Source organism: Embleya sp. NPDC005575 (assembly GCF_040605455.1).
Classification (GTDB): domain Bacteria; phylum Actinomycetota; class Actinomycetes; order Streptomycetales; family Streptomycetaceae; genus Embleya.
In genome coordinates, this window is record NZ_JBEXCV010000008.1 from 1 (window position 1) to 57,671 (window position 57,671).

Sequence of the window (57,671 nt, forward strand, 5' to 3'; positions counted from 1 at the left end):
CTCCTGGTCACCCTCGGTTCTCCCCTCGCCCTGCCGCACGCCGTCCTGCCCCGCCACCCCCCGCCCCGCCCCGCGGCCGCCCCGCCGCAGGCGCCGCCCACTCGCCCGCAGCCTCAGCAGGCACCACCCCCGCCGCCGCCCGAGCCGGACTTCGACATCCCTGAGGACATCGGCCGGTACGACGACGAGGACCTGGCGGACGACGGCGGCCTGTCCACCCACGAGCTGCTCGCCCGCGAGCTCGGCGCGACGATCATCGACGAGTCGCCCACCACCTGACCCACCCACCTGACCCACCCACCTGACCCACCACTCCCGACCCACCACCCGACCCGTCCCTGGACCCACCCACCGACCGCCTGACCCGCCGATGCGTGCCGTCGCCGCGCATCGGCCCCGCCCGGAGCCGTAGGCTCGACGGCAGGACGGCCGCCGAGCGGGCCGCCCCGAGGCGGTGCGAAGCCGCGTTCGAGCGACGAAGGGTGTCCAGTGTTTCCCGGTGGTGGCCAGCCCGACATGCAGCAGCTGCTGCAGCAGGCGCAGAAGATGCAGCAGGACCTCATGGCGGCGCAGGACGAACTCGCGCGCACCCAGGTGACCGGGAGCGCCGGCGGCGGCCTGGTGACCGCGACCGTGTCCGGCGCCGGCGAACTGCTGGCTCTGGAGATCTCGCCGTCCGCGGTGGATCCTGAGGACACGGAGACCCTCGGCGACCTCATCGTCGCCGCGGTACGCGACGCCAACCGCGCCGCCCTGGAGATGCAGTCCCAGTTGATGGGCCCGCTGGCCCAGGGCATGGGCGGCGGCGGCCCGCTCGGGCTGCCCGGCATGTGAGCCGAGCTCTCACCACCGGAACCGAGCCCACGACGACCTCGACATCGACCCGACCGAAGATCCCCGCAAAAGCCGGCAAAGACCCCAGGCCCCACCAAGAAGCCCCCGAGAACCAGAGCGAGCAGGGAGACGGTAGGTGTACGAAGGCGTCGTACAGGACCTCATCGACGAGCTGGGCCGACTGCCCGGTGTAGGGCCGAAGAGCGCGCAACGCATCGCCTTCCACCTCCTGGCGGCCGACCCGGCCGACGTCCGGCGCCTCGTGCACGCGCTCGTCGAGGTCAAGGACAAGGTGCGGTTCTGCGCCACATGCGGCAACGTGGCGGAATCGGAGCAGTGTCGAATCTGTCTCGACCCGCGACGCGACGTCGCGGTGATCTGCGTGGTCGAGGAGTCCAAGGATGTCGTGGCGATCGAGAAGACCCGCGAGTTCCGGGGCCGGTACCACGTGCTCGGTGGCGCGATCAGCCCGATCGAGGGTGTGGGACCCGACGACCTGCGGATTCGTGAGCTGATGACCCGGCTCGCGGACGGTGTGGTGACCGAGTTGATCCTGGCCACCGACCCGAACCTGGAAGGAGAGGCGACCGCGACGTATCTGGCTCGCCTGTGCAAGCCGATGGGTCTGCGTGTGACCCGGTTGGCCAGCGGGCTGCCGGTGGGGGGCGACCTGGAGTACGCCGATGAGGTCACGCTCGGGCGTGCCTTCGAGGGGAGACGACTGCTTGATGTCTGACGACCTGAACGAATTCACCAGTGAGATCGCCGACCAGATCGACAGCTTCGTTCTGGCCGTCACCGAGGTGGCCAAGGGCGAGGAGCCGGAGCAGGCGGTGTCCATGCTGCTCCTGGAGGTCTCGCAGCTGATGCTCGCGGGCGGCCGGCTCGGCGCGATCGCCGACGTGGTGCCCGACGACCGCTTCGAGCCCGACTCGGGTCCCGACCCGGACGTCGACGCGCTGCGTTCGGCGCTGTCCCGGTTGCTGGAGCCGATCGACGTGTACTACGAGGTCTTCGATCCGTACGTGCCCAAGTCCAAACCGGTCGCGGCACGCCTGTCGGACGACGTCGCCGACGTGGTCGCCGACCTCGCGCACGGGCTGGCCCACCATCGGGCCGGACGCAGCCGCGAGGCGCTTTGGTGGTGGCAGTTCTCGTACCTGTCCAACTGGGGCGCGACCGCGAGCGCCGTATTGCGTGCGCTGCAGTCGGTGGTGTCGCACGCCCGCCTGGACGATCCGATCATGGAGAGTCTGGACCCGGCCGGACAGGCGCTCGCCGACGAGTTGGTCGACGAACTCGCCGAGCAACTCGACGAGGCCGTGGTCCTGGGCGGCCCGCACACCTGATTCTCCCGAAGCCACGCGATTCGGGTGCTTCGGGAGCGAATCCCGCCCCCGCCCCGGGCGCTTGGTGCGGAATGCCCGCTTAGTGATGCGTACGTCGCACAATCCCGCCTAGTGATACGTACGTCTCACAATGTGAATAGAGCTTTGCCCGCTGTGCCGCCTCGTTAGACTGAGTCGACCGCACAGATATCAAGCGAGGAGCGCACGTGGGCCTTGTCGTGCAGAAGTACGGCGGCTCCTCCGTCGCCGATGCCGAGGGCATCAAGCGCGTGGCCAAGCGAATCGTCGACACCAAGAAGCAGGGCCACGAAGTGGTCGTGGTGGTGTCCGCGATGGGCGACACGACGGACGAGCTGATCGATCTGGCGCAACAGGTGAGTCCCATCCCTTCCGGGCGCGAGCTCGACATGTTGCTCACCGCGGGTGAGCGGATGTCGATGGCGCTGTTGGCGATGGCGATCAAAAACCTGGGCGTCGACGCACGGTCGTTCACCGGCAGCCAAGCCGGTGTGATCACCGACGCGGTCCACAACAAAGCGCGCATCATCGATGTGACGCCGGGACGGATCCGCTCCGCGCTCGACGAGGGCGCGATCGCGATCGTGGCCGGCTTCCAGGGAGTGTCCCAGGACACGAAGGACATCACCACGCTCGGCCGCGGCGGCTCGGACACCACCGCTGTCGCGCTCGCCGCCGCGCTGAGCGCCGAGGTCTGCGAGATCTACACGGACGTGGACGGCATCTTCACCGCCGACCCCCGCGTGGTGAAGAAGGCCCGGAAGATCTCCCGGATCAGCTACCAGGAGATGCTGGAGCTGGCCGCGAGCGGATCCAAGGTGCTGCACCTGCGGTGCGTGGAGTACGCCCGCCGCTACGACATGCCCGTGCACGTGCGGTCGTCCTTCTCGGGACTCGTCGGCACTTGGGTGACGGATGAACCCGAAGGGGACGACATGGAGCACGCGATCATCTCCGGGGTCGCCCACGACACCAGCGAAGCGAAGATCACGGTGGTCGGGGTCCCGGACAAGCCGGGCGAGGCGGCCAAGATCTTCCGCCTGGTGGCGGACAACGAGATCAATATCGACATGATCGTCCAGAATGTGTCCGCGGCCTCCACCGGCCGCACCGACATCTCCTTCACGCTGCCGATGTCCGACGGCCAGAGCGCGATGACCGCGCTGACCAAGGCCCAGGCCGAGATCGGCTTCGAGTCGCTGCGCTACGACGACCAGATCGGCAAGATCTCGCTCGTCGGCGCCGGCATGCGCTCGCACCCGGGCGTGACCGCCAAGTTCTTCGAATCGCTCACCGGCGCGGGGGTGAACATCGAGCTGATCTCGACATCCGAGATCCGGATCTCGGTGGTCTGCCGCGCCGACGGCGTTCCGGCCGCCGTACAGGCCGTGCACACCGCGTTCGGCCTGGACGACCAGTCCGGCGAAGCCGTCGTTTACGGAGGTACCGGCCGATGACCCGCAAGGACAAGCCCACCCTGGCCGTGGTCGGCGCCACCGGCGCGGTCGGCACAGTGATGCTCGAACTGCTCTCCACCCGTCAGGACGTGTGGGGCGAGATCCGGCTGATCGCCTCGGCGCGCAGCGCGGGCAAGAAGCTCGTCGTGCGCGGCGAGGAGGTCGAGGTCATCGCGCTGAGCGAGGAATGCTTCGACGGCGTGGACGTCGCGATGTTCGACGTGCCCGACGAGGTATCCGCGCACTGGGCGCCGATCGCCGCGAGCAAGGGCGCGGTCGCGGTGGACAACTCCGGCGCGTTCCGGATGGACCCCGAGGTCCCGCTCGTGGTGCCCGAGGTCAACGCCGCCGCGGCGCGGGTGCGTCCGCGCGGCATCATCTCCAACCCCAACTGCACGACGCTGACCATGGTCGTCGCGTTGGGCGCGCTGCACGCCGAGTTGGGCCTCAAGGAGCTCGTCGTCGCGTCGTACCAGGCCGCGTCCGGTGCCGGGCAGCCCGGCGTCGACGCGCTGCGCGAGCAGATCGGCAAGGTCGCGGGCAGCCAGACGCTGGGCACCCAGCCCGGCGACGTGCGTCGCGCGGTGGGCGACTTCGGTCCGTTCCCGGCGCCGCTCGCGCTCAACGTGGTGCCGTGGGCCGGTTCGCTCAAGGACGACGGCTGGTCGTCCGAGGAGCTCAAGGTGCGCAACGAGTCCCGCAAGATCCTGGGGCTGCCCGACCTGAAGGTGCACACGACCTGTGTACGCGTCCCGGTGGTCACCACGCACTCGCTCGCGGTGCACGCCGTGTTCGAGAACGAGGTCTCGGTCGCCCGCGCGCACGAGATCCTGGACGGTGCTCCCGGCGTCGTGCTGTGCGACGACCCGGAGAACGGCGAGTTCCCGACGCCGGCCGACGCGGTCGGCACCGACCCGACCTGGGTCGGCCGGGTGCGTCGTTCGATCGACGACGCGTTCGCGCTCGACATGTTCATGTGCGGGGACAACCTGCGCAAGGGCGCGGCGCTGAACACCGCGCAGATCGCCGAGGTCGTCGCCGCGGAGTTGGTCGAGCGCGACTAGTCCCGGACCGCAGACCGTCACGGCAGCCGGTGTTCCCCGTCGGGGACACCGGCTGCCGCGCGTGCGCGGCCGCTTCCCGGCGCCGAGTAGCTGACTGCACATCACTTGGCCCACTACGGTGGGCGGATGTGTGGCTGAGCCGACGACCGTCCCCGGATCGCAGGCGTATACAACCTTCCCGGGGGGTCGAGTGTCCAACAGGCGTGGCAGAAATGGTCGTGAGGGCGGAACCGGCACTACGCGCGGTTCGGATGCCTGTGGTCGGCGCGCTGGATCCGGGCGTTTCGGGAGTTTCCGTGTCCTCTGACGCGGGCGTCTCCATCGACGTCCTTACCGAGACCTATCGCGCCCACTATGGTTCGTTGTTGCGCTTGGCTTCCCTGTTGCTCGACGACACCGATTCGTGTGAGGACGTGGTGCAGGAGTCGTTCGTCCGGGTGCACACCGCCCGGCATCGGTTGCGCGAGGCCGACAAGACGCTCGCCTACCTGCGGCAGACCGTGGTGAACCTGTCCCGGTCCACGCTGCGGCGGCGGATCATGGGCATGCGACTGCTGTCCAAGCCCGAGCCGGAATCGACGAGTACCGAGGACGGCTCGCGGCGCGTGTTGGAACGCGACGTGCTGGTAAGGGCGTTGCGCGAATTGCAACGGCGGCAGCGGGAAGTGATCGTGCTGCGCTATTACGCTGATCTGACAGAGGCTCAGGTGGCCGATCTGCTCGGACTGTCGGTCGGCTCGGTGAAGGCGTACGCCTCACGCGGACTGGAAGCCCTCCGGGCCCGGATGGAGACGCCGTGACGAACGACCCGGGGACCCTTGGTCCCGACCCCGACGACCTCGCGGCAGAGGTGCGCCGGCGACTGCATGCGGCCGTCGCCGAGGTGCAACCGTCCTCGGACGCGCTGGACCGGCTGCGCGTGGCCGTGCCGGCTCGGCGCCGACAGCGGCGGGTGGCCACGCTCGGCGCCGCCGGCCTGGTGGCGGCGCTGCTGGTCGGCACACCCGTGCTGCGGACTGCGGTGGACGGCGGCGACGACTCGAAGTCGAATGTCAGCGGGACCCAGTCGTCGTCGTCCTCGGTGAACGTCACCGAGCCGTTGCCGGGGCCGAGCGAGGGGATGAGCGCCGGGATCCCGGGCGGGGCCGGCCAGTCCCATCCGGCGACCCGAGGTGCCTCGCCGAGCAGTGGATCCGGTGCCTCGATCGCCCCGACGAGCGGGGTGAGTGCGGGCGCCGGGCAGAGCGCGCCGCCCGCGAGCAGCGCGCCGCCGGCGAGCAGCGCGCCGCCGGCCAAGCCGACACCCGCGTGTCTGACCACCGACTTGTCCGGGGAGGACGCCCGGCTCGGACCGGTCGGCGCCGACGGCCTGGCGTACGGCGTGCTCCAGGTGCGCAGCAACGCGGCCAAGGACTGCCAGGTGACCGGTCCCGGCGTGGTGTCGGTGGGCTCCCCGCCCGGCAACCCGATCGTGCAGGTCACCGTGCACCAGCACACGGCCGGCGATGGTGCGGCCGGGCTGCCGCTGCTGCCCGAGACGACGGGCACGGTGATCACGCTTCGACCGGGCCAGGCGTACGAGTTCCAGTTCGCATGGCAACCGCAGGCGCCGGGCGCGGACGGCAGGTGTGCGCCCGACGCGCCCAAGGCGCCGGTGCCCGCGCTCGGCTACGCGCTGGTGGCCAACGACTTCAACGTGGCCAAGGTGGCGCTGACGCCCACGTGTGGCGGCACCGTGTTCCGCACCGACATCTATCGGACGGGGGAGTACCCGCGCGCGAGGTGATGCTCTGCGGTGACCGGGACTCGGCGGTATCGGAGTCGGTGCTCGCGTGCGAGGTGCCATTCCGACGGCGACGCCGACCCGGGGGCGGAGTCGCGGTACCCGCGCGGGAGGTCACGCGGACTCCGGCGCGTCGGAGTCGCGCATCACTCGCGCGAGACGACACCCGCGCTCGGTCGCGGTCGGCCGACGGTTACCGTTGGGGGGTGTACCGGTTCCTGCTCCAGCCGCGCTGGCTGGTCTTCCACATGATCGTGCTCGTCGCGGTCCCGGTGTGCGCGGCGCTGGGGTTGTGGCAGTTCCACCGCTACGGCGAGCACAAGGGCGGTGGGAGCACCGGGGAGAAGGTGTCCGCGGCGCCCGCGGTGCCGATCGGTGACCTCGTGCCGCTCGGCGGCCGGGTCGAGGGGGCCGATCGCGGCCGCTCGGTCACGGTGAGCGGCACCTACGACGTGAGCCGCCAACTTGTGGTGCCCGGGCGCCGTCTCGACGGGCGCACGGGGTCGTACGTGGTCACCCCGCTGCTGGTCGCCGGAGCGCCGGCCGTCGTGGTCAATCGGGGCTGGGTCGAAGGAAGCAGCGTGCCCGCGCCACCGGCCGGACCGGTCACCGTCACCGGTCGGCTGGAGTGGTCGGAGGCGGAGCACACCTCGGACGCGGAACGCGCCACCGACCTGCGGCCCGGTCAGCTCTCGATGATCAGCACCCCCGAGCTGGTCAACATGCTGCCGTATCCGCTCACCGACGGGTTCGTCGCGCTGACCGCGCAGACCCCGGCCGCCGATTCGGCCGCGCTCGCGCCGATGCCGGCGACCAAGGAGGCCGCCGGCGGCGGGATTTCCGGCCGGGCGTGGCAGAACCTCGGCTATACCGCGCAGTGGTTCGTCTTCGCGGGCGCCGCGGTGTTCGTGTGGTGGCGTGTGGTCCGCCGGGAGGCGGACGATCGGGCCGAGGAGCGGGAGGCGGAACTGCTCGCGGAGCTGGGCGTCAAGAGCTGACACCCAGGCCCGTCGTGTACACGGGCGCCGCCCGGGCCTGCCGCGGATCCCGGTGGATCAAGCCGGCGCGGGCCGCCGAGATCCGCCGAGATCCGCCGGACAGGGTTTACGCCGGGTTCGGGATCGGCAGGCCGATGACCCGGTCGACGAAGGCGAATTCCTTGCGCAGTTGCCGGATGCGCTCCTCGACCACCAGCGAGCCGTGGCCCGCGTCGTAGCGGTAGACCTCGTGCGGCTTGCCGAGTTCCGCCAGACGCGCGACGTAGTTCTCGATCTGCTTGATCGGGCAGCGCGGGTCGTTCTCGCCGGCACTGATGTACACCGGTACCCGCACCTTCTCGACGTAGGTCAGCGGCGAGGACGCGGCCCAGCGCTCGGGCACCTCCTCGGGCGTGCCGCCCAGCAGCGTGCGGTCCATCGCCTTCAGAACGTCCATCTCGTCGTGGTACGCCGTGACGTAGTCCGCGACCGGCACCGCGGCCAGTCCCAGTGCCCACGCGTCGGGCTGGACGCCCAGGCCGAGCAGGGTCAGGTAGCCGCCCCACGAGCCGCCGGAGAGCACGATCCGCTCGGGGTCGGCCAGGCCCGACTCGACGGCCCACTCGCGCACCGCGCCGATGTCCTCCAACTCGATCAGGCCGATCCGCACCCGCAGCGCGTCGGTCCAGTCCTTGCCGTAGCCGGTCGAGCCCCGGTAGTTGACCCGGACCACCGCGAAGCCGTGGTCGACCCAGGCCGCGACGTCCGCCGCGAAGTGGTCGCCGTCGTGCGCGGTGGGCCCGCCGTGGATGTTGAACACGGTCGGGAACGGACCCTCGCCGGCCGGCTTGGACACCAGCGCGTGCACCTTGCCGCCCGGCCCCTCGACCCACGCGTCGGAGACCGGGACCGAACCGGGCGGGCGCTCGCCGGGCGGGGTGAGCAACACGTCACCCGCGGTCGAGCGCAGCTCGGAGGGGGTCGAACCGCTCGACCAGTGGTACTCGACGCTGCCGTCGGGCCGGGCGCCGGCACCGCCGATGGTGCCCGGCGGGGTGTCGATCCGGGTGAGCTCCTTGCTCGCCAGGTCATAGCGGTACAGCTCGGAACGCCCGTGCTGCTCGTGGTCGATCAACAGCGCACGGCCGTCGGGATACCAGTCGGCGGACAGGTCGCCGGGCAGCCCGAGGTCGAGCTCGGTCTCGATGCCGGTCAGCGGCTCCCACAGCAGCGGTTCGTCCCGGCCGCGGCGCTGGTGGATGACCAGCACGCGCTGGTCGCCGGCCACGGGGGAGAAGCCCATCGCGGACAGGTCGGAGTCGGGTCGACCGCCCTCGGGACCGTCGTGCAGGTCCGCCACGGTCGTGCCGTCCAGGCGCAGTACGCGCAGCGACGCGCGCATCGCGTCGCCGTGCTCGTTGTGCGCGATGGTCAGGTGGGTGCCGTCCTCGGACAGCGCGGACAACCACGCCGACTCGGTGTGGTGGTACACGGTCACCGGTTCGGCGCCGGGGCGGACGACGTGGATCGTGGAGCCCTCGTCGTCGGTCATTCGGCCGACCACGACGGTGCCGTCGTTCGCCAGTCCGAGGCCGCCGGGGTAGGACGGCTCCAGGCCGGGCACCGCGACCTCGTCCGGGCCGCCGTCGAACGGCTGGCGCATCCAGACGCCGAATTCGTCGCCGTCGGTGTCCGCGAACCACCAGATCCAGCGCCCGTCCGGGCTGATCCGGGCCGACGAGGTGCCGTTGGGCCGGTCGGTCACCTGGCGTTGTGCGCCGCTGACCCGGTCCCACGTGTACACCTCGAACGTGCCGGATGCGTTGGAGACGAAGACGGACTTCGCGGGCGCGTGGTCGGCCCACCGCGGCAGGCCGATCCGGGCCGCACGGTAGCGGCGTTCCCAGGCCGGGACGGGGGGCGGGGGTGCGTCGGTCGGGCTCTGGGGTTCGGTGGTGGTGATGGAGTCGAAGGCGCTGTTCTCGCGAGCGGGCATGTGGTAATTCAACTACGGGAGGGCGTGGTTGTGTTCCGTCACGGAGCGGCACCGCTTGACTCCGAACAGGCGTGCGTAGCCGGGGCGTGCGGCGAACTCGGCATACGACCAGACGGCGGGCCGGCCGACCTCCCGGCACAGGTGCAGCACCCGATCCGGGCCCAGATGCACCCCGACGTGCGCGGCGTAGCCCGGCTCCCGGTCCGGGCGCGGGCCGGCGTCGAACAGGACCAGATCCAGCGGCGCGGGCTCGGTGACCCGCACGGTCGCGGCGTCGTCGGCCCACAACTCGGACGAGCGCAGCGGCGGGACGTGCAGGCCGTGGTGGGCGAGGAAGGCGTACGCGTACAGCTGGCAGTTGGCACCGGCCGTCAGGTCGCCGGCCGCGACGGCCTGGGGGTGTCGGGCATAGACGTAGGGAACGGCTCGAAAGCGTGGCGGGAGGACGGACAGTGACGGGTGGTGGTGAGCGTCGGTCGTCACCGGGAGGTCGTCGGGTGGGTGAGTTCGCGCTGATAGGCCGTCAGGAGTGTCGGGCATGCTTGGGATTCAACCCGAGGCAGACCGCCAGTTCCACCAACGTCATCGCGAACAGCACGCCGAATACCACCGTGTACTCGCCGGTCGCGTCGTGGATCGTGCCGAACACGATCTGAAGCGCGGCGGCGATCGGGTAGCCGATCAGGAACGTCATCGCGGACAACCGGCCGGCCGCCGCCGGGCTCGGCGCGAAGCGGACGAGCATCACCAGCATCAACGGGAACGCGCCGCCGAGCGTCAGGCCGAGCAGCGCGATGGTGGGCCACGGCGCCAGATTCGGCGCGAACGCGAGCAGTCCCATGCCGACCACGGCCCCCGCGACGGTGACCGCGAACAGCGGCCGGGGGTCGGTGAAGCGGTCCGCGAGCAGCGGGATCACCAGACCGGACACGATGCCGGTGAGGCCGAACACGGACAGCAGCAGACCCGCGCGCTCGGCACTCCAGCCCTGCTCCTCGTAGGCAGCGGGAACCCAGCCGACCACGCCGTAGTACGCGCTGGTCTGCATGACCAGGAAGACCGCGAGGATCCAGGCCACGGGGCGTCGCCAGGGGGAGGTGTCGGGCGCCTCGGTGCTCGGTTGTGCGGCCGGGGCCGGGGCCGGGGCCGAGGTCGGTGTCGGTGCCGGCTTGGGCTTTGCGCGCCGGGCTCCGGCAGCGGCCTCGGTCGCGTCGGTGGTTCGCGCGCGGCTCGGGTCGGTCCGTACCGGCGTCTTCGTCCGTCGGATCACCGGGAGCCAGGCGAGCAGACCGAGCACGGCGGGGATCGCGACCACCCCGAGGGAGAGCTGCCAGGAACCGAACCCGTCGGACAGCGGTACGGCGAGCGCGCTCGCGCCCGCCGCGCCCACCCCGACCGCCGCGCTGTACAACCCGGTGACCGCCCCCGCGTGCTCGGCGAAGTGCGTCTTGACCACACCCGGCAGCGCCGCGCCCAGGACCGCGATCCCGGCGCCGGCGACCAACGTGCCCAGAAAGAGCAGTACGACCGAGGCCCCACCCAGCCGGATCAGCACCCCCACCAGCAGCACAACCACCGACGCGGCCACGGTGCGCTCGTACCCGTACCGGGCGGCCCCAAGATGCGCGAGCGGCGCGAATACGCCCATCGACACCACCGGGATCGCGGTCAAGACCCCGGCGGCGGCCCCGGACAGACCCAGGTCGTCCCGGATCGCGGTCAGCAGCGGCGGCACATCGGTGATCGCGGCCCGCAGATTGATCGCCACCAGAAACAGCGCGACCAGGATCAGAGCCGACCCGGGCGGCCGTCTCGTCCGCCCGCCCGACGCCGCGTCGACGGCGCGGGCATGGGTGGGATGGTGCGTCTCCGCGCGGGCTGACGGCATTGCGGTACTACCTCGTTCGTCGGGTCGTGGCGGGTGGGTCGGCCGAGGTCGGGCGGGACCGGGCGACGTCGATCAACCATAGACACCCGGTCGGCCTCGCCTTGCGGGCCGGGCTTCGGGTGGGGCTCGGGCACAGGCCGGGCTTCGGGCGGGCTCGGGCACAGGCCGAGCTTCCGACCGGCTCGGACGTTGACCGCCGCTTCACCGGCTCCTTGCTAGAAGGAGTCATGCGGATTCTGGTGGCCGAAGACGAAAAGGCGATCGCCGACCTGCTGGCCGAGGGGTTGCGCCGGCACGGGATGGACGTGGACGTGGCCTACGACGGCGCGGCCGCGCTGGCGTGCCTCGCGGCCGGTGACCACGACGTGCTGGTGCTGGATCGGGATCTGCCCGAGGTGCACGGCGACGAGGTGTGCCGCCGGCTCGCGCAGAGCGGGGCGACGGTGCGCATCCTGATGCTGACGGCGGCCGGCGGGGTCGCGGATCGGGTCGCCGGCCTGGGTCTGGGCGCCGACGACTACCTGGCCAAACCGTTCTCCTACGCCGAGCTCGTGGCCCGGGTCCGAGCGGTCGGTCGCCGCCGGGTCGCGCCGATCCCGCCGGTCCTGGAACGGGCCGGCATCACGCTGGACGCGCCGCACCGGCAGGCCTACCGGGACGGGCGCTACCTGCCGCTGTCGCGCAAGGAGTACGCCGTGCTGGAGGTGCTGATGCGCGCGCGGGGCACGGTGGTGACCACCGAGGAACTCCTGGAGCGAGCCTGGGACGAGCGGACCGACCCGTTCACCACCGTGGTCAAGGCGACGGTCAGCAAGCTGCGGGCCAGGCTCGGCGAACCGTCGGTGATCACCACGGTGCCCGGCGGCGGGTACCGGCTGTGAGGCGCCGGCCGTCCACGCTGCGGGTGCGGTTGACCGCCCTGTACGCCGGGCTGTTCGTCGCCGCCGTGACGCCGGTACTGATCGCGGTGAACGTGCTCCTCGACCGGTTGATCGGCGGCGGGGCCCCGAAGCGGCGCCTGGCGGAGCCGGTGTTGTCGGGGATGGCACCGGCCGAGGGGACGCCGCCGGCCGAGGGGATGCCGCCGGCGCCGCCGATCGCGCACAAGGACGTGGCGATCGCGGTCACCGAGTACCAGTGGACGGTCACCTGCGCCGCGATCGTGCTGTTCGCCGTGCTGGGGGCGGCGGCGGGCTGGTGGGTGTCCGGTCGGGCGCTGCGGCCGGTGCATCGGATCACCGCGACGGCTCGCCGGCTGTCCCTGTCCAACCTGCACGAGCGGATCGCGCTGACCGGTCCGCACGACGAACTCAAGGAGTTGGCCGACACGTTCGACGCGATGCTGGAGCGTCTGGCGTGCGCCTCGGACAGTCAGCGGAGGTTCGCCGCCAACGCCTCGCACGAACTGCGCACGCCGCTGACGATCCAGCGGGCGGCCATCGAGATCGGCCTGGAGGACCCGACTCCGGACCAACTCGCGCGGATGCGCCGCGAACTCCTCGACGCCAACCTGCGCACCGAGCGGCTGATCGACGGGCTGCTGGCGCTGGCCCAGGGCGAACGCGGCCCGGAACACCCCGAGTCGGTGGACCTGGCCGAACTGGTCGGCGAAGTCGTCGCCCAGTACCGCGAGCCGGCCGACCGGGCCGGCGTCACCTTGGACGTACGGACGCGCTCGGCCCCCGGCGTCGGCGACCCGGTGATGCTCACCCGGTTGATCGCGAATCTGGTGCACAACGCGATCCGGCACAACCACCCCGGCGGCCGGGTCTTCGTCGACACCTGTCCCGACACGGGCCTGACCGTGCGCAACACCGGCCCGAGCATCCCCGCCGACCGCGTTCCCGAGCTCTTCGAACCGTTTCGCCGGCTGCACCCGCCCCGTACCGGTTCGATCCAGGGCGCGGGCCTGGGCCTGTCCATCGCGGCCGCGATCACCGACGCGCACGGCGCCCGGCTGGCCGCGTGCCCCAATCCCGACGGGGGCCTGACGGTCACCTTCGCGCTGCCCCGGGTCGCCGCCGCCCCGCCGGCCGCGTGCCCGCAGCGAGTCCGGGGGCGTTCGCCCGACGTGGCCATGGTGGCGGACGGCGATGTCGGGACCGCGTCAACGTTTGCGTAGACCGGCGCCGAACAGGCCGCCGCCTGTACTGGGTGCGCGGCCGGGAATGCCCCGGCCGCAGACGAAGGAGGCGGCATGCGCGGCAGAACGGGACTCGCGCTCGGGGTGTTGCTGCTCGTGGCGACGACCGCGTGCGGCAGCGACGGCGGCGGGGCGACGGTGGCCTCGGCGAACGGCTCCGGCAAGCCCACGAGCAGCGCCGGGACCGCCGGTGCGGGCGCCGGCAAGAGCGCCGAGGACCAGGCACTGACCTACGCGAAGTGCATGCGCGAGCACGGCGTCTCGAACTTCTCCGATCCGGAGCCCGGGGAGAGCGGCGGGTTCAAGATGATGCTCCCCGAGGGCGTGACGCCGGAGGGCATCAAGGGGGCGGAGGATGCCTGCAAAAACTTCCTGCCCACCGGCGGGGACATGAAGAAGGGGGAGGAAGACCCCAAGGTCACCGACCAGTTGCGCAAGTACGCGCAGTGCATGCGGGACAACGGCGTGCCGCGCTATCCCGACCCGGGATTCGGCGGCGCCGGTCCGGTCAAGCGCGACGAGAGCCTGTACGGCATGGATCCCAGGGACCCGAAGTTCAAGGCAGCCGAACAGGCGTGCGCCTCGCTGCGACCCAACGGGCCCGGCATGACCGGTGGCGCACCATCCGGGAACGGGGCCAAGGCGTGACGGCCGCGAACCCCAGGCGCCGACGCCGGACCGGCCGGGTGCTGCTCACCGTGGCCGGCGTGCTGGCCGTCGGGGCCGGGGCGGTGGCCGCCACCGGGATCGGCTTCCCGGCCGACCGGTCGGATCGACCGCGCAGCGTCGCGCCGCCGGCGACGGCGAAGGTGACCCGGCAGACGCTCGTGGACACGCAGAAGCAGACCGGCACGCTGAGTTACGGCGACTCGACCACGCTGAACGGGCGACTGGCCGGCACGGTGACGACGCTGCCGGCGGCCGGCTCGGTCATCGGGCGGGGCAAGGAGCTCTACCGGGTCGACAACGTACCGGTGCTGCTCCTGTACGGCTCGCTGCCGACGTATCGCGCGCTGGCGTCGGGCGTCGAGGGCGCCGACGTCAAGCAGTTCGAGCAGAACCTGTGGGACCTGGGCTACCGGGGCTTCACAGTGGACGAGAAGTACACCGACGCGACCGCGACGGCGGTGAAGAAGTGGCAGAAGGCGGTCGGGCTGCCGCAGAACGGCACGGTCGAGGTCGGGCGCGTGGCCTACGCCTCGGGTCCGGTGCGGGTGGACACGGTCAAGGCCCACGTGACGGACGCCGCCAAGCCTGGGGACGTGGTGCTCACCTACACCGGCACGGTGCGTGGCGTCACCGCCGAACTCAACCTGGCCGACCGGCGGTTGGCCGGTGCGAATGCTGCGGTGAGTGTCGGCTTGCCGGATGGCAGGACGGCGACCGGGAAGGTCACCGGGACGCGGACCAAGGTCGACGAGAGCAGCGGCAGCGGCAGCAATGGCAGCACTGGCGGCGGCAATGGCGGCGACGGTTCGACCGCCACCACGAAGCTCGTGGTCACCGTTGCCTTCGACGACCCGAACGCGTCGGCCGGGCTGGACCAGGCTTCGGTCGAGGTCGCCTTCACCGCCGACAAGCGCGAACAGGTGCTGACCGTGCCGGTATCCGCGCTGCTTACGCTCGCCGAGGGCGGCTACGGGGTGCAGCTGATCGAGGGCGCCGGCACCCGGGTGATCGCGGTGACCACCGGCATGTTCGCGAGCGGCCGGGTCGAGGTTTCCGGCGCCGGTCTCGCCGAGGGCACGACCGTGGGGATGCCGACATGACCGCGGTGGTCGAACTCGACGGCGTGACCAAGGCGTACCCGGGCGGGGTGATCGCGGTACGCGACGTCTCCGTGTCGGTCGAACACGGCGAACTGGCGGCCATCGTGGGCCCGTCCGGCTCCGGCAAGTCCACCATGCTGCACCTGATCGGCACGCTGGACCGGCCCTCGGCCGGGATCGTCCGCATCGACGGCCACGACGTCGCCGCGCTCTCCGATCGCAAGGTGTCCGCCCTGCGTGCCCGCCGGATCGGCTTCGTGTTCCAGCAGTTCCACCTTGCGTCCGGGCGGACCGCGTGGGACAACGTCGCGGATGGCCTGCTGTACATGGGCATCGCGCACCACGAGCGCCGAGCCCGGGCACGCGCCGCCCTGGACCGGGTCGACCTGGCGGATCGGCTCGACCACCTGCCGCACGAACTCTCCGGCGGCCAGCGGCAACGCGTGGCCATCGCACGCGCGTTGGCGGGCGAGCCGGCCCTACTGCTGGCCGACGAGCCCACCGGCAACCTGGACAGCGCCGCCGGGGCGGCGGTGCTGGCCCTGCTCCGGGACCTGCACGCGGGCGGCACCACGGTCCTGGTGATCACCCACGACCGGGACATCGCTGCTGCGTTGCCTCGACAGATCACCATGCGCGACGGCGAGGTGGTCCGATGAGCACGCCCCCGAATCCGGCCCGACTACGCCCGCGCGACGTCCTGCGGGTCGGCGGCGCGGGCCTGCGCACCCGGCCCACCCGAGTGTTCATGTCCGCGCTCGGCATCGCGATCGGGATCGCCGCGATGATCGCGGTGGTCGGCATCTCCTCGTCCAGCCGGGCCGACCTGGACCGGCGCCTCGCCGAACTGGGCACCAACCTGCTCACCGTCGGCCCGGGCAACAGCCTGACCGGCGGCGAGGTGACCCTGCCCATCGAGTCGGTCGCGATGATCTCCCGGATCGGACCGGTCGAGCAGGTCGCGGCGACGGGCAAGGTCACCGACGCCAAGGTCTACCGCAACGACCGGATCCCGGCCGCTCAGACCGGCGGCATCGCGGTGCTCGCCGCGTACGCGAACCTGCCGGCCGCGGTGGGCGCGACCGTGGCCGACGGGGTCTGGTTCAACGGGGCGACCGAGCGGTATCCGACGGTGGTCCTGGGTTCGGCCGCGGCCCGGCGGCTGGGCATCGCGACGGCGGGGGAGGGCGTACAGGTCCACCTCGGCGGCCGCTCGTTCACCGTCCTCGGCATCCTCGCCCCGGTGCCGCTGGCCCCCGAACTGGACGGCGCGGCCCTGGTCGGCCGGCCCGCCGCGCAGACCTGGCTCGGCTTCGACGGCCACCCGACGACGGTGTACACCCGCTCCGCCGACTCGGCCGTCGACGCCGTGCGCGTGGTGCTCCCGGCGACCGCCAACCCGAAGGCGCCCAACGAGGTCAAGGTCTCGCGCCCCTCGGACGCCCTGGCCGCCCGCCGGGCCACCGACGAGGCCCTCACCGGCCTGCTCCTGGGCCTGGGCGGGGTCGCCCTGCTGGTCGGCGGCGTCGGCGTCGCCAACACCATGGTGATCACCGTCCTGGAACGCCGCGCCGAGATCGGCCTGCGCCGCTCGCTCGGCGCCACCCGAGGCCAGATCCGACTCCAGTTCCTCGCCGAGTCGTTGCTGCTGTCCGCCCTCGGCGGCCTCGGCGGCGTCCTGATCGGCATCACCGTCACCACCGCCTACGCGACCACCCGCTCCTGGACCACCGTCGTCCCCGCCTGGTCCACCACCGGCGCCCTCGCCGCCACCCTGTTCATCGGCGCCATCGCCAGCCTCTACCCGGCCATCCGCGCCGCCCGCCTGTCCCCCACGGAGGCCCTGGCCACCACCTGACCCGCAAAGCATCAGGGGCCGTATCGGATCGCTCCGACACGGCCCCTGACGGCAGTCGGGGCGGCGGAACCCGCCGTCGCGGTGTTCAGACTGTGGTGCCTGCCGTGTGCGCGGTGAAGCGGGACCAGGCGGTGGGCGAGAGGGCGAGGGGCTGGATCCGTACGTCCTTGGAGTCTCGAACACGAACCACCTCAGGGTCTACGACGACCTCGACGCAGTTGCCGCCCCCTGTGCCGCTGTAGCTGCTCTTGAACCACTCCGCATTAGTGGCGGTCATAGCGCTCCCCGCAGTTGCTCAAGCAGGTCAATGGAAGCTTCCAGGCCGAGAGCCTGCGAGCGCATCTTCCCATAGCGCTGGAGAAGCCCGCTGATGTGCTCGGTGCGGGTGACGAGTGCACTGTGATCGTGCCCCTCGAAATAACCGAACCACTGGTTACCAGCCATTTCTGCAAGGTACAAGGCGCCGTCGAGCCCTGCGTGATCCTTCCGGCGCAGAGGCATGATCTGAACTTCCACGTTTCGGAGTTGTGCGCACGCGATCACGTGATCGATGAGGTCACGAGTGGTATCGACGCCTCCCGTTTGACGCTCGATGAGCGATTGCTCGACGACGAACCCGAACGCGGTGTTGCCCTTCTCCTTCAGCAATCGCTGACGTTCCAGCCGTGCAGCGACCTGAACTTCGAGTTGGTCGTCCGTCAAGGGCGGAAGTCGACTGCCACACACAGCGCGAACGTAGCTTTCGGGTTGGAGCAGTCCTGGCACTACGCGGCACTCGTATGCGTACAGCGATACCGCGTCCTCCTCGATCTCCGCCCACTGCCGGAACCACGAGGCCAACCCCGGCTTCCGGGTCAGACTCTTCGCCGCTGCCTTCAGTACACGCCCCGCAGTCGCTCCGAGCGCGGCTTCGGAGCGAGTCACGAGGTCCCTCGGCGGGAAGCGTTTGCCCTGTTCGATCTTGGCGATGTAGTGGGCCGAGTAGTCCACGAGTGGCGCGAACTCCTCTTGCGTCAAACCAGCTTCGTCTCGGAGAGCCTTGAGGACCACGCCGAACGTCTTGAGACTGTCCGACAACTCGGGCTCACCGCACCTACCGCCGTTGTCCGCCGTCATTCCTGCCGCCTTCCGTCCCCGTGCCCCGGCAACAGAGTTCATTGTCACCATCCGTCACCGGACCGGTCCATACCGTCAACCAGTACAGATCGGGCTGTACTGGTGCGGTCCCTGTTCGTGACATCGCCGAGCTGCGACATCTGGGTCATGACATTTCCGCTTACGCAAGTCAGCGCCACCGCGCACGTGTTCACGCAGCGTTTCGCGGCGACCGGCAGCGGCGCACGCCGCGCCCGCCGTCTGGCCACGCATCAACTGGCAGTCTGGGGCATCCCGTACGGCAGTCGGGTTTCCGACTCGGTGGCCTTGATCGTCGGAGAACTCGCGGCAAACGCCGTGCTGCACGGCTGTGTTCCGGACACCGAGTTCGCTCTGCGGCTGGTCTACGACAGGGCGACGGGTGTCGTTCGGGTCGAGGTGGCCGACGCTCACCCTGGACGACCGGTGAGCACGTCGCAGCCGGCCGCGGACGCCGAGAGCGGTCGGGGGTTGGTCCTGGTCGGTTGCGTTGCGACCAGTTGGGGGGTGATCGCCGGGTCAGGGGCGGGGAAGGTCGTGTACGCGGAATTGAGTACTCACCACGAGGAACAGCGAGGGCCTCGATGATGGGGTGGCTCGGCGACCCCGTCGGCTGTTGATTCGCTCGGCGAGGAGACGGTCCGCAGGGTTGCTTCGCCCGGCCCGAGGCTCGAAGCGCAGGCTTCGGGCGGCGGGCGTCGAGGATCGAGATCCGAGCGACTTTGATCGTGAACCACGAAAGACGATGCCATGGCTTGTGAAGACTTTAACGCCGCCCAGCGCCCGCAAGTGCCCCCAATGGCCAATCCGGGTTACGGCAAACGGTCACTGCCGGCGGGCCTGGTTGCTGTACAGCAGGATCTGCGCCGGCGCTGTTACGAGGTCAGGCTCTTGCGGCGTGCCCGCATGTAGGTCCCGGCCGAACTGCTTCCTCCCCGACCGCCGGATGGAATGTACGCGGTTCGGGCATCTTCCTTGGTCAGAGGTGCAGGCCAGGAGAATGAAGTACCGTCAGTGCTCCGAGGGGACGGACAGGAGGAGCGCGGTGTCGTATGAGCCCAAGCTCGCTGCGGCTCTTTCCGGTGCCACGTTGCGGCAGCTGTCCCACTGGCGGCGTGCTTTGGGCACCAAGGATGCGCTCTTGGTACCGGAAATTTCTGACTCGCGCCCAATCCTGTACTCCTTTCGTGACGTTATGGCGCTCCGGGCCTGCGTGAAGCTCCGCAAGGAGACATCGCTGCAGAAGATCCGTAGGGCGGTGGGCACGCTCCGCGGTGATCTGGGGGAACGCGAGCATCTGTCGTCTTACGCGCTGGTAGCGGATGCGGACACGATCTACCTTGCGGAACAGGAGCAAGCAGTTGACCTGATCCGGGGCGGGAACTTGGTCATCCACCAGCTGGTGGATGTCCTCGCCCCTTTCTACAAGGACGGCCGGCACATCCCGGACCTGCTGAATCCACGCGACCACGTTGCGGTGGACGCTGCAGTGCGTGGCGGCGAGCCAGTCATCCACGGCACCCGCATTCCGGCGGCGGAGGTGGCTGCTCTGGTACGAGACGGTGTACCCACGGACCGGATCGGTGATTTCTACCCGGGGGTCACTGCCGCAGCTGCGCGCGACGCGGTTGACTTCAGCGACTACGTGGACAGCTACGACGGACCCCGGCAGGTCGTGGCTTGAAGCTGCTGCTGGATGAGAACGTCCCCCGGCCTATGGCCCAGATCGTGCGCATCCTGTTGGCAGCGCACCAGGTCGTGCACGTCCACGATTTGGACGGTTGGGTCGGCACGAAGGACATCGAGCTGTACGCGAAGGCCAAGGCGGCGGGGTTCAATGCGATCATCACTAATGATGTGAAGCAGCTGAACCGCGCCTTGGAGGTCGCTGCGATCGCGGAGTCGGGGCTTCACCGAATCCAGTACCGCCAGAACAACAAGCACGGCGGCCTGGTCGGTCTCGGGACCGCGATAGCCACTGTGTGTGCGGCGCTGCCGCACGCGATCGCCGAGCTTGAAGCCGCGGACGGACAGCGCTTGGTGTCGTTGACGGCTGTTGATCCCTCACGTCACAACCGCGTGCAGGTCACCGATCCGAATGCGTCGCCCCCGAAGCACTGGCCCGCCTGACGGACGCTGACGTAGGGGCGGTCTGGAGTGCCGTACGCGACAACGGTGGTACTCATCTCAGGCCGGAGCTGTAGCTATGACGGGCGTCGAGGCTTGGTGGCGGGCGCGGATGCCCGCGTCGAGGGTGGCACGGCGTGATCGATGTAATGGTTCGCTGTCCCTGCTGCCTCCGGTCCGTGCCATGTGGGCTCCGCAGGGTCGCACCTCGATCCTGCGGGTGTGGATGGGGAAACGGCCGAAGACCTCGCTGGTCGGCCGGTGCTGTTCCGCGTCGTCCAGTTTTGCCGACTGCCTCGCCACACGTTCGACTTCATCGCCGACGCTGGGATCCGACCTTGGTCGCGGACCTGCGCAGTCGCTTGGCCAGCGCCTTGTTCCGGGCCCTCAGGTGTCGCCCCGCCGCTTCCAGGACGGCGCCGGTGGCGGGGTGGTCGCAGCGCCATAGCTCGTCGGCGGTTTGTTCCAGGAGCGGCAGCACCAGGTGCCCTTCCTGGTCAAGGAATTCGGCGAATGCCTCGTCGGCGACGCCGAGCGGACCCGACAGATGATCGACGAGCCACCAGAGTTGGAGTTCCGGGCCGTGCCCCTCGGGGACCTCACCGTGGCCGACCAGCGTGATCGCCGCGACCTGGGCGCAGCCGGGGACCTCGGAGGCTGCGGCTTTGCGCAGGACCATGAGCGCTCTGGGATCGTCGAGTTCCGCCAGCACCGCTGCCGCGCTCAGCCGACGCAGGGCCGCGTCGGCTGTCAACCCGGCGCAGGAGTCGACGAGTTGGACTGCGGCCGGGCCCTGGCCTCGGTGGCTGATCCAGCCGGCGATCTCGACGCGGGCCGCGTCCTGGTCGTAGTCGAGCAGGGCGTCCAGCAGGGTCGGGGCGTCGACGTCGGCCAGCTCACCGATCAGTGGAGCGGGGATTCCCTCGGCGAGCAGGTATTCGCGTATGCCGTGGCGTCCCAGCGGGGTCAGCCTGAGTCGGCTCCCAGGCAGCGGAGTGTCATCGCCACCTTCGGTGACTCCCCTGACGCCGAGGATGTCCACGACGATGTTGCCGGGCTCCCGGGACGCCTGCGGGCCCTCTTCCACCTCCGCCGCCCGGTACTCGGCGAGGACCACGGCCGCGTGCTCAAGGGTCTGCACAAGGAGTAGTTCGACCAATCGTGCTTCCTGCTCGGGGAGGCCGTCGCGGAGTGCGCCGACGAGCAGCGCTGTGTCCAGCCATTCGCCCTCGGGAACCTCGTAGAGAGCCCGCAGCACGGCCGCAGCCAAGCCTTCGCCGTCCTCGCGCCGCATGCCCAGCACCGCCAACAGCACCGGGGGCAGGCCGAGGTTTTCGAGGTCGTTCAGGGTGTCGAGTTCGTCCTCGAGCGACGTGCACCAAAGCTCCAGGACTCCTTCGTCTCCCGCCGTTGCGGGCAGCCCGGTACCGGGCCGTGCGGTGCCCGCGCCGATCTTCACCAGGTCCGCGTACAGGGCGAGCCGCCAGGGGTCGTCCAGGCACGGCAGGTCACCGGAGCTGCGCAGACGTCCCAGCCGCTGCTCACGCTCCGCCGGCCCGAGTGCGCTCAACTCGTCGTCCTGGGTCCACAGGTCGAGTTCCTGGACGGCCCGACGGCCGAGTGCGGGCTTGAGCACGTCCCGGGACGTGACGGCTCGTCCGTCCCGGCACCAGTGGGCCAGGCGGAGCGCCGAGGCGATCAGTGGCACTCGCCGTGCGGCGGCGGCCAGTTCCGTGCGCGGTGCCAGGGAGACAGGGCGCACCGCGACGAACTCCATATCGAGATCCTCGTCGTCGTGCATCTCTCCGCAGGAGCAGCGCTGCCCTCCGGGGGCGGTCCCGGCCGACCTGGATACCGGAGTGCCCGTGGGCGGCCGCGGCTCCAGCGTGGCCAGCTGCCGGTCCAAGGCGTCGCGGTCGAAGGCAGCGGGGTCGAACCCCTCAGCGCACAGGGTTTCGACAAGCTCGGTCCACGGCTCGGGGGCCGGCGTGGAGCGGTCCGCGACGGCGTCGAGTACGGCCTGCAGTCCCCCGGCACCGCCGGTGTCCTCGGCGTAGGGCATTGCGCGACGTCCACCCGTGCAGTGGACGTGCCTGTTGCCGGTGGACGCAGGGAGGATCTTCTCCAGGGTGACCAGGTGTCGCCAGTCATCGCCGAAGTCGTAGGTGTACTCCAGCCGCCCGCCCTCGTAGGGCAGCAACTCGGCCACGGACACGGACTCCTCGTCGAAGTCGTGGCCCGGATCGCACTCCAACGGTGCGCCGAAGTCGACGAATCGGCGACCGGAGTGGGGTTCGGCGAAGGCATGCAGGTGCGAGCCGTCCCAGCCGAAGCAAACCTGGACGATGTCGTGCAGGCAGCCGAGCGAGGTGTCGGCGGGCAGGGTGATCCGGCGCCAGATCGGCGGACCGGTGTCTCGCAGGGCGATCTTCAGCTGGTACGTGGGCACGGGCTCGGAGGTCACAGCGAAGATTCCCTTGAGGCGGAGACGGATTCCGGAACCCGTGCGGGGGCCGTAGCCGGGCATGCGCCGCGACTGTCCGCAGTGGGTACCGGCGCCATCTTCTCGCACTGCCCAAAGTGGACGAAGCCGCTTTTGACACTTCCTGTCCACCTGTGCAGATAGCCTTGGCCTGCCGGGGGTATGCGCGATTTCGCGTCGTCTCGAACAGCTGTGGAGCGGTGCCAGGAGTGGGTGCGGTGACGAAGATCTACCCGTTGGCAGAACCCGCGACCCCACGCCCGTCCGAATCCGGCGGGCAGACCGCGGCCGAGTCGAGGACTGTGGACCGGGACCGACTGCTCGCTGTGCTGCCCGAACTCGCTGCGGGCGAGGCGGTGTTCCTTCCCGCAGATCCGCCCCGGTCGGGACGGGTGGCGTTCTGGACGCCCGACGGCGAGTCGCCGGTGCTCGGGGTGGAACCCGAGGAAATCACCGTGGTGCGCCCGCACGGCTCGTCCGTGAGCCGGGCCCGGGTGCCCGCCGTGCTGCTGCCGGTGGAGCAGGCGCTGCCGCTGCTGACCCGCTGCCGAGCCTTCGGCGCGGAGCGGGGCGGGGCAGTGTCGGCCGGCATCGCGTTCTGGGCTGCGGCGGCCCTGCACGGTCTGGGCCTGCTGGCCCGGGGCAGGGTGCTGCCCGGGGTGTCGTCAGAGGGCTTCGACGCGTGGCGGGTCGGCCCGCTGGACGTCGAGGACCACGAGCAGCTGGGTGCCCTGGCCGCGGCCATGCCTGCCGAGGCCCGCGCGGTCGCGGTTCCCGGCCTCTCCCCCCTTGCCCTTCCGGTGGCCGAGCCGTTGCTACGAGGCTTCCTGGACGCCGTGGCCGATTCCCTCATGCGGCCTCCCGCCGCCCGCCACGTGGCCGGCGGACCGGCATTCGCGGTCCGAGCGCCGCAGTCCGTGCCTCGGCAGCGCGCCTGGGCGGCGGAGGTCGCTGCCGGCCGGGACACGGGTCTGGCGGTGTCTCTGCGGCTGCAACTGAGCGGTCTCGACTCCTTCCGGGCTGTGGTCCAACTACGCAGCCTGGCCGATCCCACCGTGCTCGCCGACGCCGCGGACTTGTGGTCCGGGAGGGCCTTCGCCCCTGAACTGTTCGGCCCACGGGCTCAGGTGGACACATTGTTGACGCTGCGTCGAGCCGCACGCGCCTGGTCCCCGGCCGCGCGGCTGCTGGAGGCGGCTGTCCCGACCGGCATCGAGCTGTCCGACGAGGAGGCCCAGGCGTTGCTGGGCGAGGCAGCCGAGAGCCTTTCCGCAGCCGGGGTCGCCGTGCACTGGCCCAAGGAGTTGGTACGCGAACTGACCGCCACCGGGGTCCTGGAACCCGCGCGCCGCAGGGGGACGCAGTCCTCGGCCGAGTCCTTCCTGTCCTCCGGCGGGTTGACGGAATTCCGCTGGCAGATCGCGCTCGGAGACCGGGAACTCACCGAGGAGGAGCTGGAACGGCTGGTCCGGGCCCACCGGCCGATCGTGCGGCTGCGTGACCAGTGGGTGGTCGTGGACCCGGAGTTGGTCCGCCGGCTGCGACGGGCCGCGCAGTCCGGGACACCGTCGCTGACCGCGATCGACGCTCTGGGCGCCGTGCTGACCGGCAGCGTCGAAGTGGACGGCGAACAGGTGGAGGTCACCGCGAGCGGCGTACTGGAAGATCTGCGCTCCAGAATCGCCGCCCCCGAGGCCCGCGCCGCGCGCGAGCCCCAAGGGCCACCGAAGGCCCTGGTCGCGACCCTGCGCGACTATCAGCTGCGTGGCCTGAACTGGCTGCACCGGATGACCTCGCTCGGGCTCGGCGGCTGCCTCGCCGACGACATGGGCCTGGGTAAGACCGTCACCCTGATCGCACTCCACCTGCGCCGCCAGGAACGAAAGGCCACCGCCGGCCCGACCCTGGTGGTTTGTCCCGCCTCACTGCTCGGCAACTGGGAGCGTGAGATCCGGCGCTTCGCACCGGCCACTTCGGTACGCCGCTTCCATGGCCCCGGCCGCGACCTGGAGGGGCTCGACACGGGAGCCGATGGCGGCTTCGTCCTGACCACCTACGGGACCATGCGCCGAGACACCGAACGCCTCGCGGAGCAGCCCTGGGGCCTGCTCGTCGCCGACGAGGCGCAGCATGTCAAGAACCCGTACGCGCACACCGCCCAGGCGCTGCGCAAGATCCCCTCGCGGACTCGGGTCGCGCTGACCGGCACCCCGGTCGAGAACAACCTGTCCGAACTGTGGGCACTGCTCGACTGGACCACCCCCGGCCTGCTCGGCACGCTCACCTCCTTCCGTGACCGCTACGCCAAGGCCGTCGAGGGTGACCGTGACGAGCAGGCCGCCCGGCGGCTGGCCGCGTTGGTACGTCCCTTCCTGCTGCGCCGGCGCAAGTCCGACCCCGGTATCGCGCCCGAACTACCGCCCAAAACCGAGACTGATCAGCCGGTGTCATTGACGAAGGAACAGGTCTCGCTGTACGAGGCATTGGTACGCGAACTCATGGCCGAGATCGAGGAGAAGCAGGGCATCGCCCGGCGCGGCTTGGTGATGAAGCTGCTCACCGGCCTCAAACAGGTTTGTAACCACCCCGCGCAGTTCCTGAAGGAAGGTGCCGGGACGAAGTTGCCGGGCCGCTCCGGAAAACTGGAACTGCTGGACGAACTCCTGGACACCGTCCTGGCCGAGGAGGAATCGGCTCTGGTTTTCACCCAGTACGTGGCCATGGGCAGGCTCATCGAGCGGCACCTGGCCGACCGCGGCGTGGACACCCTCTTCCTACACGGAGGCACCACGGTCAAACGCCGTCAGGACATGGTCGACGCCTTCCAGGCCGGCGAGAAAAAGGTGTTCCTGCTGTCCCTCAAAGCCGCCGGGACGGGCCTGAACCTGACCCGAGCCGGACACGTCGTCCACTACGACCGCTGGTGGAACCCGGCGGTGGAGGACCAAGCCACCGACCGCGCCTACCGGATCGGACAGACCCAGCCGGTACAGGTGCACAAACTGATCGCCGAGGGGACCGTGGAGGACCGGGTCGCCGAGATGCTGCGGCACAAGCGCGAACTGGCCGACTCGGTGCTGGCTTCGGGCGAGGCGGCATTCAGCGAACTGAGCGACAGTGAACTGGCCGAATTGGTCACGCTGCGAAGGACGGGACGATGACCAGGCACACCCGGTCGCACCGGGAAGTCGCCCGCACATTCGAGGCACTCCCTCCGACCAAGGGCAGCCGAGCGCCCTTCGCCGAGTCCTGGTGGGGCCGCGAATGGCTGCGCGCCCTGGAGGAGTCCTCGCTGGACTCCGGCCGCCTGCAGCGCGGCCGGACCTACGCGCGTGGCGGAGCGGTGGGCCAGGTCACCGTCGCCCAAGGTTCGGCCGCCGCTTCGGTACAGGGCAGCCGCCGCACCCCGTACCGCTCCACGGTCCGGGTCGAGCAGTTGACCGACCGACAGTGGGACCAGCTGCTCGACATGATCGCCGAGCGGGCCGCCAACATCGCCGCTCTGTTGGACGGCGAGATGCCCGCCGGGCTCGCCGATGACGCCGTGGCCGCCGGTGTCCCGCTGCTGCCCGGTCCCAGGGACCTCGACCCCGAGTGCAGTTGCCCCGACTGGGGTTACCCCTGTAAACACGCCGCCGCGCTCTGCTATCAGGTTGCCCGACTGCTGGACCGCGATCCATTCGTGCTGCTGCTCCTGCGGGGGCGCGGCGAGCGGGAGTTGATGGACGAGCTCAGCCGTCGCAACACCGCTCGCGCAGCCGCCGAAGCCGCCGAAGCCGCAGCGTACGCGGCGACCACAGGCACAGCCCCGGTCGCGCCCCCGGCTCCGGCCGGCGACCCCGCTGGGCCCGCCTTCGCTTCCCACGCCGAACTGCCGCCCCTGCCCGCACCGCCGCGGCTACCCGAACGACCCGGCCGAGGCCCCGCACTGGTGGACTCGGCCCTCCCGGAACCCGGTGTCGACCCCGCCGCGCTCGAACTGCTCGCCGCCGACGCCGCGACGCGCGCCCACCACCTGCTCGCCGGAGCCCTCGGCGAGCGGCACGCCGACACCGCCCCGCCCGTCCCCCTCAGCGAATGGCAGGACGCCGTCCGCCTCGCAGTCGCCCACCCCACGACGGAGGTCCTCACCCGGATCTCCTCGAACTGCGGTCGCACCCCCGGCGAGCTCACCCTCGCCACCCACGCGTGGCGGCACGGCGGGGCGGCATCCCTGGACGTGCTGGAGAACGCCTGGACACCACCAACCCCCCGCCTGGAGCGCGACCGCAAGGCGCTGCGCGCGGACTGGCCGGACGACAAACCACCCCGACTCCGCGCCTGGCGCAACCGCTGGACCGTAGAGGGGCGAGACGCCCAACTCCGGCTGGGCCAGGACGGACTGTGGTACCCGTACACCAAGTCCCGAGGCACCTGGTGGCCGGCGGGCCCACCGGACGCAGACCCCGCCGTCGTCCTGACCGCCCTCCTCGAACCACGACGCCCTGCTCTCGGAGCCCAGACACCCGCAACACCCGAGGCGGACCGCCCACCCCGCACGGGGGCGCCGGTTTGGTAGAGACCGGCATCCCTGCAACGGGGGCTACGGAAATCCTCCACGTTACGCATGGCGTTCGACGTCGGCAGTCGGAGTAGTTGCTGTAACTTCGTGCCGGCAACGCGCCAGAGGCCCTACCGGATTTCTCCGATAGGGCCTCTGACCTGCTGGTCGGGGTGGCGGGATTTGAACCCACGGCCTCTTCGTCCCGAATCATGCGCGGGGTGGTTGGTGGAGTCATCTGCGCAGGTCAGAGGTGGTGCCAGGTTCGTTGAGGGTCACTGCTGGCGGCCCTGGTTGCTGTACTTTGCTGCTGTACAGCAGGGCCTGAATCGGTTTTCGGCGGCGACTTGGTTCTCGATGCTGCATCACGTGTAGTCGGCCGAAGCACAGGACCGGCTCTTGGTACGCCTGCATGCTCTCCTGCGTCCCGGAGCGGCATTGCTGCATCGATTCCATCAACAGCGAACCGATCCGTCGCGGCCACGTCCATGACACGTTCGTTCCTGTCGGCCCGGCTGCGTTCAGCTGTCAGCTCGAAGAAGCGGGGCTCGCGGACGTGACCGTGACCAAGGCGAACGGGTACCAGTTCCGGTGTCTGCGAAAAACCACGTGACTCGTGACAGCACCGGGAGGAACCGTACGTCGCCGCGAGCCGGGGCCTACCCACTGGTCTCGGGCATCCCGCGGTGGGGCGCTGTCGTCAACCAAGGTGCTGCCCGTGTGTCGTCGGGGTGCTCGGCGATGACGGAACGAGCGCCCCACGCCAGTGTTGAATCGATGACACCCGTCCGTCCTAGGACAAACGAACCCCGGGCACCGAGCGATATGCTCGACCGTCCGCCTAGTACGGCCGACTCGTCGTGGAGTCCGCACACGTTCGCTGCCCCTGATCGTGCGCATCCGGGAGCACGTGACTTACAACCCTCTTCCCGAATGCTCCGAAGCAGGGTTACGCCTGTGTCGCCCACTTGTTGGCGAAGTGCTCCATCTGCTCGAGGACCAATTCGATAGCGTTGGGGGCGTCCTCTGGCGGGTAGCCGCGCCGAGCGAGGAGGCGCTTGATGGTCGTGCGGAGCTTCGCGCGGACGGGTTCGCGAGAGATCCAGTCGGGCTTGAGCTGTTGGCGGATCTGGGTGACGAGGTCGCGGGCGATACCAGCGAGGATTTCGTCACTCATCAGGTCGCGGGCGCTGCCCAGATCGGCGACGGCATCGTAGAAGGCGAGTTCGTCGTTGCTGAGCTTGGGGTCGAACCTCTCGCCGCGCTTCGCGTCTTCCGCAATCTGCTTTGCCATCTCGACCAGTTGGGCGATGATTTCCGCACTGGTGAGCTGTTGCCTCATGTACTTGACCATCAGGTCTTGGAGGCGATTGGAAAAGGTCATCTGGCGGACGATGTTGTAACGGGTGACCTCGCGCATCTTCTGCTCGACGAGTCGGCGCAGAGCTTCGGCGGCCAAGTGCGGAGTTTCGCTGCCCTGGAGCTGGGCGACGAAGGCATCGTTGAGATGGGTGAGGTCGGCGGTTTCCAGTCCAGCCTCAGCGAAGAGGTCGGTGACACCGCCCGTCTCGACGACAGCGGAGGTGAGCTGGGAGAGGTACAGCGCGATGTCGCGGGCGATGGGCAGGCCGCGGGCTTCGCGGTCCATCGCGTCGAGCTTCGCCATGTAAGCACGAACCTCGACGAGGAACTGGATGTCGCGCTTCCACTGGGGGTGGTCGGGGAAGCGTGAGCCGATGTCGGAGGAGGAGCCGGCGAGTGCGAAGAACCGCTCCAGCCGGTGGGCGTGCTCCCGGAAGCGACGGCTGATGGTGTCGTTGCGGTTGTCGAGTTCCTCGGGGTTGTTACCCGGGGTGCGTGGGTCGCGTAGGTGGTTGGCTGTGCGCAAGGCGGCTTCGATGAATGCCCGTTGGGACGGCTTGGCCAGCAGCGCGCGCCAGTCCCAGCCGGTGAGGATGTTGTCGAGGATGTCGTACTCGTTGCGCAGCTCGTCGAGCGCCCGGTCAATGTCCTGGCCGAGGGTGCGATCAGCCTGGTCGTCAGTGGAGTACTCGGCGATGGCCCGCTGGAGGTTCTCCGTGAGGGGGGCATAGCCGACAAGGAGGCCGTCCTCCTTGTTGCGGAAGCGGCGATTGACACGGGCCAAGGCCTGCATCAGGTTGGCGCCCTTGAGGGGGCGGTCCAGGTACATGGTGTGGATCGGCGGGGCGTCGAAGCCGGTCAGGAGCATGTTGTTGACGATGAGAAGTTCGAGCTCGTCGTCGGGGTCCTTGGACCGGTTGATGACAGCCTTGCGCTGGGAGTCGCGTAGGGCGTGGGCGCGGAGGTGTTCGGGGTCCTTACGCGAGTCCGAGGAAAAGACGATCCTCATAGCGCCCTTGTCGACCTCGTCGCTGTGCCACTCGGGGCGCAGCTCCTTGAGGGCGTCGTAGACGCGGACGCAGATGTCGCGGGTGGCGCACACAATCATTGCCTTGCCAGCCGCCCCTCCGGGCTTCTTGGAGACGCCAACGAACGGCTTCATGCGTTCGCGGCGGGCCTCCCAGTGCTCCACGAGATCGGCGGCGAGGTCACGTATCCGGGCCGGAGCGCCGTACATAGCGTTCATAGTGGCCACGGCCTGCTCGATCCGGCGGCGCTCCGAGTCGTCGAGGCCCTCGGTGATCTGGTCGGCCTCTTCGTCGATCTTCGTGGGGTCGACGTCCTTGTCGAGGACCAGCTGCACGACACGGCTCTCGTGGTAGACCTTTACGGTCGCGCCGTCGTCGGCGGCTCGCTTGAGGTCGTAGATGTCGATGTAGTCTCCGAAGACCTCGCGAGTGTTGCGGTCGGCCTCGGTGATCGGGGTGCCGGTGAAGGCGAGGAGCGTGGCGTGCGGGAGGGCGTCGCGCAGGTGGCGGGCGTAACCGTTGAGGTTGTCGTAGTGGCTGCGGTGGGCCTCGTCGACCACGACGATAATGTTGCGTCGCTCGGAGAGGAGCGGGTGATCGGCGCCCGACTCCTTCTCCGCTTTGGTCTTCCCGAACTTCTGCAGAGTGGTGAAGAGAATGCCGCCGGTGCGCTTCGCGGCGAGCTCCTCACGGAGTTCAGCGCGGGTGAGGACTTGGCGGGGTGTTTCCGGGAGGATTTCGCTCTCCTGGAATGTGGAGAAGAGCTGGTCGTCGAGGTCGTTGCGGTCGGTGATAACGACGACGGTGGGGTTGTTCAGAGCGGGGTCGCGGGTAACGAGGTTGGTGGTGAGCACCATCTCCTCGGACTTGCCGGAGCCCTGGGTGTGCCAGACCACGCCGGCCTTACCGTCGGAGGCGGTGGCCTCGCGTACGGCATTGGCGGCGCGGGTGACGGCGAAGTACTGGTGAGGCTTGGCGATGCGCTTAATGTGCTTCGACGGGACAAAGTTGATGAAGGAGCGGAGCAGAGTGAGGAACCGCTCCTGGGTGAACAGTCCGTGCAAGGCCAGATTCTGTCCGGACTCGGCGAGACCGTCGGCGTCGAGGGTGTCAACGCGGGCACCGAACTCGTCGGTGTTCCATGGAGCGAAGTGCTCGTACGGGGTGAAGGGAGTGCCGTACTTCGCGGTGACGCCGTCGGACAGCAGCACGACGGCGTTGTAGCGGAAGGCAGTGGGAAGTTCCTGGGCGTAGTGCCTGATCTGCGTGTGTGCATTCTCGAGCGTGGCGCCCTCGTCGCCGGCACGCTTCAGTTCGAGTATGGCCAAGGGCAGGCCGTTGACGTACAGGACGAGGTCAAAGCGGCGGTTCTTTTCGCCGTCGATGACAGTGACTTGGCGGATGACTCGATAGGAGTTCGCGTTCGAAGAAGGATCTGTGTCGGTCAGATCGATGAGTCGGACGGTGGGGTTATGCTCGGCGCCGAACTCGTCGGTGTACGTGACGGAGCGGATGCCGGAGGTGAGGTAGCCGTGCGCGGTCCGGTTCTCCTCGTATGCGTCCTGAGAGGTTGGCGTCGCCGTGGTAGCGATGGCGTCGCGGACGGCGTCCGGGGGGAGGGCAGGGTTGAGGCGCTCGAGGGCCTCGCGCAGGTCGGGGTAGAGGATCAGGTCGTCCCAGGCAGCGCGGTGGCCCGAGCCGGGGGCGAACTCATTGCCGTTGCCAGGGAGCCAGGCAAGCTCGCCGAGCTCGCCGAGGGCGAGGTGCTCCCAGTCGATTTCGTAGGGGCGGAAGTTGGCGTCGTCGTGCGGTGTGTGCGTCATGCCTGGTCCTCGACAATCTTCTCGGCATCCTTCACACGGAGACGGCCCGACATGAGCTGGGGAAGAAGAGTGTCCCGGAGAGCAGCAAGGGTGCGGGACTCCGCACGAGCAGTAGCAGCCCTGCGAGCCATACTTTGGATCCGTTGTCCTGCGGTGCCGAACTGGCGTGGGTCCACAACTTCAGTCGCAAGCACCTCCGCAGGCCGAACCCTCTGATGGCTCTTCGAAGTGCCTGTGACCTTCGACGCAAGCTTTTCGATGAACCCTTTCTGCGCGACGACTGCCCACAGCTCGTGGGTGGACAGGTCTGCACGGGGACCGAGAACAAGGAATTCGGTTGAGGCGAGAGCAGGAATTCCAGATGTCGGCTCTACATCCCAAATTCGAGGGATATCTGGATTCAGCTTGGAGAGCAGCACTGCTGGAGCGAAAACCACGAACTTGCTGCTCTTGATGGACATCGGCGATACCCGCTCAGGGGATTTTCCCGCATCGAATGCAGGCAGGCTGTAGTGATCTACCCAGGCGTCTGCCATCTCCTGCGGAGCGGCCTGCTCTTTGCGTAGCGCACAAATCTCGTCAAGTCGAACACGCCTCTCCCAGCGGTCGCTAGAAGCGACAGCCAGTACCAGCTCTTCCATGGTGGAAGCGATGCGCTCGTTGACAGCGATCTTGTCATCCAGCGCCCCGAGGATGTCGACTACGCTGGCTTGCTGCGCCAGGGAAGGAAGTCTCAGCTTGAGCGAGTAAATGTCGCCCAAGCTAAGAAAATCGGCCATGTCGGTCTGCCCCTTAAGGGCATCGGCTTGTTTCCAAAAATCGACACTCTTGAACCAGTAGTACATATATCGTGGCTTCAGTGGGCCATTGGCGTCTGGCCGGAAATAGCACAACTGAGGGCTGTAAGCAAAGCGCGGTCCCTCGGCGGGCATGATAGCGACGCGCCCGACAGTCCCCTTAGTGGTTAGGACGATATCGCCAGGCATAGAGATTTTAAGCCCCATTACCTGTTCGCAAGCCTCGGAAACATAATCCTGGAACGATGACTCAATCTTGCCGTCCAGGACATCAGCGACCTTGAGAATAGGGAGTGGGTAGCGGTCCAAGTCGACAGAGCGTGGCCGACCGGCACCAATTTCGAGTAGGTTTTCGCCAACCAGTTCAGAGAGCTTGACTGTGCGTTCAGACATCGATTCGCTCCAGTTGCTTACGGATGACCTTTTCGAGGCATGAAGAATCCTCGAAGTGAACGAGGAGCTCCTTCGTCAGCCGGTCGATTTTCTCAGCGATGGGTTCGTCGTCGGTGTCGTCGGCCTCGACGGCGCCCACGTACCGCCCCGGAGTCAAGATGTACCCGTGGCTGCGTACCGTCTCCCGGTCGGCTGTGAAGCAGAACCCGGCTTCGTTCTCGTACGACCGGCCCTCCTCTTTCGCCGAGGCCGTGCCACGCCAAGCGTGATACGTATCCGCGATCTTGGCGAGGTCGTCCACGGTCAGTACGCGCTCCGTGCGGTCGACCATCTCACCCATGGTGCGGGTGTCGATGAAGAGGATCTCGCCGCGCCGATCTTCCAGGCGCTTCGCGCCCTGGGGCCCCTTGTCCTTCGCCAGGAACCACAGGCAGGCCGGGATCTGGGTCGTACGGAACAGCTGCGAGGGCAGCGCAATCATGCAGGTCACCAGGTCAGCCTCGATGAGCGCCTTGCGGATTTCGCCCTCACCGCTCTGTTGCGAGCTCATCGAGCCATTGGCCAGGACGATGCCTGCCGTCCCCTTCTCACCGAGCTTGCTGACGATGTGCTGAAGCCAGGCGTAGTTTGCGTTGGACTTCGGCGGAACGCCGTATTTCCACCTGGGGTCGGATTCTTTCCTCGCCCAGTCCTTGATGTTGAATGGAGGGTTGGCCATGACGTAGTCGGCCTTGAGGTCCGGGTGCTTGTCCTCAGCGAAGGTGTCGCCCCAGCGTGCGGCGAGGTCGCCATCGATGCCGTGGATGGCGAGGTTCATCTTGCCCAAGCGCCAGGTGCGCTCGTTGAGTTCCTGGCCGTATACCGCGATGTCGGACTTGTGAGTGCGGCCCCGGTGAGCCTCGATGAACTTGCCGGCCTGGACGAACATGCCGCCCGATCCACAGGCCGGGTCGTACACCCGGCCCTCGTACGGCTCCAGCACCTCGACCAAGAGCTGGACGACGCTTCGCGGGGTGTAGAACTCGCCGCCGCGCTTACCCTCAGCCCGCGCGAAGTTGCCGAGGAAGTACTCGTACACCTCGCCGAGGATGTCCTGGGCAGGCTTGTCGGAATGCCCGGTGAAGCGGGCGTCGCTAATGAGGTCGACGAGTTCGGCCAGGCGCTTCTGGTCGACGTTGTCCTGGTTGAAGATCTTGGGGAGGACGCCGGTCAGAGAGGCGTTCGCGCTCATGACGGCGGCCATCGCCTCGTTGAGGACTAGACCGATGCCATCGCTCTTTGCGCGGGCGGCGATGGAAGACCAGCGGGCGTCCTCGGGGACCCAGAAGACGTGGTGGCCGGTGTACTCGTCTTGGTCCTCCAAGAACTCCGCGATCTGTTCCTCGGAGATGCTTTCCTCTGCAAGTTCCTTCGCGAGGGCCTCACGGCGTTCGGTGAAGGCGTCAGAGACGTACTTGAGGAAGATCAGGCCGAGGACGAACTCCTTGTACTGGGCGGCGTCCATGGAGCCGCGCAGCTTGTCGGCGGCCTTCCAGAGGATGGCCTGGATCTCCTTGGGCGTGGAAGCGGTGAACAGTTCCGCCTGCGCCTCTACGGCTTTCTTCTGCCTGGGGGGCATGAGGTGCTGGTCTCCTTCAGCTCGTGGTCTTTGGGAGGTCGGGATTGAGGACGGTGAGGGTGCCGTCGGTGAGTCCGGCGGCAGTCAGCCGGTTCAGGTCCTCTAGGGCGGTGGCCTGATCGCGCAGGAGTGCGGCCCGTTGGGTGATCTCGGCGAGCAGCGTGTCGTAGCGGACCGCCTCTTCCGGGTCGAGGTCGGGAATGAGGATGTCCTCGATACGGCGAGCGGCCCGTACAGCTCCACTGGTACGGCGTTGCTGAGCGGCGGCCGTGCGAAGCAGCGCGGCCAGAACCCGAGGGCGCAGCGGTCGTTCGGCACCGGGACGGATGCGCAGGACGCGGGCGGGGAAGGTGACGACCGACAGGCCAATCTCATCGACATAAGCGCCGAAGCTGGGGTTGGCGGTGACGACGACGTCACCGGGCTCGGTGAACTCGGCGTGCTCGTAGACGGTCAGGAGCACGGTGCGGTCGATGCGGTGAGTGCCGGGAGGGGCTGTTCCCACGACTTCAGCTGGGGTGAGGACGTCATAGTGGCCGTCAGAGCGAATGTGCTCGGCGGCGATGCGGTGGCCGGGAAGGCGGCGCAGGCGACGGTCCTTGAGGAGACGGGTGACTGAGGTGCGCCGTATCTGTTGGTCGGCGGGGCGCAGTGCCGCGTGGGTGCGTAGTTCGCCGCGCAGGTCATGTAGGCGGCGGGCGCTGTTGGTTAGCTGGTTCAGGCGGACTTCTAGTTCGGAAATTTGCACAGGACGGTCGATGACGGCACGGGTGTAGCGGCTGGCTTGTGAGCGCTGTTGCGTTGTGAAAGCGATACCTGGCCGGTCCGCAAGGTTCCGAACGGGGAGAATGACGCCATGGCGGGGGTCATGATGGCTATCGCTGACCCAACCGGCGGCGCGCCACATGTGCACGTCCTCAGCGAGTACTTCGAGAGTTCGGTCAGTCAGGTCCTTCGACGAAAGATCGACGAGGAGGACGAGGCCCTGTCGCTTCCTGCGCGGGGTCCGGCAAAGCACCCACAGGGCGGTGCGATAACCGGGTCGGTAGTGCAGAACCCCGCCGGGGAGGTTGACCACGACCTTGATCAGGCCGGAAGCGACCAGAGCACGACGCAGTCGATCGGCATCGCCATGCGCGGGCAGGGCCTGCACGAGAGCCTCGGCGGGACCGAGGACAACAGCGCTGCAGTCCTCGCGGAGGAGATCAGTCAGCGCTTCCACGCGTTCCAATGTGGTCAGCGGGTTGCGGCCCTCGCCTGCCTCATAGGGAAGGACAGCGGCGATGATGTCCGGGTCAGCAAGGTCTTCGCTGGGTAGGTCGTTGCCTTCCCGGAGGTCGAGCTGGAACTCCATGATGTCGAGGACCAGCGCGCGTCGGCGGGACAGGCGCACGAGCGACGGCTCTGGCTCGCAGCCCAGGTACAGGTGCCCGGTGTCTGTGGTGTCCTCGGCGCGCAGCGCGGCGAGGAGGTCACCGGTTCGTAGATGCGGGATGCCGATGGTGCGACTGGCTTCCATCTCGCCGATGCCGCATAGGCGTGCGATGCACTGGGCCATCGCTTGGGTGACACAATCCGCGGCCAGGCTGTGAGCGCCCAGGCGGCGGCGTGCGTCGAGGACCCAGGTGAACGCCTCGGCTGGGGAGTAGGCGGCTTCGACGAGTTCGTCGGCCACCGCCTTGAGGTCGGCGAGACGCTCGCCCGCGTCAGCGGCTGCCTCGATCTCGCGAAGGAGGAAGGAGTCCTCCTCGTCGAAATAACGGGCGCGTACGACCAGCTCCGGCCAGTCGTCGTCGTCGAGCGGTTGGTTGTCCTGGTGGCGCAGGCAGATCAGCGCGGTCAGGACCTCGATGAGGATGGGGCCGGGCAGTACTTCGTTCCAGGCGGTAAGGGTGTGCAGGGCGAGTTCGGCGCGCAGGTGGCGGGCGTCTGCGTTGCCCCGGCCTGTGGCCAGAAGCCAGTCGAGAACCGCGCGGCCGTCGAACAGCGGGCGGGTGCCGTTTTGACGCACCGGCTGGGGGAAGTCGGGGTAGCGCCGAACCCAGGTAGTGACAACGGGACGTTTGACCTGGGCCAAGGCCCCGATTTCTGTGTACGTGATCTGCCAGGGCATCCGCTTAGGCAGGATGGGATCAGTCGCATGGTGCGCGATGGGCATCGGGGCTTGACCCCTTCCGGTTTCCGGTCCCCGTAACTCGTACAGGGCCTGCAGCCCCGGCGCCTCAGCCGGACTAGCAGAACTCTATCTTCGACAGTCTCCTATCTGTCCCCGAAGCTTTGATAACCGGGGTTATCAGAAATCTGAGCCACTGTGACCGCTTCTTATGCCACTTTGGTTTTGTCACGCCACGGCCTCACTGGGACGTGACGTCACTGCCCGGCTCTGGACCTCCGGCATTCCGCGACTTCAAGGAGCACGGTCATGAAGGTTCCCCCGATCGAGGCAGGCAGGGAAGCCGACGCGGACAGCGGAAAGAGCGACGCGATGGCGCGGCGGCCCCATCACGATGAACGAAATCGTGGAGGCCGCGCCCGCCCAGACTGTGGTGGAGCCGTCACCGCCGAGGCGGAGTAACCGAGGAGGCCGGGCTCCGCGAGCAGATCACACCGCTCGGCCCTTAACAAGGGCGAGTACTGCAAGGCCGGCCTCAACCAGGCGCGGACGAAGGTCTGGTGCGGCCCACGCTGCTCGCTTTCTAGCGGCGGACGCTCACGCGCCCGATTTGTCGCACTTCCCTGCCCCCAGCCGTGCGGCCCGAACGAGCCACCCACCCCTGCGCGCAGTGCGCGCACCCCGCACTCTGGAGGAAGCCTTGGCTCCCAGCACGTCCACGCGCACCCTGTACCGGCTCCGCGGCGTCGTCTCGACCATGGATGCGATGTTCGACGCCCTCGACATCGAACACCTCACGGAGATCGGTGCGAGCATTCATATTGCCGACACTTGGATGGGGACTCCGGCGTTTCTGATCACCGCCGGTTTGGAACTGGGCGAAGCCGAGTGGTGCGCCGAGTTCGCCCGCACCACAGGCGTTCGGGTCAGCGAGGAAGTGCGGCGCACAGCCGCACTGCTGCTCATCGCCGTCGACGAGGACGTGTACGCCATCGGCCGTGACCAGGGCTACCGGTTGATCCCCCGCCACCATAAGGACCAGCGGTTCGGCTTGTCATTCGCCATCCGTCAGATCGACCCGCTGCACATTCGCGGCCTCGTCTCCAACACCTTGGGCAGGGCCCGAACCGACATCGCCATTGTCCCAGGCGGCGCTTCGGCCCCCTCTCTCGGCATCCGTGATCACGCTCGCATCGTGCGCCGCTTGGGCGGGTATCTCGACGGCATCGAGCTCACGAGGGCCCGTAACGGGCGTGGCCAGGTATTTGCTGCGGATGGCGGCAGCGGGCTGCGCCTTCCCCTCGGCATTGAGCCTGGCGACCTGATCTCCGACATCCGTGAGATCGCCCGCGCCTGCCGCGACCGCTCGCCCCAGCCGGACCTGGAGTTCGTCGAACAGATCATGCCGGTCCAGGAGGCGGACACGCTCAGCGCGCTTGATCTGGCCCTGGACGAGGCGCTCGGCCTGCCCGCCCACGGCTTGGTCACCGACACCGTACCAATGGACCACCTGCACGATTTCGAGGTGGCGAGTGCCTGCCAAATGAAGATCAACAGCTCCGAGGCGTACCACTCCGACGGTTTCGAACTCGATTACGTCCTCGGGCGGGCCCGCGTCCAGCGGGCCGGACGGCGGCTGGAATCCCTCCGGCAGGGCACCGTCACGCTCTGCCGCCACCGGGGGACGCGTGCCCGAGCGTACGACGTTCTCGCGACCACCAATGTGCTGCGGTGGGTAGAGGCCGAAATCTCCCTCGGCTCTCGGCGGTTCTGCCTGATGGACGGCGAATGGTATGAGTTCGGCGCCGTATACATGGACGCCGTCCGGGCAGTCGTGGCACCGCTGTTCGTTGGCGTCACGGGGCTGAACCCACCGTCATGGGATCTCAGCAAGGATGAGGGCGCTTACAACCGCCACGCAGCATTGAAGCGGGACGGCTGGGTCTGCCTGGACCGCAAGAACGTGAAGAACCCATTCAACGCCACCAACCAGGTCGAGATTTGTGACCTGCTCACGCCGGACAACACGCTGATCTTTGTCAAGCGAGCGCATGGATCCGGCCCGCTCAGCCACCTGTTCAACCAGGCTCGGGTTGCTGTCGAGCTGCTCCAGGAATCCGCCGAGGTACGCGCCCAGTTCGCCCTCCGGGTATTCGAGGCAAGCGAGGGCAACCGCACACTCCCCGAGAACTTCACGCCCAAGCACCTCGCGTTTGCCATCCTCCTGAAGAACGGCACCGAACTCACCCCCGAGTCGCTGTTCCCATTCTCACTGATCACCCTCGCACAGACCGTGAAGACCTTGACGGCCAAGGGCGTCACCGTGGAAGTCGTGGGTATCCAGGCCACCGAGTCCAGCGCGGACGAAGCGCTGGACCTTGCTGCAACTGCATAGCGACAGCCCGTTCGCAACTCTCAGCCATGAACGGCTCGGTAGGCGCGCAGGTTCGGCCGGTGAGGTGACGTTACGACGACCGCCGCTTGCCAGCAGTCGTATGGTTCAGGTACGCAAGCGCCAGGAGGCGTTGGCCCTCGTCACACTCCGATGAGAGCGGGTGGCAGCGAGCGCGCTTGCGAGCTGCTCGGGGAGCCGGTCGGTCACCCACGCATACGGGGCTGACTGGTAGCTGTCCATGGGAAGCAGGCTGCCGAGCCCGGTTCTGTGACGCGAGTGAGGCCGCAGAGGGATGACCGTCCGAACGACCCGGCGGCTGATGTGACCATCGTTCCCTCGGAACTGAGGGCCTTCCCCACAACGGTCGGACAACACGGGTGCTGCCAGTGGACGTCCTGCTGGAGGCCATCGTGGTGGGGTTTCGAAAGGCCACGCAGGGTTGGCTTGGTGCGCCGTTTCAGGGCCAGGAGATCGTGACCCGCGTGTTGCGTTTGTCGATGACACGGCCCGCGGGCAGGTCCGTGTCGGCCGTTCCGACCGGGTACGCCTCGATGCGCGCTCCCGGTCCGGAGCGGTGGTCGCGGTCCCACGCGCGGATGTGCTCGGCCAGTGCGTCCGCGACTCTTTCGGCGGCGGGGCCGTGGCCGTACACCCCGAACTCGTAGACCGTCTCCTCGGGATCGACGGGCCTGGCGCGGGCGCGGTACGCGAAGCTGTCGCCGTCCACCAGCACGGGAGTGCCCAACCGCCAAGAAGGCGACACCAGCCCCTGGTCGACCGCCTCGCGATCGGCCGTCAGGAGACAGAATCCCGACGCGGCGCTCGCCAGCCACAAGTCGAGTTCGTCGAACGGCTCCATCGCTCCGACGGTCACCCCGGTCCAGCGCTCCACGCGGGGCTCCAGCAGAGCCTTCCGCAGCGACGCGGCGTCGACGGACATGTCGTCGTCGACCCGCAGGGCCACGTCTTCGTCGTGTAGGAGGATCAGACGTTTGGCATAGGCTCCGGCGCCCTGCATCGGAACGAACCCGCACACGCCGTAGCCCCGGCTCGTCAGGTGTCCACCCTCGCGTTCGAACGCCACCGCGCGCGTCAGACCACGCAGGTCGAGCGGCGCCACGATCCGGCCGCCCTCGGCGAGCTGGTCGTTCCACTGCGTCGCGATGTCCGGCGCCCCCACCGTGACCACGATGCGATCGAACGGCGCAAACTCCCGTGCGCCCAGCCCGCCGTCGCCGGTCAGCACGTTAACATCGGCCACGCCTGCGGCGGCGAGGCCACGCTTTGCCCGGTCGGTGACATCGGCGTCGATGTCGATCGTGGTGACCCGGCCGTCGGGCCCCACCAGCTCCCGCATCAGCAGCGCGTTGTAACCGCCGGACCCGACCTCAAGGACCCGGTGACCGGGCTTGAGGTCGAGAAGCATCAGCATCATCGCGATGATCTGCGGCGCCGACACCGAACTCATCGCCGCGCCGTTCTCGGCCCGCTTGGTAACGACGGCGTCGTATGCGTAGGCGCGTTCCAGCGGTACATCCGGCAGGAGCAGATGCCGAGGGACGGCCGCGAAAGCGTCCACGACCTCACGCGACAAGGGCATCTTGAGCGCCGCGAAATCACGTACGAGCGTGTCGACCATCGCCGCGCGCAGCGACTCGGGATGGGGGATGGTTTGGGAGTCCATCTCGGGGAGTCTAGGCATCGAACCTCCAGTTCTCGGTGATTCGCGCGGGTGCTGAGCCGGTTCCGACACCTGCCGACAGACTCTATTGATCGCTGTTCCGTCACGTGGCCGCTTCGCAGGGGGCAGCTCATGAGTGCGCCGCTTTTCTGCCATCGCGGTATCGGGGCGATCGGCTGCTGCGTAGAAGCCGGTGCACTGGTGGTCGTGCTACGAGCTCCCGGTTTAGGGGGTCGTCGAGTTCGTGTGGCGGGCCCACTCGGCTGCGGCCTGCGTGAGGCGCGTCTTCCAGTCCTGTGGGTCGTTGGCCGCGATCTCGGCCCAGAGTCTGGAGCACGCCTGGGCGAACACGGCGACTGCTTGGCGTGGAGCCGTGGCCCAAGCGGGCAATTCTCGCCGGGCCCACCGGTCCGCGTCGTGGGCAGGATGACCGGCGTCGATGAGCCTGGTGATCAGGTACGACGGGTCCGCCCACGCGGGGCCCGCGGTGGGCCACGCCCAGTCGATCAGAAGTGCGCGCTCGTCGGAGACGAGCACGTTGTGCGGCGCGCAGTCCGTGTGCAGCAGTGCGTCCCCATGAAGCAACGTGCGCTCGCCGTCGTTCACGTACGACGCGAAGCGCTCGTCGAGGCGTTTGAGGGGTACGTCCGGCAGCGGGATCTCGCTCAGGCGTCGCAGCACGGCCGCGACGCGCGGAAGGTCCGGCGACCCGGGTGCGAAGTCCGCGTGCCGACCGCGCACGGCTTCGAAGCCGAGGAGGCTCCAGCCGTTCGTTTCGAGGCGCCAGAGCAGCCGCGGGGAGACGGCGACGACGTACGGGTTGATCATCGCCTCCCGCTCCTGGGTGCGCACCTGTCCGTGGCCGGAGGGGATGCCCTTGAGGAACACCTCGCCGTCGGGCACGTGCAGGAGGGTGGCGATGCCGGAGTTGACGCCCTCGGAGGCGGTGATCGCCTTCAGTACCGGGCCGGTCCGGGCCTCCACGGCGTGTCGGACTGCAATGGGAAGGTCCTCCCAATCGATCCGGGGCATGGACAAGCGAGGGCTCCTTGGGCGGACGTCGGGCCGCCCCGTGCACAACGGGGCGGCCCGAGTGCCGGCGACACGGAGCCCGTCAGTAGGGCTGGTCGTCGTCGGCGCTGCAACTGCATCCCGTGGACTCTACGAGTTCGTCCAGGCTGAGCACGACCTCCAAGTCCGGGACCGTCGCGGATTCCTCCGGACGGGTCTCGCTCGGCCGGGTCGTGATTTCGACCATGACGGCGTCCATGACCTTCACCTCCCTCCGTACTGGCAGTAGGAGTGCAGGGGTGCCTTCGCTTCCTGGTACAGCTTGGCCAGAGGCCGGCACGTGAAGCACGAGCCGGAGATCTGGCATCCGGAGCAGCCGCCGGTGCGAAGCATCAGGGAGTCGGCGATGGGGCCGAGGCGGGACAGGCCCTCCAGGCCCTCTTCCATGAGGTTGACGGACGGGTCGCGTCCGACCTTGCAGATCGACGCGATGCCGAACGGGTCCGCGTGGAAGAAGGTGTGTCCGGCGTTGCATCCGGTGAAAGGCTTGCGTTGGCGTCGGAACCGTTCCGACTGGGCGGGCAGGGTTTCGGGTCCGCCGTAGATCGTCGGGGACATGTTCGTGAAGGTGTGGTGGGGCGCGTTGAAGCTGTCCGCGAGCGCCTCCATCTCGGACACTTCGTGCTCGTTGGATTTCGCCACGACGATGTTGAGTCGCAGGCGCAGCCCGGCCTCGTGTGCTGCAGTCAGCCCTCTGATGAAGGCTTTGAACGAGCCTCGACGCCGGGTCGTCTCGTCGTACGTCTCGGCGGTCGCTCCGTACACGCTCACCGTGATCCGGTACGGGGGCATCTGCGCGAACGCTGCGAGGATCTCGGGCTTCCACAGGCGCGACCCGTTCGTGGAGATGGTGATCATCATCCCGAGTCGGTAGGCCAGGCCGTAGACATCCAGGAAGCCCGGATCGATCATCGGCTCCCCACCCGTGAGTTGGAGCCAGACGACGCCGGCGTCCCTCATGATGTGGAGGAGGCGTACGCGTTGTTCGGCGTCCAGGCCCTCGAACTTCTTGACGCCGAGGTAGCAGAACGGGCAGTCGTAGTTGCAGCCCAGGTTCAGTTCGTACGAGCCGCGGCTGAAGCCGAACCGGGAGCGCTCGCGCACGAGGACCGTCTCGTGCAATGGGGCGGAGCCGATCTCGACGGCCCAGCTTTTGCGGGCCGCCTCGATGAGCCATGAAGGGGCCATCGCGCCTTCGGAGGCTGCGACTTGGAGTTCGTCGAACCGGGGTTCGGAGACGGCCATCCCGTGCGTCTGGCCGGGGCGCAACACCAGGAATCGATCCAGGAACCGACTCGCTATCAGTTTGTGCACGGGTCCTCCCGTCGCGGAGACGTGCCTCCACTCGGGACTCCGAGGGGGCGGTGCCTGTGTGTGACGGTACCGCTACACAAGATCCTAAGTAAGTATCCGATCGGAATTGCAGCTGAGCTCAATGCCAGAAGCCCCCGAGCGGGGGCTTCCAGTGCGCGAACCCGGGGTCAGCGCACGACGGCGAGGAACGCCGTCCAGGCCTGGTGCGAGACGGCGAAGGCGGGGCCGTCGGCCGCCTTGCTGTCGCGCACCGCCGTGTGCTCGGCGACGGGGGCGACCTCGACGCATGCGTTGTCGTTGCCGCTGCGGCTGCTCTTGCGCCAGCCGAGGGTGCCAAGCTGCGATGCCTGGGGCACCGCGAGGGGGATCGTGGTCACTTGAGTTCTTCCAGTCGTTGCGTGATGAGTGCTCGCGTGTCCGCTTTGGAGAGCGCGATGTCGCGGAGGTGGTCGAAGAACCGCGCGTATTGGCGGACCTCTCGTGGATTATCTCGTTCCTGGCTTCCGACCACCGTGTCCAGGTAGGCCACGCTCGGATCCTCCGGGAAGTGCAAGAGGGTGACGCTGCCCGTGTAGCCGCCGGAACTCACGTTGTGCGGGATCACCTGCAGCGTCACGTTCGGCCGCTCGGTGACCTCCAGGACGTGCTCCAGTTGGGCGCGGAGGACATCCCTGCCGCCGTGCTCGTAGATCAGCGCGGCGAGGGTGACCACGGCATAGAGCGCGAAGTCCTCGCGCAGCAGCACGTCCTGGCGGCGCTCTCGGACCTCCACGAGCGTGTCGATCCGCTCGTAGTCCTGCACGAACGGTCCACTGGCGATGACGACCCGCGCGTAGTCGGGGATCTGCAACAACCCTGGGATCACGAGCGGTTGGTAGTCGCACTCCTCGTACGACTCGCGCTCGTAGCCGATCAGGTCCCGATAGGCCGGCGTCAACGCGGCGGCGTACGGCGTCTGGTTCCACCAGGCCCGGGACTTCGAGGCGGACAGGAGGAGCGCGAGTTCTTCCCGCTTCGGCTCGCCGGCGCCGTACAGCTCGACGAGCTTGTCGAAGTCGTGCCGGCTGGTGCCGCTCTCCGCGTTCTCGATCCGACTGATCTTGGACGCGTGCCAGCCCAGTTCGGCCGCCGCGTCGTCGCCGGTCATCTCGCGGGCGTCCCGCAGGGCGCGGAACGCTTCACCGAGGCGCTTGCGCGCCAATTTCGGCGTGATGTTCAAGAGGTACCCCCTTCCACGCGCCCAGTCTGCCGTCTGCGTTCCGGGAGAGCCACGGGCCCAGCCAGAATCCGCCCTGACATATTTTGCTTGTACTTGACTAAACAGACTTCCAATCAGAAGTCTAAGGGTGAAGTCTTTCAGTGAACACAGGTCACTGCTTGTGATCACTTCCATTCGTGGTGCGACGATGCTGACGCCTGTCCGGCGACGATCGAACGCGCCCGAAACGCGCTCAATTGGAGGCGAAGAGTTGTGCTTCAGCACACGTTGGCGAAAGAGCGCCGGGCCGATTTCGACTGCCCGGCCGAGTTCAAGACTCCGCTGACCAGCGGATACATCAGGGTGTGCTTCACGCCGCACCCCAGGCGCGTCGAGCAGATGCGCCGCATCACACGCACGCAGCTTCGATACTGCGGCCCCCGTGACGTCGAGGCCGTCCACACGGTCGGTCTGGTCGTCAGCGAACTGGTGACGAACGCGATCCGTCACGGCAAGGCAGCCATGGTGACGTTCTCGCTTGCGTGCGACGCGTCGGGAGCGATCCGTATCGAGGTGGACGACCACACGCTGTCCGAGACCCGGCCCTCGGTCCAGCCCTTCGACGCCGACGCGGAGGACGGCCGGGGCCTGGCGATCGTCGAGGCCCTCACCCACGCCTGGGGACGCGAGGGATCGTGCACCTGGTGCACCTTCCCGGCCGAGGGCGGTGCCGCAGCGTGAGGCGGACTTCGCGGGGGCGACCCTCGACGCCGCGCGGCAACGTGGAACGAAACATCGAGAACGTTCTGAACCCGCCTCGACCAAGTCCCTACGAGCGGATCCGCGCTCGCTACTGGGCGGCGGAGCCTGCGCAACTGCGTCCGGTCGTACCGAGGTTCGGCGGACTACACGCGGGTGCTGCCGGCGCTCTTTGGTCAAGGAGTCACGGACGACTCGTCGGCGAGGGGATGGGCGTCGGAGGAGGGCTCGTACGACATGGAGGCGTCTGTGGCGCGTATTGCGCAGGGGTTGGCGGCGTTTCAAGGCTTCCCGCGGGACGCGGGTCGCGACAGGAAGGGGAGATCGATGCGGCCGTCGACGCTGCGCGTGGGGACCTACAACCTGCTGGACGGGGGAGGTGATCGCCTCTCCACGCAGATGACGGCCTTGCGAGCCATGGACTTGGATCTCGTCGCCCTTCAGGAGGTCAAGGACGGCTCGCGCGACGATCACGCGCTGGAGTGCTCGATCGCGAACGAACTGGGCATGCAGACGCTGTTGGCTCCGTCGGCAAGCCATCAGTGTCATCTTGTGCTCGCGTGGAAGCCGGACAAGCTAAGGCGCGTGAGGTACAGCCCCGACGCGGCCGAGGGGAACTTCCACCACACGCTCCAACGTGTCGAGTTCGTCATCCCCGACACCGACGAGCCACTCACCGTGCTGAACACGCATCTCGACCCGTTCTCGGGTGACGATCGGGAGAGCGAGGCCCGCTGGCTCACGGAGTACGCCGCGCCGGGCAGGCGCACCCTGCTGTTGGGTGACCTCAACACGATCGGCGCCGACGACCCGGAGCCGGATTGGTCGACCCTGCCGGGTCATCTCCGCTCGCGGCACCTGCTCTGTCGCGACGACGGGACGCTCGGCCCGACCGATCGGCGTGCGATTCGCCTGCTCGTCGGTGCCGGCTTCGTCGACCCGTTCGCGGACCTGCCTCTCAGCCGGAACACGGTTGGGCACTGGGACGAGCAGGAGGACGGCATCCCGCGCCGCAGCGACTACATCCTCGGCGCCGGACTGGCGTTCCGCGCCGCGGGCGTCATTGACAACCAGATGGTGTGCCGGCTCTCGGACCACCTGCCCGCCTACGCGGTCGTCGAAATCCACGGCTGACGCCCGCTCGCCTCCCCGATACCCCGCTCCGGTCGTGTGAGGGAAAGACCGCGACCGGAGCGGCACGGTGCGGCGTCGGTCGGCGCCGCGTCACAAGCGCCCCGCCCTGCATGTACACCCCTGACGCGAGGGCGGGGCCTCACGAGAACAGTCCCGGCGACCGCCGTTAACGGTCCCGGGTGTGGCCATCAGCTACCCCTCGGACCAGATCCGCAACGCGCTCAAGAAGCTCGGCGCATCGCTCGACGGCAGTTCCACTGAGCCAGCGTCAGTGGTTCATGAGGGTGGGCCGTCCGTCATGCGATCGATGAGGGTCGCCAGCGGCCGTCGTACTTGCCGCGTTTCTCGGATGCCCTGTCGGTCGATGACCGGCAGGGCATTCGCGGCTCTGCGGTTCAGCTCGGCTGGGGACGCTGTATTGACCTCATTCCGCAGGGGATTCAAGGTCCTTGACTTGGCGACTGCGCAGCGCAATCCCGGGACGCCTGCGGCTCTCAACGAGATGGGGCCGGTGTGTCCGGTGGTGACCTGTCTCGTTGACCCTATGCGCTGGTGCGCGACAGGCCCCGGAACCCGAATTCGGTTTTCCGGGGCCTGTGTTGCGCGGCGTGGATGCCAGTCTCGTCGTTCGTGAGGGGGTCAGTCGCGGACGAGGGCGAGGAGCCATTCCGCGACGGCGCGGGTCAGGGCGGAAAGCACCCCGGCTGTCACCAGGCGGACCCATCGCGGGCTTTCGGCGGTGGTGGTTTTCTCGGCGAGAGGCATGGCGGTCCTTGGATTCGGATCGAGTGGTGGTGGCACGGCCGTGAATCCACCCTCGTCGCGATGTGCGTGTGCTGGCCGTGTTCCGGGAGCGGCGGGCACGAAACTAGGCGGGGCGGAAACGTTCATCGGCCTGCGCGCCCACGTGCGGCACACGAGACTGGGCGATACCTGGCCCGAGTAGCCGTCTGCGGAGGGGGATTCCGATGGCCATTCCGATGCCCGACGAGCATGCGTTACGAGCGAGTCCGAGGCGGGACTTGGTCGAGGCGTTCCATCGGCTCTACCAGGGCGCGGGCCGTCCCGGTACGCGGGCGATAGCCACGGCCATCTCGCGCGACACCCGGCTGCCCTCGACGGTGTCGCACGAGACGTTGTCCGCGTTGCTGCATGGCCGGGCGGTGCCGGACTGGTCCCGTCTGGAGAGCGCCGTGCGTCACCTTGCGTCCGTCTCGATCCATCGCCCTGAGCCCGAGCCTCTCGTGCTCGAATTCCACGTGTTGTGGAACGCCGAGCGCGACGCCGCGCCAGCTCCGGCTAGCGAGGCGAAGGCCATCACCGCGGAAGAGTGGTTCGCGGTGATGAAGACGGACGATCAGATCCGGGACTGGGATTTGGTGGACGCCGTGGAGGCGGTGGGCGTGCGCCCCGACGAGCCCTTGACGCTGCGGACAGCGATGCTCCTGCTCGCCTGGGTGGAGCGGGCCAGGAACACAAGGCATAGCCCGATGGAGACGGCGCGACGGGTGTCGGCGTTCCCCCAGATCAGGACCCGTAGGCTCTCGCCGCCCCCAGACCTCCTCCGGCGCCTCGACGAGACGGATCAATAGACGAGGCTCGCTCCGACGGCGGGTTGTCTGTTTCGTGTTCCGACCTCGGCTACCACCCTGGATGTGATGGGCGTCCCATGGACACCCGCTCCTCAGGGGACGGGCGCCGCTCGCCCCCCACGGCCGTGCCAGGACGCACATGGGTGGGCCCGGACCATGTGTACGAGCAGAGAGCGAGGCGCTTCGCCCCGGCTTTCATCGGATCGTCGGAGCAGCAACACGAGGTGCACAAGGGGGTCGGTGTGGCGCTCGGCGTCAGTTGCCACCGAGGGCAGGCCGCCCCAACCCCCGCGGTCAGTGAAGATTGCTTGCAGCCGGCGTAGTTGCTGTACTTTTCGTGCCAGCAACACGACAGAGGCCCCATCGGAATGATCCGATAGGGCCTCTGACCTGGGTCGGGGTGGCGGGATTTGAACCCACGGCCTCTTCGTCCCGAACGAAGCGCGCTACCAAGCTGCGCCACACCCCGATGCTGCGCGTTCAGCTTAGCGGGTCGGGGGCCTGAGGCGAAATCCGGTTTAGCGGGCGGTGGGGGCGGTGGGGGCGGCGGTGGATTGACGGGGGGTCAGGGTAAGGAGGGTGGCTTCGGGAGGGCAGGCGAAGCGGAACCTGGCGTAGCGGGACGTGCCGCAGCCGGCGGAGACGTGGAGGTAGGCCTCGCGGTCTGCGGAGGTGTGCTTGGACAGGCCCTTGGCGCGCTTGCGGTCGAGGTCGCAGTTGGTGGTGAGGGCGCCGTAGAAGGGGACGCACACCTGGCCGCCGTGGGTGTGGCCGGCGATCACGAGGGGGTAGCCCTCGGCGGTGAAGGCGTCGAGGGCGCGCAGGTAGGGGGCGTGTACGACGGCGAGCGAGATGTCCGCGGCCGGGTCGGGGCCGCCGGCGACCTGTTCGTAGCGGTCCCGGTCGATGTGCGGATCGTCGAGGCCGACCAGTTCGATCTCCAGGCCGTCCACCTTGAGGCGGCCGCGCGCGTTGTTGAGGTTTTCCCAGCCCGACGCGTCGAACCCGTCGCGCAGGTCGGTCCATGGGTTCTCCCGGCCGAGCCGGCGGGTGCCGTCGTCGCGGCGGAGGTAGCCGGTGGGGTCCTTGGGGCGAGGGCCGTAGTAGTCGTTCGACCCGAATACGTACGCCCCGGGCCGACCGAGCAGCGGGCCGAGCGCGTCCAGCGTCTCGGGTACCGCGTCCGGGTCGGAGAGGTTGTCGCCGGTGTTCAGCACGAAGTCGGGGTGCAGCGCGTCGAGCCGACGCAGCCACTCCTGTTTGCGGCGCTGGCCGGAGACCATGTGGATGTCGGACACCTGCAGGATCCGCACCGGCTGTGCCCCGCGTGGCAGCACCGGCACCTCGACCCGGCGCAGACGGAACGAACGGGCTTCGTAGGCCGCCGCATAGGTGAGGCAGGCGGCCCCGGTGACGGCAACGGCAAGGGGGAAGGCTGAACGCGGTCGCATCCCTCCATGCTGGCAGAGCCGGCCGGTCGTCGGCAGTCTCGGCTTCGCACACGACCCTGCGAGGCGACGGGACGGGCGGGCCGGCGGCGTCGCATGCGACTGTGTGGGCGGTCGATCGACGCCCGTGCCGACCTCGCAGCGGGACCTGTTCCGGCCACACCCGAGCGTCGGAGCCGGCTCCCGGCTCGTCGCGGCGCCGTCTCGCGGCTTGGGCCCGGGTGCCCCCGACCGTCCCCAGCCCGCATGATTCGGACGCCGCCGTGTCCTGACGCCCGCCTGACGCCCCGCCCGGGCGGGCCTCCACCATCCCGAGGTAATCCGGGCGCCCGTGCCCCAACGCCCGCCCAACGCCCGCCCGATCCCCGAACCCGACCGCGGGTCCACCGCCCCAGCCCCAGTAATTCGGTACGGTCCGGATGGTCGCGGCTGCGACACTTGATCCCATGAGCCCCTTCAAGAGCCGTTTGCAGAGCGACCTCACCGAGGCCATCCGGTCCCGTGACGAACTGGTCTCCTCGACGCTGCGCCTCACCCTGACCGCGATCACCAATGAGGAGGTCGCGGGCAAGACAGCCCGTGAGCTGTCCGACGACGAGGTCCTCAAGGTCATCGTGCGCGAGGCGAAGAAGCGCCGGGAGGCCGCCGAAGCCTTCGAAAACGGCGGCCGGGCCGAGTCCGCCGCGCGCGAGCGTGCCGAGGGCGAGGTCCTCGCGGCTTACCTGCCGGCGCAGCTGTCCGACGACGAGCTCAAGGTGATCGTCGCGGATGCCATCGCGCAGACCGGGGCGAGCGGTCCGCAGGCGATGGGCCAGGTCATGAAGGTGGTCCGGCCCAAGGTCGGCGACAAGGCAGAGGGTGGCCGGATCGCCGCCGAGATCAAGAGCCAGCTGGGCGTCTGACCCGACGCCGGCCCACGCGCCGGCCGACGCCGGTCCACGCCGGTCCAGGCTGGCCCACCACCGGCCGGTCGACCCCACCCCACAACGCTGATGGCGGTGCCCCCCAAAAAACTGGGGAGCACCGCCATCAGCATTCACCACAGGCCCCGGTCGACACCGGACCCGTCACCCGTCATCGGTGGTCAGCCGTCGTCACCAAACCCACCATCCCCCAACCCGCCCCCGATCGGCGGCGGCCACGAGTGGCCCGGCGGTCGCGAAGTCCCCGGCGGCTTGGTGTTGCCGCCCCCACTCGGCGGCGTGGTGTTCGTCGGCGTGGTCGGCAGAGTCCACGGCGGCCGCGAGGGGTTGGTGCCGCCGGTGGGCGGCCGGTTCTGATCCCGCGGCTTGCCGTCCGTCGGCTTCTTGTTCGGGTCCGGCTTTGACGGGATCGTGCCCGAGGGCGGGCCGACGAAGTTCGGCGAGTCCACGCCCTTGAGCGCGCCGGTCATCGCGGCCTTCCAGATCGGTCCGGGGACCTGGCCGCCGTAGACCTTGTCGTAGGGGACGCCGGCGATGGTGATGTCGACCATCTCGACGTCGTCCTTGGCGCCACCGATCCACACCGCGGTGGACAGGTTCGGCGTGTAGCCGACGAACCAGGCCGCCTTGCGCTCGTTGGTGGTACCGGTCTTGCCCGCGTTGTCGCGGTTGTTCAGGCCGGCCTGCGCACCGGTGCCGTCCTCGACCACGCCCTTGAGCAGCGCGTTGATCGTGTCCGCGGTGGACTGCTTGATCACCTGCTTGCAGCCCGCCTGGGGTACCGGGAGCTTGGTGCCGTCGAGCTTGGCCACCTCGGTGACCGCGATCGGCGAGCAGTAGACCCCGCGGCTGGCGAACGTGGCGTACGCGGAGGCCATGTTCATCGGCGCGACCGTGTTGGCGCCGAGCGTCATGCTCGGTACCTGCTTCAGTGCCTCGCCGTTGCCCTGGTGCACACCCATCTGATCGGCCAGCGTCGCGATCGGACACAACCCCACGTCCTTGGACAACAGGACGAAGTAGGTGTTGATCGACTTCTCCAGCGCGGTCTGCATGTTCCAGGTGCCGGTCTCGCTGCGGCTTTCGTTGGTCGGCTGGTACTTCGGGTCCCGGGCCGGGTCACCGCACGTGCGGAACTTCTCCTTCCGCATGTCGATGTCGTAGCCGGTGGAGTACTCCTGGTCGACCTTCATCCCGTTCTCCAGCGCCGCCGCGGCGGTGATCGGCTTGAACGTCGACCCGGTCTGGAAGCCGTACGTCGAGCCGCCCATGGAGTGGTCGACCGAGTAGTTGAGAGTGGTCTCGTAGTCGCCGAAGCCGTACGGCCGGCTCTGTGCCATCGCCTTGATCCTGCCGGTGCCCGGCTCGACCATCACGACCGCGTCGGCGACCGGGTCCTTTTGGAGTACACCCTTGGTTGCGGCGGTGTAGGCCGCCTTTTGGGCCTTTCGGTCCAACGTGGTGGTGATCCGCAGACCACCCTCACGCCACAACTTGTCGCGTTCCTCCCGATTCGTTCCGAACGCCGGGTCGTTCTTGACCACCCGTTCGACGTAGTCACAGAAGAACGCGGCACCGTCGATCTGGTCGGCGGTGATGCAACCGTTGGGCAGCGGCTGGGTCTTCAGGTTCAGTTCGGTGGCCTTGGCCGCGTCGGCCTCGACCTGCGAGATGACCTTCATCTCGGCCATGCGCTGCAACACGATGTTGCGACGTTCCCGAGCGGCCTTCGGATAGCCGATCGGGTCGAACGCCGAGGGAGCCTGCACCACGCCGGCCAGGGTGGCCGCCTCGGTCAGGGTCAAATCCTTGGCGTGCTTGCTGAAGTAGCGCTGCGACGCGGCTTCCACGCCGTACGCCTGGCGGCCGAAGAAGGTGATGTTGAGATACCTGGTCAGGATCTCGTCCTTGGACAGCCGCTGTTCCAGGCCGATCGCGTACTTCAGTTCCTTGATCTTGCGGGAGATCTCCTGGGCCTGTGCCTTGGCCACCTTGGCCGGGTCGTTGCCGGCCTCCTCCACGAAGATGTTCTTCACGTACTGCTGGGTGAGACTGGAGCCGCCCTGCTTGGATCCGGTGCCACCCGACTGCTGGTTGCGCATCAGGGCGCGCAGGGTGCCCTTGAGGTCGATCGGACCGTGCTCGTAGAAGCGCGAGTCCTCGATCGCCACGATCGCCTGACGCATGATCGGTGAGATCTGGTCGAAGTTCACCAGGATGCGATACCGGTCGTAGACCATCGCGAGCTGGTTGCCCTCGGAGTCGAGGATGTACGACGGCTGCGACAGGAACGGTTGATCCAGGTCCCCGGGCAGGTCGTCGAAGTTTTCCGACGCAGCCTTCGCGGTCAGGCCGAAGCCACCTACGAACGGCAGCGCGATTCCCGCGACCAGGGCACCGGCGAGGATGCTCGCACCCACGAAGGCGGCGAACCGGCCCACGAAGCCCAGCGGGGATCGTGGGCGGGCCGAGCCGCGTTTCGGGCGGGCCGAGCCGGAGGAAGTTCGGGCCATGGGCCACAGCCTACGTGCCCAAACATCCTACGCGGCGAAGGGACTTCGCCTAAGCTGGCGGAGCAGCCAGGGGATCCGTATCAGTAGGCATTTCACTCTTTAGAGTGAATACGGCCGAGCGTCGGGTCCTGCTGCCGAGCTTCGTGCCGTCGACGTGCCTCCTTCTGAGTGAAGCCGTGACGGGAAACGCAAGAGCATTCACCCGGACGGGTGGGTCCATATTTGCGCATAGTCCTTCCGGGCCATCGATGACTGCCCGTGCAGGGGCTGTTGCGCGTGCCCAGGGTTTCGTACCGTCCTGCTTGGCGTCGGGAATTCCCTTCGCCGCCGTTGGGGGAGCCTCGAAAATCGGGAGAGGACGGCACCAGCATGAGCTGGGTTACCGACTGGAGCACGCAGGCCGCCTGCCGGAGTACCGATCCGGATGAGCTGTTCGTGCAGGGGGCGGCGCAGAATCGCGCCAAGGCAGTGTGCACCGGGTGTCCGGTCCGCACCGAGTGCCTGGCGGACGCGCTGGACAATCGAGTGGAGTTCGGCGTCTGGGGCGGCATGACCGAGCGGGAGCGGCGTGCGCTGCTGCGCCGCCGGCCGATGATCACCTCGTGGCGTCGGCTGTTGGAGACCGCGCGCGAGGAGTACGAGCGCGACATCCACGGAGACGAGGAGTTTCGGGTCGCCGGCTGAGCACGCTGCGCGCTGAACACGTGTCGGCAGCCGAACGCCACCGCGTTCGAGCGTCACCATCCGTCGGGGCCGGGAGTCAGGCCCGGGTCCCGGCGGGGCGGCGACGGATCCGCTGCCGGCGGCTCGCGGGCGGGTCACCACGCATCCCGCCGGTCGGCGGCTCACGGTCGAACGGCGCGGTCAACCCGCGCCCAGGCTTTCGCCGATCACCCGCAGCCCGTCCAGGTCGTGCACGTCACCGGGCAACGCCGGGACCTCGGCCACCCGCACCTCGGGGTGGATCGAGGTGAAGCGGGTACGCATCCGCTTCTCCCGGTCGATCACCCGCAGTCGCTCGGCGTGCAGCGTGAGCAGCCCCGCGACCAGGCGCAGGTCGGCGGGGCACGACGCGGACCCGTCCGGCTCGCCGTCGGCCTCCTCACCCTGTTCGGCCTGTTCGGTCAGAGCCTCGGCCGCGGCCAGGCTGCGCTCCGCGGACAGCCGGCCCGCGCGCGTGGCATGTACGCGGTTGAGCACCAGGCCGGCCAGCGGCATGCGCTCGGTGCCCAGTCGGTCGACGAAGTAAGCGGCCTCGCGCAGCGCGTCCTTCTCCGGCGCGGCGACCACCAGGAACGAGGTGCCTCGGGCCTGGAGCAGCTTGTAGGTCGCGTCGGCGCGCTTGCGGAAGCCGCCGAACGTGGTGTCGAGCGCGGCTACGAAGGTCTGGATGTCGGTCAGCAGATGGGTGCCGACCACCTTGCTCAGCGCGCCGGTCATCAGCCCCATGCCCGCGGACAGGAACTTGAGCGCGCCGCGCCCGCCGACCTTGGCGGGAGCCGAGAGTATGCGGATCAGCCGGCCGTCCAGGAACGAGCCCAGGCGCTGGGGGGCGTCGAGGAAGTCGAGCGCGGACCGGCTCGGCGGGGTGTCCACCACGATCAGGTCCCACTCGCCGGTCGCGTGCAGCTGGCCCAGCTTCTCCATCGCCATGTATTCCTGCGTGCCGGCGAAGCTGGAGGACAACGATTGGTAGAACGGGTTGTCCAGGATCTGCTGCGCGCGCTCGGGATCGGCGTGCTGTTCGACGATCTCGTCGAACGTGCGCTTCATGTCGAGCATCATCGCGTGCAGGCTGCCGCCCTTGGTCTCGTCGACGTCGACGACCCGGCGGGGCGTGTTGTCCAACTCGGTCAGGCCCATCGACTGGGCGAGCCGACGCGCGGGGTCGATGGTCAGCACCACCACGTCCCGACCGCGTTCGGCCGCGCGCAGCCCCAGCGCCGCGGCCGTGGTGGTCTTGCCGACGCCGCCGGAGCCGCAGCACACCAGGATGCGGGTGCCCGGGTCGTCGATCAGCTCGTCGATCTCCAGCCTGTTCATGCCATCCCCTGCTCGCGCAGCGCTTCGGCCAGGCGGTACAGACCGCCCAGGTCCATCCCGTCGGCCAACAGCGGCAGTTCGTAGACCGGCAGGTCCAGGTCGCGGACCAGGGCGCGGCCGGTACTCTCCAGCTCGATCCGGCTCGCGTGCTCGTCGGCCTCGGCCAGCAGCGAGGAGATCAGCGGCCGGGTGGGCTTGATGCCGCCGGCCACCAGCCCGGCCTCCAGCAGTTCGGGGGTCAGCCGTTGCCCGGTGTCGCTCTCGTCCTCGGCCTGCAGCGGTGGCCGGGCCATGTTGATCACCACGCCGCCGGTGGGCAGGCCCGAGTCGCGCAATTCGATCGCGCCGTCCACGGTCTCCTGGACCGGCATCTCCTCCAGCAGGGTGACCAGGTGGACCGCGGTCTGCGGCGAGCGGATCACCCCCATCACCGCCTCGGCCTGGGTGTGGATCGGGCCGAATCTGGCCAGTCCGGCGACCTCGGTGTTGACGTTGAGGAAGCGCGCGATCCGGCCGGTGGGCGGCGCGTCCATCACCACCGCGTCGTAGGCGAACCGCCCGTGCGTGCGGCGGCGGGCCGACTCGCACGCCTTGCCGGTCAACAGCACGTCGCGCAGGCCCGGCGCGATGGTGGTCGCGAAGTCGATCGCCCCGAGCTTCTTCAGGCCCTTTCCGGCCCGGCCCAGGTGGTAGAACATGTCGAGATATTCGAGCAGCGCCTCTTCCGGGTCGATCGCGAGCGCGTACACCTCGCCGCCGCCCGGGGCGACCGCGATCTTGCGGTCCTCGTAGGGCAGATGCGGGCAGTCGAAGAGCTGCGCGATGCCTTGGCGCCCCTCCACCTCGACCAGCAGGGTGCGCCGCCCGCCCGAGGCCAGCGCCAGCGCCAGCGCGGCGGCCACGGTGGTCTTGCCGGTGCCGCCCTTGCCGCTGACCACGTGCAGGCGCACGCCCTCCCAATCGGCGTTGCCGTCGGTCGTGCGTGCGCCTGTCGTCGAGGTGTTCACGGCGTCCGTCCAGCGGGTGCGGCCGGGCCGCCGGGCGCGACGGTCGTCTCGGGTGGCCGGCATGCCCGGATCCCTGCCCTCGAAGGCTTGCGCCATACGGCCGCAGCCGAGGCGATACCGGATCCGTGTGACCGCGCACCCAAACTCACGAGTCGAGCCTAACCACCCGGTCCCCGCCCGGTCCGAGGTGATCCCCCAGTGGTGACCCGCGTCACGTCACCGTCGCCCGAATGGCGTAACGCGCGTCCCGGTACGCCCCCGTCTCCAGGATGTCGCCGAGGATGCGCGCGGACTCGACCACGTCGGCGTAGCCGACGTAGAGCGGGTTGAAGCCGAAGCGCAGCACGTCCGGCGGCCGGACGTCGCCGATCACGCCCCGATCGATCAGCGCCGCCATCACCGCGTGCGGCTCCGGGTGGCGCACCGCGACCTGGCTGCCGCGCCGTGCGTGCTCGAGCGGGGTCAGCGTCTGAAGGCCCAGATCGGTGACGCACGCGATGAACAGATCGGTCAGGGCCAGGCCCTTGGCCCGCACGTCCGTCATCGACACGCCGTCGTAGGCGCCCAGCGCGGCTTCGAGCGCGAGCATCGACAACAGCGGTGGAGTGCCGATCCGGGCTCGCTCGATGCCCGACGCGGGCGTGTAGCCGGGTTCCATCCCGAACGGGTTCGCGTGCCCCTGCCAGCCGGTCAGCGCGGGCGCGAAGTCGGCGATGTGCCGCTCGGCCACGTAGACGAACGCCGGTGCGCCCGGTCCGCCGGACAGGTACTTGTAGCCGCACCCGACGGCGAGGTCGACGTCGTGCGCGTCCACATCGATCGGGAAGGCGCCGGCCGAGTGGCACAGATCCCACAGCGCCAGCGCGCCGGCGGCGTGCGCGGCGGCGGTCAGGCCGGGCAAATCACGCAGTTCGCCGCTGCGGTAGTCGACGTGGTTGTACGCGATCACCGCGATCGCGGCGCCGTCCGCGCGCAGCACCTCCTCGACCTCGCCGACCGGGACCCGGCGCACCTCGGCGCCGAGCAGCTTTGCGATCGAGTCGGCCAGGTAGAGGTCGGTGGGGAAGCTGTCCGGGTCGGCCAGCACCACGGTCCGGCCCGGCCGCAGCCGCAACGCCCCGGCTACCGCATTGAAGATCTGTACCGACGTCGAGTCGCCGCACACCACCCGGCCGGGCGCGGCGCCGATCAGCGCGCCGATCCGGTCGCCGATCCGGGCGGGCGCGCCCCACCAGTCGTTGGCGTTCCACGAACGGATCAGGTCGGTGCCCCACTGGCGGTGCACCGCGTCGTTCAGCGCCTCGGGCACGGCCGCCGGCAGCGCGCCGAGCGAGTTGCCGTCGAGGTAGATCACGCCGGCCGGCAGTAGGAAACGCTCGCGCACGTGCGCCAGCGGGTCGGCCGCGTCCAGCTTCGCGGCTTCGGCGACCCGATCGGCCGCGAGGCGACCGGTCGGGAACCGGCCTGACGAATCGTCAGTGGCCGTGTTCGACAAGGAATCGGACATGTTTCACCCATCTTTCGATGAACTCAGACCTTCGATGGTTCGACCAAGGTGCGCATGGTCCACAATTCGGGAAAAACGCGCACACGTACGGTCTGTTCCAACCAAGACGCTCCGGCCGAGCCACCTGTGCCCGGCCGGTTCCCCAGCGCTCGCAGTGTGGCGGCCAGATGCCGCTCACGCCAGCGGGTCCAGCGCTCGGAGATGTCGGTGAGCGCCTCGCCGAGTTCGACCAGGTCGGGCACCGCGTCGGTGTACGCGCGCGCCCACGCGCGCTCGATGTCCTCGGATGGCAGGTGGGGTCGGCCCGGATCCGCGTCCTGCTCCGGGGTGTACAGACCGCGGCGGGCGAGCACGCCCAGCGCGTGGTCGTACAGGCTCGGCGCGCGCAACGAGCGGGCCAACTCGGCGTGCACCTTCGGAGAGCCGATGTAGGGCCGCAGCACGCCCGCCCGCTTGATGCCGAGCAGGAGCTCCAGGTGCCGGTACAGGTGCGACTGGAAGCCGGACGCCTCGCCGAGCGCCTCGCGGAACGC

48 protein-coding genes, 1 tRNA gene and 1 pseudogene (1 of these 50 running past the window's edge) are annotated in these 57,671 nt (G+C 68.8%); 26 read left to right on the top strand and 24 right to left on the bottom strand.

Translation table 11 applies throughout. The features are described from left to right. From ABZS54_RS04310 to ABZS54_RS04350, 9 genes and pseudogenes are all read left to right on the top strand, one after another. Window positions 1–279: pseudogene (locus tag ABZS54_RS04310) on the top strand (DNA polymerase III subunit gamma and tau); the annotation flags it as partial. Between the two features lie 210 nt (window positions 280–489). Next, on the top strand, window positions 490–834 hold the full coding sequence (locus ABZS54_RS04315; RefSeq protein ID WP_020554881.1) for a YbaB/EbfC family nucleoid-associated protein: 345 nt from the start codon (window positions 490–492) through the stop codon (window positions 832–834). Window positions 835–970: 136 nt separating this feature from the next. After that, complete coding sequence (gene recR, locus ABZS54_RS04320; RefSeq protein WP_020554882.1) at window positions 971–1,570, top strand: recombination mediator RecR; 600 nt, start codon at window positions 971–973, stop codon at window positions 1,568–1,570. Then, entirely contained in the window at window positions 1,563–2,183 is a 621-nt protein-coding gene (locus ABZS54_RS04325; protein ID WP_355530901.1) for a DUF5063 domain-containing protein, read from the top strand. The genes recR and ABZS54_RS04325 overlap by 8 nt, the downstream gene beginning before the upstream one ends. Before the next feature lie 206 nt (window positions 2,184–2,389). After that, a complete protein-coding gene (locus ABZS54_RS04330; RefSeq protein ID WP_355530902.1) occupies window positions 2,390–3,658 on the top strand; it encodes an aspartate kinase in 1,269 nt (422 codons plus the stop codon). Next, a complete protein-coding gene (locus tag ABZS54_RS04335) occupies window positions 3,655–4,722 on the top strand; it encodes an aspartate-semialdehyde dehydrogenase (RefSeq protein WP_355530904.1) in 1,068 nt (355 codons plus the stop codon). The genes ABZS54_RS04330 and ABZS54_RS04335 overlap by 4 nt, the downstream gene beginning before the upstream one ends. 251 nt (window positions 4,723–4,973) lie before the next feature. After that, on the top strand, window positions 4,974–5,522 hold the full coding sequence (locus ABZS54_RS04340; RefSeq protein WP_355530906.1) for a SigE family RNA polymerase sigma factor: 549 nt from the start codon (window positions 4,974–4,976) through the stop codon (window positions 5,520–5,522). Further along, window positions 5,519–6,508, top strand: coding sequence for a DUF4232 domain-containing protein (locus ABZS54_RS04345; protein ID WP_355530908.1), 990 nt, complete (start codon window positions 5,519–5,521; stop codon window positions 6,506–6,508). Before ABZS54_RS04340 ends, ABZS54_RS04345 begins: the two co-directional genes overlap by 4 nt. A gap of 203 nt (window positions 6,509–6,711) precedes the next feature. Further along, window positions 6,712–7,503: an SURF1 family protein gene (locus ABZS54_RS04350; RefSeq protein ID WP_355530910.1), complete on the top strand. Its 792-nt coding sequence runs from the start codon at window positions 6,712–6,714 to the stop codon at window positions 7,501–7,503. Between the two features lie 106 nt (window positions 7,504–7,609). Here the strand turns inward: ABZS54_RS04350 and ABZS54_RS04355 are convergent, their stop codons facing one another. Genes ABZS54_RS04355 through ABZS54_RS04365 form a run of 3 tightly spaced genes read right to left on the bottom strand, consistent with a single transcriptional unit; the run spans window position 7,610 to window position 11,366 of the window. After that, complete coding sequence (locus ABZS54_RS04355) at window positions 7,610–9,478, bottom strand: prolyl oligopeptidase family serine peptidase (RefSeq protein WP_355530912.1); 1,869 nt, start codon at window positions 9,476–9,478, stop codon at window positions 7,610–7,612. 12 nt (window positions 9,479–9,490) lie between these two features. After that, a complete protein-coding gene (locus ABZS54_RS04360; protein ID WP_355530914.1) occupies window positions 9,491–9,961 on the bottom strand; it encodes a cell wall hydrolase in 471 nt (156 codons plus the stop codon). A 40-nt stretch (window positions 9,962–10,001) separates the two neighbouring features. After that, window positions 10,002–11,366 (bottom strand): MFS transporter, encoded by a 1,365-nt coding sequence (locus ABZS54_RS04365; RefSeq protein ID WP_355530916.1) that lies wholly within the window; start codon window positions 11,364–11,366, stop codon window positions 10,002–10,004. A 227-nt stretch (window positions 11,367–11,593) separates the two neighbouring features. Here ABZS54_RS04365 and ABZS54_RS04370 point away from each other — a divergent pair, with 227 nt between their 5' ends. The 6 genes from ABZS54_RS04370 to ABZS54_RS04395 all read left to right on the top strand — a co-directional run bounded on the left by ABZS54_RS04370 (window position 11,594) and on the right by ABZS54_RS04395 (window position 17,136). After that, entirely contained in the window at window positions 11,594–12,247 is a 654-nt protein-coding gene (locus tag ABZS54_RS04370) for a response regulator transcription factor (RefSeq protein ID WP_355530918.1), read from the top strand. Beyond that, window positions 12,244–13,488, top strand: a complete 1,245-nt coding sequence (locus ABZS54_RS04375; protein WP_355530920.1) for a HAMP domain-containing sensor histidine kinase — start codon at window positions 12,244–12,246, stop codon at window positions 13,486–13,488. The genes ABZS54_RS04370 and ABZS54_RS04375 overlap by 4 nt, the downstream gene beginning before the upstream one ends. A gap of 75 nt (window positions 13,489–13,563) precedes the next feature. Then, the gene (locus ABZS54_RS04380; protein WP_355530922.1) at window positions 13,564–14,157 is read left to right on the top strand and encodes a hypothetical protein; all 594 of its coding nucleotides are present in this window, start codon (window positions 13,564–13,566) and stop codon (window positions 14,155–14,157) included. Beyond that, the gene (locus ABZS54_RS04385; RefSeq protein ID WP_355530924.1) at window positions 14,154–15,278 is read left to right on the top strand and encodes a peptidoglycan-binding domain-containing protein; all 1,125 of its coding nucleotides are present in this window, start codon (window positions 14,154–14,156) and stop codon (window positions 15,276–15,278) included. Before ABZS54_RS04380 ends, ABZS54_RS04385 begins: the two co-directional genes overlap by 4 nt. Beyond that, window positions 15,275–15,937, top strand: coding sequence for an ABC transporter ATP-binding protein (locus ABZS54_RS04390; RefSeq protein WP_355530926.1), 663 nt, complete (start codon window positions 15,275–15,277; stop codon window positions 15,935–15,937). The genes ABZS54_RS04385 and ABZS54_RS04390 overlap by 4 nt, the downstream gene beginning before the upstream one ends. Beyond that, window positions 15,934–17,136 (top strand): ABC transporter permease, encoded by a 1,203-nt coding sequence (locus ABZS54_RS04395; protein WP_355530928.1) that lies wholly within the window; start codon window positions 15,934–15,936, stop codon window positions 17,134–17,136. The genes ABZS54_RS04390 and ABZS54_RS04395 overlap by 4 nt, the downstream gene beginning before the upstream one ends. Before the next feature lie 85 nt (window positions 17,137–17,221). Here the strand turns inward: ABZS54_RS04395 and ABZS54_RS04400 are convergent, their stop codons facing one another. Then, entirely contained in the window at window positions 17,222–17,413 is a 192-nt protein-coding gene (locus ABZS54_RS04400; RefSeq protein ID WP_355530930.1) for a DUF397 domain-containing protein, read from the bottom strand. Continuing rightward, window positions 17,410–18,252, bottom strand: a complete 843-nt coding sequence (locus ABZS54_RS04405; protein WP_355530932.1) for a helix-turn-helix transcriptional regulator — start codon at window positions 18,250–18,252, stop codon at window positions 17,410–17,412. Before ABZS54_RS04405 ends, ABZS54_RS04400 begins: the two co-directional genes overlap by 4 nt. Before the next feature lie 147 nt (window positions 18,253–18,399). On the opposite strand from ABZS54_RS04405, the gene ABZS54_RS04410 reads away from it, so the two are divergent. From ABZS54_RS04410 to ABZS54_RS04420, 3 genes are all read left to right on the top strand, one after another. Continuing rightward, the gene (locus ABZS54_RS04410) at window positions 18,400–18,858 is read left to right on the top strand and encodes an ATP-binding protein (RefSeq protein WP_355530934.1); all 459 of its coding nucleotides are present in this window, start codon (window positions 18,400–18,402) and stop codon (window positions 18,856–18,858) included. Window positions 18,859–19,315: 457 nt separating this feature from the next. Next, on the top strand, window positions 19,316–19,954 hold the full coding sequence (locus tag ABZS54_RS04415; RefSeq protein WP_355530936.1) for a DUF433 domain-containing protein: 639 nt from the start codon (window positions 19,316–19,318) through the stop codon (window positions 19,952–19,954). Further along, window positions 19,951–20,400, top strand: coding sequence for a DUF5615 family PIN-like protein (locus ABZS54_RS04420; RefSeq protein ID WP_355530938.1), 450 nt, complete (start codon window positions 19,951–19,953; stop codon window positions 20,398–20,400). Before ABZS54_RS04415 ends, ABZS54_RS04420 begins: the two co-directional genes overlap by 4 nt. 310 nt (window positions 20,401–20,710) lie before the next feature. Here ABZS54_RS04420 and ABZS54_RS04425 read toward each other — a convergent pair whose 3' ends face one another. Next, on the bottom strand, window positions 20,711–22,861 hold the full coding sequence (locus tag ABZS54_RS04425; RefSeq protein WP_355530940.1) for a plasmid pRiA4b ORF-3 family protein: 2,151 nt from the start codon (window positions 22,859–22,861) through the stop codon (window positions 20,711–20,713). A 320-nt stretch (window positions 22,862–23,181) separates the two neighbouring features. Between ABZS54_RS04425 and ABZS54_RS04430 the strand changes: the two genes are divergently transcribed. Beyond that, entirely contained in the window at window positions 23,182–26,040 is a 2,859-nt protein-coding gene (locus tag ABZS54_RS04430) for a DEAD/DEAH box helicase (protein ID WP_355531080.1), read from the top strand. Further along, window positions 26,037–27,437: an SWIM zinc finger family protein gene (locus tag ABZS54_RS04435; protein WP_355530942.1), complete on the top strand. Its 1,401-nt coding sequence runs from the start codon at window positions 26,037–26,039 to the stop codon at window positions 27,435–27,437. Before ABZS54_RS04430 ends, ABZS54_RS04435 begins: the two co-directional genes overlap by 4 nt. A gap of 931 nt (window positions 27,438–28,368) precedes the next feature. Here ABZS54_RS04435 and ABZS54_RS04440 read toward each other — a convergent pair. Genes ABZS54_RS04440 through ABZS54_RS04455 form a run of 4 tightly spaced genes read right to left on the bottom strand, consistent with a single transcriptional unit; the run spans window position 28,369 to window position 36,598 of the window. Continuing rightward, complete coding sequence (locus ABZS54_RS04440) at window positions 28,369–31,632, bottom strand: type I restriction endonuclease subunit R (RefSeq protein ID WP_355530944.1); 3,264 nt, start codon at window positions 31,630–31,632, stop codon at window positions 28,369–28,371. Then, the gene (locus ABZS54_RS04445) at window positions 31,629–32,822 is read right to left on the bottom strand and encodes a restriction endonuclease subunit S (RefSeq protein WP_355530946.1); all 1,194 of its coding nucleotides are present in this window, start codon (window positions 32,820–32,822) and stop codon (window positions 31,629–31,631) included. The genes ABZS54_RS04440 and ABZS54_RS04445 overlap by 4 nt, the downstream gene beginning before the upstream one ends. After that, window positions 32,815–34,440, bottom strand: a complete 1,626-nt coding sequence (locus ABZS54_RS04450; protein ID WP_355530948.1) for a class I SAM-dependent DNA methyltransferase — start codon at window positions 34,438–34,440, stop codon at window positions 32,815–32,817. The genes ABZS54_RS04445 and ABZS54_RS04450 overlap by 8 nt, the downstream gene beginning before the upstream one ends. Before the next feature lie 16 nt (window positions 34,441–34,456). Continuing rightward, window positions 34,457–36,598, bottom strand: coding sequence for a hypothetical protein (locus ABZS54_RS04455; RefSeq protein WP_355530950.1), 2,142 nt, complete (start codon window positions 36,596–36,598; stop codon window positions 34,457–34,459). 625 nt (window positions 36,599–37,223) lie between these two features. Between ABZS54_RS04455 and ABZS54_RS04460 the strand changes: the two genes are divergently transcribed. Beyond that, on the top strand, window positions 37,224–38,948 hold the full coding sequence (locus ABZS54_RS04460) for a DUF6119 family protein (protein ID WP_355530952.1): 1,725 nt from the start codon (window positions 37,224–37,226) through the stop codon (window positions 38,946–38,948). Between the two features lie 457 nt (window positions 38,949–39,405). Here ABZS54_RS04460 and fxlM read toward each other — a convergent pair whose 3' ends face one another. The 6 genes from fxlM to ABZS54_RS04490 all read right to left on the bottom strand — a co-directional run bounded on the left by fxlM (window position 39,406) and on the right by ABZS54_RS04490 (window position 44,233). Continuing rightward, window positions 39,406–40,632: a methyltransferase, FxLD system gene (gene fxlM, locus ABZS54_RS04465; protein ID WP_355530953.1), complete on the bottom strand. Its 1,227-nt coding sequence runs from the start codon at window positions 40,630–40,632 to the stop codon at window positions 39,406–39,408. A gap of 222 nt (window positions 40,633–40,854) precedes the next feature. Then, a complete protein-coding gene (locus ABZS54_RS04470) occupies window positions 40,855–41,661 on the bottom strand; it encodes an aminoglycoside phosphotransferase (RefSeq protein WP_355530954.1) in 807 nt (268 codons plus the stop codon). 82 nt (window positions 41,662–41,743) lie between these two features. Continuing rightward, the gene (locus ABZS54_RS04475; RefSeq protein WP_355530956.1) at window positions 41,744–41,899 is read right to left on the bottom strand and encodes a hypothetical protein; all 156 of its coding nucleotides are present in this window, start codon (window positions 41,897–41,899) and stop codon (window positions 41,744–41,746) included. Between the two features lie 5 nt (window positions 41,900–41,904). Beyond that, on the bottom strand, window positions 41,905–43,014 hold the full coding sequence (locus tag ABZS54_RS04480; RefSeq protein ID WP_355530958.1) for a radical SAM protein: 1,110 nt from the start codon (window positions 43,012–43,014) through the stop codon (window positions 41,905–41,907). Between the two features lie 167 nt (window positions 43,015–43,181). Then, on the bottom strand, window positions 43,182–43,391 hold the full coding sequence (locus ABZS54_RS04485; RefSeq protein WP_355530960.1) for a DUF397 domain-containing protein: 210 nt from the start codon (window positions 43,389–43,391) through the stop codon (window positions 43,182–43,184). After that, entirely contained in the window at window positions 43,388–44,233 is an 846-nt protein-coding gene (locus ABZS54_RS04490) for a helix-turn-helix transcriptional regulator (RefSeq protein WP_355530962.1), read from the bottom strand. The genes ABZS54_RS04485 and ABZS54_RS04490 overlap by 4 nt, the downstream gene beginning before the upstream one ends. Window positions 44,234–44,485: 252 nt before the next feature. Here ABZS54_RS04490 and ABZS54_RS04495 point away from each other — a divergent pair, with 252 nt between their 5' ends. Then, a complete protein-coding gene (locus tag ABZS54_RS04495; protein WP_355530964.1) occupies window positions 44,486–44,953 on the top strand; it encodes an ATP-binding protein in 468 nt (155 codons plus the stop codon). Window positions 44,954–45,208: 255 nt separating this feature from the next. Further along, window positions 45,209–46,105: an endonuclease/exonuclease/phosphatase family protein gene (locus tag ABZS54_RS04500; protein WP_355530966.1), complete on the top strand. Its 897-nt coding sequence runs from the start codon at window positions 45,209–45,211 to the stop codon at window positions 46,103–46,105. Between the two features lie 639 nt (window positions 46,106–46,744). Here ABZS54_RS04500 and ABZS54_RS04505 read toward each other — a convergent pair. Continuing rightward, window positions 46,745–46,870: a hypothetical protein gene (locus tag ABZS54_RS04505; protein ID WP_355530968.1), complete on the bottom strand. Its 126-nt coding sequence runs from the start codon at window positions 46,868–46,870 to the stop codon at window positions 46,745–46,747. 203 nt (window positions 46,871–47,073) lie between these two features. Here ABZS54_RS04505 and ABZS54_RS04510 point away from each other — a divergent pair, with 203 nt between their 5' ends. Next, window positions 47,074–47,697, top strand: a complete 624-nt coding sequence (locus ABZS54_RS04510; RefSeq protein WP_355530970.1) for a hypothetical protein — start codon at window positions 47,074–47,076, stop codon at window positions 47,695–47,697. A gap of 395 nt (window positions 47,698–48,092) precedes the next feature. Here ABZS54_RS04510 and ABZS54_RS04515 read toward each other — a convergent pair. Next, a tRNA-Pro gene (locus ABZS54_RS04515) sits at window positions 48,093–48,166 on the bottom strand. A 49-nt stretch (window positions 48,167–48,215) separates the two neighbouring features. After that, the gene (locus tag ABZS54_RS04520; protein WP_355530972.1) at window positions 48,216–49,148 is read right to left on the bottom strand and encodes a metallophosphoesterase; all 933 of its coding nucleotides are present in this window, start codon (window positions 49,146–49,148) and stop codon (window positions 48,216–48,218) included. 443 nt (window positions 49,149–49,591) lie between these two features. On the opposite strand from ABZS54_RS04520, the gene ABZS54_RS04525 reads away from it, so the two are divergent. After that, window positions 49,592–50,047 carry a GatB/YqeY domain-containing protein gene (locus ABZS54_RS04525; protein ID WP_355531082.1) on the top strand — a complete coding sequence of 152 codons (456 nt, stop codon included), beginning with the start codon at window positions 49,592–49,594 and terminating at the stop codon, window positions 50,045–50,047. A gap of 182 nt (window positions 50,048–50,229) precedes the next feature. On the opposite strand, the gene ABZS54_RS04530 is transcribed toward ABZS54_RS04525, so the two are convergent. Beyond that, entirely contained in the window at window positions 50,230–52,581 is a 2,352-nt protein-coding gene (locus ABZS54_RS04530; protein ID WP_355530974.1) for a transglycosylase domain-containing protein, read from the bottom strand. Between the two features lie 369 nt (window positions 52,582–52,950). Here ABZS54_RS04530 and ABZS54_RS04535 point away from each other — a divergent pair, with 369 nt between their 5' ends. Further along, complete coding sequence (locus ABZS54_RS04535) at window positions 52,951–53,265, top strand: WhiB family transcriptional regulator (RefSeq protein ID WP_020554910.1); 315 nt, start codon at window positions 52,951–52,953, stop codon at window positions 53,263–53,265. A gap of 180 nt (window positions 53,266–53,445) precedes the next feature. Here ABZS54_RS04535 and ABZS54_RS04540 read toward each other — a convergent pair whose 3' ends face one another. The 4 genes from ABZS54_RS04540 to ABZS54_RS04555 all read right to left on the bottom strand — a co-directional run. Then, window positions 53,446–54,624, bottom strand: coding sequence for an ArsA family ATPase (locus ABZS54_RS04540; RefSeq protein ID WP_355530977.1), 1,179 nt, complete (start codon window positions 54,622–54,624; stop codon window positions 53,446–53,448). Then, the gene (locus ABZS54_RS04545; protein WP_355530979.1) at window positions 54,621–55,694 is read right to left on the bottom strand and encodes an ArsA-related P-loop ATPase; all 1,074 of its coding nucleotides are present in this window, start codon (window positions 55,692–55,694) and stop codon (window positions 54,621–54,623) included. The genes ABZS54_RS04540 and ABZS54_RS04545 overlap by 4 nt, the downstream gene beginning before the upstream one ends. A 148-nt stretch (window positions 55,695–55,842) precedes the next feature. Then, window positions 55,843–57,138 carry a kynureninase gene (gene kynU / locus ABZS54_RS04550; protein WP_355530981.1) on the bottom strand — a complete coding sequence of 432 codons (1,296 nt, stop codon included), beginning with the start codon at window positions 57,136–57,138 and terminating at the stop codon, window positions 55,843–55,845. Window positions 57,139–57,161: 23 nt separating this feature from the next. Next, window positions 57,162–57,671, bottom strand: partial view of a tryptophan 2,3-dioxygenase family protein gene (locus ABZS54_RS04555; RefSeq protein ID WP_355530983.1) — the 3' portion only. The gene runs 366 nt beyond the window's last position; only the last 510 of its 876 coding nucleotides appear in the window; its start codon lies beyond the right edge, outside the window; the stop codon is at window positions 57,162–57,164.

Excerpts from the sequence above, each read along its gene's own strand:
- ABZS54_RS04325 (WP_355530901.1), top strand. The coding sequence starts at position 1,563 with ATGTCTGACGACCTGAACGAATTCACCAGTGAGATCGCCGACCAGATC.
- ABZS54_RS04335 (WP_355530904.1), top strand. The coding sequence starts at position 3,655 with ATGACCCGCAAGGACAAGCCCACCCTGGCCGTGGTCGGCGCCACCGGC.
- ABZS54_RS04340 (WP_355530906.1), top strand. The coding sequence starts at position 4,974 with ATGCCTGTGGTCGGCGCGCTGGATCCGGGCGTTTCGGGAGTTTCCGTG.
- ABZS54_RS04355 (WP_355530912.1), bottom strand. The coding sequence starts at position 9,478 with ATGCCCGCTCGCGAGAACAGCGCCTTCGACTCCATCACCACCACCGAA.
- ABZS54_RS04365 (WP_355530916.1), bottom strand. The coding sequence starts at position 11,366 with ATGCCGTCAGCCCGCGCGGAGACGCACCATCCCACCCATGCCCGCGCC.
- ABZS54_RS04370 (WP_355530918.1), top strand. The coding sequence starts at position 11,594 with ATGCGGATTCTGGTGGCCGAAGACGAAAAGGCGATCGCCGACCTGCTG.
- ABZS54_RS04380 (WP_355530922.1), top strand. The coding sequence starts at position 13,564 with ATGCGCGGCAGAACGGGACTCGCGCTCGGGGTGTTGCTGCTCGTGGCG.
- ABZS54_RS04390 (WP_355530926.1), top strand. The coding sequence starts at position 15,275 with ATGACCGCGGTGGTCGAACTCGACGGCGTGACCAAGGCGTACCCGGGC.
- ABZS54_RS04395 (WP_355530928.1), top strand. The coding sequence starts at position 15,934 with ATGAGCACGCCCCCGAATCCGGCCCGACTACGCCCGCGCGACGTCCTG.
- ABZS54_RS04400 (WP_355530930.1), bottom strand. The coding sequence starts at position 17,413 with ATGACCGCCACTAATGCGGAGTGGTTCAAGAGCAGCTACAGCGGCACA.
- ABZS54_RS04405 (WP_355530932.1), bottom strand. The coding sequence starts at position 18,252 with ATGACGGCGGACAACGGCGGTAGGTGCGGTGAGCCCGAGTTGTCGGAC.
- ABZS54_RS04410 (WP_355530934.1), top strand. The coding sequence starts at position 18,400 with ATGACATTTCCGCTTACGCAAGTCAGCGCCACCGCGCACGTGTTCACG.
- ABZS54_RS04435 (WP_355530942.1), top strand. The coding sequence starts at position 26,037 with ATGACCAGGCACACCCGGTCGCACCGGGAAGTCGCCCGCACATTCGAG.
- ABZS54_RS04440 (WP_355530944.1), bottom strand. The coding sequence starts at position 31,632 with ATGACGCACACACCGCACGACGACGCCAACTTCCGCCCCTACGAAATC.
- ABZS54_RS04445 (WP_355530946.1), bottom strand. The coding sequence starts at position 32,822 with ATGTCTGAACGCACAGTCAAGCTCTCTGAACTGGTTGGCGAAAACCTA.
- ABZS54_RS04450 (WP_355530948.1), bottom strand. The coding sequence starts at position 34,440 with ATGCCCCCCAGGCAGAAGAAAGCCGTAGAGGCGCAGGCGGAACTGTTC.
- ABZS54_RS04455 (WP_355530950.1), bottom strand. The coding sequence starts at position 36,598 with ATGCCCATCGCGCACCATGCGACTGATCCCATCCTGCCTAAGCGGATG.
- fxlM (WP_355530953.1), bottom strand. The coding sequence starts at position 40,632 with ATGGACTCCCAAACCATCCCCCATCCCGAGTCGCTGCGCGCGGCGATG.
- ABZS54_RS04470 (WP_355530954.1), bottom strand. The coding sequence starts at position 41,661 with ATGCCCCGGATCGATTGGGAGGACCTTCCCATTGCAGTCCGACACGCC.
- ABZS54_RS04475 (WP_355530956.1), bottom strand. The coding sequence starts at position 41,899 with ATGGACGCCGTCATGGTCGAAATCACGACCCGGCCGAGCGAGACCCGT.
- ABZS54_RS04500 (WP_355530966.1), top strand. The coding sequence starts at position 45,209 with ATGGAGGCGTCTGTGGCGCGTATTGCGCAGGGGTTGGCGGCGTTTCAA.
- ABZS54_RS04505 (WP_355530968.1), bottom strand. The coding sequence starts at position 46,870 with ATGCCTCTCGCCGAGAAAACCACCACCGCCGAAAGCCCGCGATGGGTC.
- ABZS54_RS04510 (WP_355530970.1), top strand. The coding sequence starts at position 47,074 with ATGGCCATTCCGATGCCCGACGAGCATGCGTTACGAGCGAGTCCGAGG.
- ABZS54_RS04520 (WP_355530972.1), bottom strand. The coding sequence starts at position 49,148 with ATGCGACCGCGTTCAGCCTTCCCCCTTGCCGTTGCCGTCACCGGGGCC.
- ABZS54_RS04525 (WP_355531082.1), top strand. The coding sequence starts at position 49,592 with ATGAGCCCCTTCAAGAGCCGTTTGCAGAGCGACCTCACCGAGGCCATC.
- ABZS54_RS04530 (WP_355530974.1), bottom strand. The coding sequence starts at position 52,581 with ATGGCCCGAACTTCCTCCGGCTCGGCCCGCCCGAAACGCGGCTCGGCC.
- ABZS54_RS04535 (WP_020554910.1), top strand. The coding sequence starts at position 52,951 with ATGAGCTGGGTTACCGACTGGAGCACGCAGGCCGCCTGCCGGAGTACC.
- ABZS54_RS04540 (WP_355530977.1), bottom strand. The coding sequence starts at position 54,624 with ATGAACAGGCTGGAGATCGACGAGCTGATCGACGACCCGGGCACCCGC.
- ABZS54_RS04545 (WP_355530979.1), bottom strand. The coding sequence starts at position 55,694 with ATGCCGGCCACCCGAGACGACCGTCGCGCCCGGCGGCCCGGCCGCACC.
- kynU (WP_355530981.1), bottom strand. The coding sequence starts at position 57,138 with ATGTCCGATTCCTTGTCGAACACGGCCACTGACGATTCGTCAGGCCGG.